General features: G+C 46.3%; 48 protein-coding genes, 1 tRNA gene, 2 pseudogenes and 1 riboswitch (1 of these 52 only partly in view). Of the genes and pseudogenes, 7 read left to right on the plus strand and 44 right to left on the minus strand.

Translation table 11 applies throughout. The features are described from left to right. From asnS to AOQ32_RS00870, 11 genes are all read right to left on the minus strand, one after another. Positions 1-1,294, minus strand: a 1,294-nt coding sequence (gene asnS, locus AOQ32_RS00820; protein WP_059393151.1) for an asparagine--tRNA ligase, incomplete at its 3' end; no start/stop codon positions are given. A 91-nt stretch (positions 1,295-1,385) separates the two neighbouring features. Beyond that, a complete protein-coding gene (locus tag AOQ32_RS00825; protein ID WP_242976698.1) occupies positions 1,386-2,594 on the minus strand; it encodes a pyridoxal phosphate-dependent aminotransferase in 1,209 nt (402 codons plus the stop codon). Next, positions 2,584-3,111 (minus strand): hypothetical protein, encoded by a 528-nt coding sequence (locus tag AOQ32_RS00830; RefSeq protein WP_059393153.1) that lies wholly within the window; start codon positions 3,109-3,111, stop codon positions 2,584-2,586. The genes AOQ32_RS00825 and AOQ32_RS00830 overlap by 11 nt, the downstream gene beginning before the upstream one ends. 96 nt (positions 3,112-3,207) lie before the next feature. Continuing rightward, positions 3,208-4,416: an aminotransferase class I/II-fold pyridoxal phosphate-dependent enzyme gene (locus AOQ32_RS00835; protein ID WP_059393154.1), complete on the minus strand. Its 1,209-nt coding sequence runs from the start codon at positions 4,414-4,416 to the stop codon at positions 3,208-3,210. A gap of 77 nt (positions 4,417-4,493) precedes the next feature. Beyond that, the gene (gene dapB / locus AOQ32_RS00840) at positions 4,494-5,258 is read right to left on the minus strand and encodes a 4-hydroxy-tetrahydrodipicolinate reductase (protein ID WP_059393155.1); all 765 of its coding nucleotides are present in this window, start codon (positions 5,256-5,258) and stop codon (positions 4,494-4,496) included. Further along, positions 5,255-6,136 (minus strand): 4-hydroxy-tetrahydrodipicolinate synthase, encoded by an 882-nt coding sequence (gene dapA, locus AOQ32_RS00845; protein WP_059393156.1) that lies wholly within the window; start codon positions 6,134-6,136, stop codon positions 5,255-5,257. Before dapA ends, dapB begins: the two co-directional genes overlap by 4 nt. Positions 6,137-6,235: 99 nt before the next feature. Beyond that, positions 6,236-7,387, minus strand: a complete 1,152-nt coding sequence (locus AOQ32_RS00850; RefSeq protein WP_083994321.1) for an N-acetyldiaminopimelate deacetylase — start codon at positions 7,385-7,387, stop codon at positions 6,236-6,238. Between the two features lie 90 nt (positions 7,388-7,477). Further along, the gene (dapD, locus tag AOQ32_RS00855) at positions 7,478-8,188 is read right to left on the minus strand and encodes a 2,3,4,5-tetrahydropyridine-2,6-dicarboxylate N-acetyltransferase (protein ID WP_059393158.1); all 711 of its coding nucleotides are present in this window, start codon (positions 8,186-8,188) and stop codon (positions 7,478-7,480) included. A gap of 115 nt (positions 8,189-8,303) precedes the next feature. Next, positions 8,304-9,605, minus strand: coding sequence for a diaminopimelate decarboxylase (gene lysA / locus AOQ32_RS00860; protein ID WP_059393159.1), 1,302 nt, complete (start codon positions 9,603-9,605; stop codon positions 8,304-8,306). Between the two features lie 52 nt (positions 9,606-9,657). Further along, the gene (gene alr / locus AOQ32_RS00865) at positions 9,658-10,770 is read right to left on the minus strand and encodes an alanine racemase (RefSeq protein WP_059393160.1); all 1,113 of its coding nucleotides are present in this window, start codon (positions 10,768-10,770) and stop codon (positions 9,658-9,660) included. Positions 10,771-10,859: 89 nt separating this feature from the next. Beyond that, positions 10,860-11,012, minus strand: a riboswitch (Lysine riboswitch). A 109-nt stretch (positions 11,013-11,121) separates the two neighbouring features. After that, positions 11,122-13,530, minus strand: a complete 2,409-nt coding sequence (locus AOQ32_RS00870; protein WP_059393161.1) for an exonuclease domain-containing protein — start codon at positions 13,528-13,530, stop codon at positions 11,122-11,124. Between the two features lie 146 nt (positions 13,531-13,676). Here AOQ32_RS00870 and mvk point away from each other — a divergent pair, with 146 nt between their 5' ends. From mvk to fni, 4 genes are all read left to right on the plus strand, one after another. Then, a complete protein-coding gene (mvk, locus tag AOQ32_RS00875) occupies positions 13,677-14,618 on the plus strand; it encodes a mevalonate kinase (RefSeq protein ID WP_059393162.1) in 942 nt (313 codons plus the stop codon). Positions 14,619-14,726: 108 nt separating this feature from the next. Next, positions 14,727-15,686 (plus strand): diphosphomevalonate decarboxylase, encoded by a 960-nt coding sequence (gene mvaD, locus AOQ32_RS00880; protein WP_059393163.1) that lies wholly within the window; start codon positions 14,727-14,729, stop codon positions 15,684-15,686. A 12-nt stretch (positions 15,687-15,698) separates the two neighbouring features. Next, entirely contained in the window at positions 15,699-16,769 is a 1,071-nt protein-coding gene (locus tag AOQ32_RS00885; RefSeq protein ID WP_059393164.1) for a phosphomevalonate kinase, read from the plus strand. A gap of 12 nt (positions 16,770-16,781) precedes the next feature. Further along, the gene (gene fni, locus AOQ32_RS00890) at positions 16,782-17,822 is read left to right on the plus strand and encodes a type 2 isopentenyl-diphosphate Delta-isomerase (protein ID WP_059393165.1); all 1,041 of its coding nucleotides are present in this window, start codon (positions 16,782-16,784) and stop codon (positions 17,820-17,822) included. Between the two features lie 94 nt (positions 17,823-17,916). Here the strand turns inward: fni and aroB are convergent. The 19 genes and pseudogenes from aroB to AOQ32_RS00985 form a co-directional block, all read right to left on the minus strand. Further along, positions 17,917-18,988, minus strand: a pseudogene (aroB, locus tag AOQ32_RS00895) (3-dehydroquinate synthase). Between the two features lie 4 nt (positions 18,989-18,992). Next, entirely contained in the window at positions 18,993-19,979 is a 987-nt protein-coding gene (gene aroF, locus AOQ32_RS00900; protein WP_059393166.1) for a 3-deoxy-7-phosphoheptulonate synthase, read from the minus strand. Positions 19,980-20,475: 496 nt separating this feature from the next. Continuing rightward, positions 20,476-20,733, minus strand: a complete 258-nt coding sequence (locus tag AOQ32_RS00905) for a hypothetical protein (RefSeq protein ID WP_059393167.1) — start codon at positions 20,731-20,733, stop codon at positions 20,476-20,478. A 23-nt stretch (positions 20,734-20,756) separates the two neighbouring features. Next, on the minus strand, positions 20,757-21,680 hold the full coding sequence (locus tag AOQ32_RS00910; RefSeq protein ID WP_059393168.1) for an aldo/keto reductase: 924 nt from the start codon (positions 21,678-21,680) through the stop codon (positions 20,757-20,759). Positions 21,681-22,043: 363 nt separating this feature from the next. Then, a complete protein-coding gene (locus tag AOQ32_RS09210; RefSeq protein ID WP_083994323.1) occupies positions 22,044-22,151 on the minus strand; it encodes a putative holin-like toxin in 108 nt (35 codons plus the stop codon). A gap of 164 nt (positions 22,152-22,315) precedes the next feature. Further along, complete coding sequence (locus AOQ32_RS00920; RefSeq protein WP_059393169.1) at positions 22,316-23,056, minus strand: 3-oxoacyl-ACP reductase; 741 nt, start codon at positions 23,054-23,056, stop codon at positions 22,316-22,318. Continuing rightward, on the minus strand, positions 23,056-23,613 hold the full coding sequence (locus tag AOQ32_RS00925) for a QueT transporter family protein (RefSeq protein ID WP_059393170.1): 558 nt from the start codon (positions 23,611-23,613) through the stop codon (positions 23,056-23,058). Before AOQ32_RS00925 ends, AOQ32_RS00920 begins: the two co-directional genes overlap by 1 nt. Before the next feature lie 163 nt (positions 23,614-23,776). Continuing rightward, positions 23,777-25,066 (minus strand): RNA polymerase sigma factor RpoD, encoded by a 1,290-nt coding sequence (rpoD, locus tag AOQ32_RS00930; protein ID WP_181014002.1) that lies wholly within the window; start codon positions 25,064-25,066, stop codon positions 23,777-23,779. A gap of 8 nt (positions 25,067-25,074) precedes the next feature. Next, a complete protein-coding gene (dnaG, locus tag AOQ32_RS00935) occupies positions 25,075-27,009 on the minus strand; it encodes a DNA primase (RefSeq protein ID WP_059393171.1) in 1,935 nt (644 codons plus the stop codon). Positions 27,010-27,197: 188 nt separating this feature from the next. Further along, positions 27,198-30,653, minus strand: coding sequence for a BspA family leucine-rich repeat surface protein (locus AOQ32_RS00940; protein WP_059393172.1), 3,456 nt, complete (start codon positions 30,651-30,653; stop codon positions 27,198-27,200). Between the two features lie 400 nt (positions 30,654-31,053). Next, positions 31,054-32,376 (minus strand): 2-hydroxycarboxylate transporter family protein, encoded by a 1,323-nt coding sequence (locus AOQ32_RS00945; RefSeq protein WP_059393173.1) that lies wholly within the window; start codon positions 32,374-32,376, stop codon positions 31,054-31,056. A 125-nt stretch (positions 32,377-32,501) separates the two neighbouring features. Next, positions 32,502-33,821, minus strand: a pseudogene (locus AOQ32_RS00950) (2-hydroxycarboxylate transporter family protein). Positions 33,822-33,889: 68 nt separating this feature from the next. After that, entirely contained in the window at positions 33,890-34,678 is a 789-nt protein-coding gene (locus tag AOQ32_RS00955; protein ID WP_158531849.1) for an alpha/beta fold hydrolase, read from the minus strand. 30 nt (positions 34,679-34,708) lie between these two features. After that, the gene (gene citG / locus AOQ32_RS00960) at positions 34,709-36,124 is read right to left on the minus strand and encodes a triphosphoribosyl-dephospho-CoA synthase CitG (protein ID WP_059393175.1); all 1,416 of its coding nucleotides are present in this window, start codon (positions 36,122-36,124) and stop codon (positions 34,709-34,711) included. Between the two features lie 104 nt (positions 36,125-36,228). Next, positions 36,229-37,767 carry a citrate lyase subunit alpha gene (gene citF, locus AOQ32_RS00965; protein WP_059393176.1) on the minus strand — a complete coding sequence of 513 codons (1,539 nt, stop codon included), beginning with the start codon at positions 37,765-37,767 and terminating at the stop codon, positions 36,229-36,231. Continuing rightward, positions 37,757-38,668: a citrate (pro-3S)-lyase subunit beta gene (gene citE, locus AOQ32_RS00970; RefSeq protein ID WP_059393177.1), complete on the minus strand. Its 912-nt coding sequence runs from the start codon at positions 38,666-38,668 to the stop codon at positions 37,757-37,759. Before citE ends, citF begins: the two co-directional genes overlap by 11 nt. Next, positions 38,668-38,961, minus strand: coding sequence for a citrate lyase acyl carrier protein (gene citD / locus AOQ32_RS00975; protein WP_059393178.1), 294 nt, complete (start codon positions 38,959-38,961; stop codon positions 38,668-38,670). Before citD ends, citE begins: the two co-directional genes overlap by 1 nt. Beyond that, positions 38,951-40,015, minus strand: a complete 1,065-nt coding sequence (citC, locus tag AOQ32_RS00980; protein ID WP_059393179.1) for a [citrate (pro-3S)-lyase] ligase — start codon at positions 40,013-40,015, stop codon at positions 38,951-38,953. The genes citD and citC overlap by 11 nt, the downstream gene beginning before the upstream one ends. A 33-nt stretch (positions 40,016-40,048) precedes the next feature. After that, a complete protein-coding gene (locus tag AOQ32_RS00985) occupies positions 40,049-41,200 on the minus strand; it encodes an NAD(P)-dependent malic enzyme (protein ID WP_059393180.1) in 1,152 nt (383 codons plus the stop codon). Positions 41,201-41,498: 298 nt separating this feature from the next. Here AOQ32_RS00985 and AOQ32_RS00990 point away from each other — a divergent pair, with 298 nt between their 5' ends. Next, positions 41,499-42,446 (plus strand): sugar-binding transcriptional regulator, encoded by a 948-nt coding sequence (locus AOQ32_RS00990; RefSeq protein ID WP_059393181.1) that lies wholly within the window; start codon positions 41,499-41,501, stop codon positions 42,444-42,446. A 149-nt stretch (positions 42,447-42,595) separates the two neighbouring features. On the opposite strand, the gene brnQ is transcribed toward AOQ32_RS00990, so the two are convergent. The 10 genes from brnQ to map form a co-directional block, all read right to left on the minus strand. Beyond that, on the minus strand, positions 42,596-43,966 hold the full coding sequence (gene brnQ, locus AOQ32_RS00995) for a branched-chain amino acid transport system II carrier protein (RefSeq protein ID WP_059393182.1): 1,371 nt from the start codon (positions 43,964-43,966) through the stop codon (positions 42,596-42,598). 254 nt (positions 43,967-44,220) lie between these two features. Beyond that, positions 44,221-44,451: a glutaredoxin domain-containing protein gene (locus AOQ32_RS01000; protein WP_059393183.1), complete on the minus strand. Its 231-nt coding sequence runs from the start codon at positions 44,449-44,451 to the stop codon at positions 44,221-44,223. Between the two features lie 174 nt (positions 44,452-44,625). Further along, entirely contained in the window at positions 44,626-45,618 is a 993-nt protein-coding gene (locus AOQ32_RS01005; RefSeq protein ID WP_059393184.1) for an aldo/keto reductase, read from the minus strand. A 2-nt stretch (positions 45,619-45,620) separates the two neighbouring features. Beyond that, positions 45,621-46,541, minus strand: a complete 921-nt coding sequence (locus tag AOQ32_RS01010) for an SGNH/GDSL hydrolase family protein (protein ID WP_148666511.1) — start codon at positions 46,539-46,541, stop codon at positions 45,621-45,623. A 2-nt stretch (positions 46,542-46,543) separates the two neighbouring features. Continuing rightward, the gene (locus tag AOQ32_RS01015) at positions 46,544-47,512 is read right to left on the minus strand and encodes a ribose-phosphate diphosphokinase (RefSeq protein WP_059393186.1); all 969 of its coding nucleotides are present in this window, start codon (positions 47,510-47,512) and stop codon (positions 46,544-46,546) included. Between the two features lie 98 nt (positions 47,513-47,610). Then, positions 47,611-50,289 carry an SF1B family DNA helicase RecD2 gene (recD2, locus tag AOQ32_RS01020; RefSeq protein ID WP_059393187.1) on the minus strand — a complete coding sequence of 893 codons (2,679 nt, stop codon included), beginning with the start codon at positions 50,287-50,289 and terminating at the stop codon, positions 47,611-47,613. 82 nt (positions 50,290-50,371) lie between these two features. Further along, positions 50,372-51,025 (minus strand): histidine phosphatase family protein, encoded by a 654-nt coding sequence (locus tag AOQ32_RS01025; RefSeq protein WP_059393188.1) that lies wholly within the window; start codon positions 51,023-51,025, stop codon positions 50,372-50,374. Next, positions 51,022-51,363 carry a cysteine desulfurase gene (locus AOQ32_RS01030; RefSeq protein ID WP_059393189.1) on the minus strand — a complete coding sequence of 114 codons (342 nt, stop codon included), beginning with the start codon at positions 51,361-51,363 and terminating at the stop codon, positions 51,022-51,024. The genes AOQ32_RS01025 and AOQ32_RS01030 overlap by 4 nt, the downstream gene beginning before the upstream one ends. 121 nt (positions 51,364-51,484) lie before the next feature. Next, on the minus strand, positions 51,485-52,858 hold the full coding sequence (locus tag AOQ32_RS01035) for an RsmF rRNA methyltransferase first C-terminal domain-containing protein (RefSeq protein WP_059393190.1): 1,374 nt from the start codon (positions 52,856-52,858) through the stop codon (positions 51,485-51,487). A gap of 49 nt (positions 52,859-52,907) precedes the next feature. Continuing rightward, the gene (gene map / locus AOQ32_RS01040; RefSeq protein WP_047974386.1) at positions 52,908-53,696 is read right to left on the minus strand and encodes a type I methionyl aminopeptidase; all 789 of its coding nucleotides are present in this window, start codon (positions 53,694-53,696) and stop codon (positions 52,908-52,910) included. A gap of 136 nt (positions 53,697-53,832) precedes the next feature. Here map and AOQ32_RS01045 point away from each other — a divergent pair, with 136 nt between their 5' ends. Next, on the plus strand, positions 53,833-54,177 hold the full coding sequence (locus tag AOQ32_RS01045; protein WP_148666512.1) for a hypothetical protein: 345 nt from the start codon (positions 53,833-53,835) through the stop codon (positions 54,175-54,177). Positions 54,178-54,218: 41 nt separating this feature from the next. On the opposite strand, the gene AOQ32_RS01050 is transcribed toward AOQ32_RS01045, so the two are convergent. Next, positions 54,219-55,631 (minus strand): D-alanyl-D-alanine carboxypeptidase family protein, encoded by a 1,413-nt coding sequence (locus AOQ32_RS01050; protein ID WP_059393192.1) that lies wholly within the window; start codon positions 55,629-55,631, stop codon positions 54,219-54,221. A gap of 12 nt (positions 55,632-55,643) precedes the next feature. Further along, a complete protein-coding gene (gene upp / locus AOQ32_RS01055; protein WP_059393193.1) occupies positions 55,644-56,273 on the minus strand; it encodes a uracil phosphoribosyltransferase in 630 nt (209 codons plus the stop codon). A gap of 160 nt (positions 56,274-56,433) precedes the next feature. On the opposite strand from upp, the gene AOQ32_RS01060 reads away from it, so the two are divergent. Then, positions 56,434-56,506: transfer RNA gene (locus AOQ32_RS01060), tRNA-Arg, on the plus strand. A gap of 121 nt (positions 56,507-56,627) precedes the next feature. Here the strand turns inward: AOQ32_RS01060 and AOQ32_RS01065 are convergent. Both AOQ32_RS01065 and AOQ32_RS01070 read right to left on the minus strand, forming a co-directional pair. Further along, a complete protein-coding gene (locus AOQ32_RS01065; protein ID WP_059393194.1) occupies positions 56,628-57,233 on the minus strand; it encodes an ECF transporter S component in 606 nt (201 codons plus the stop codon). A 90-nt stretch (positions 57,234-57,323) separates the two neighbouring features. Then, a protein-coding gene (locus AOQ32_RS01070; RefSeq protein WP_199504887.1) for a fructosamine kinase family protein crosses the window boundary here: on the minus strand, positions 57,324-57,671 show its 3' end. It continues 510 nt past the right edge of the window; only the last 348 of its 858 coding nucleotides appear in the window; the start codon falls outside the window, past its right edge; it ends in the stop codon at positions 57,324-57,326.

Below are 57,671 nucleotides of genomic sequence, written 5' to 3' on the forward strand. Positions count from 1 at the left end.
GCGTCATCCGTGGGAATGGAATAGCTTCGCGAATATGTTCTTCGCCAGTAACGAAAGTCACCATTCGTTCCAAACCAAGGCCAAAGCCTGAGTGTGGCACGGAACCATACTTACGCAAGTCCAAGTACCAACCGTACTCGTCCATGTCCAAACCTTCTTTTTCAATCTGAGCCTTCAAATAGTCGTAATCCGTATCACGTTCGGATCCACCAATAATTTCACCGTAGCCTTCTGGTGCCAACAAATCAGCGGAAATAACGACGTCATCACGGTCTGGATGGCGCTTCATGTAGAAGGCCTTGATTGCCTTCGGGAAGTTAACAATAAAGACAGGCTTATGGAAATGGTTGGCCAAGAAAGTTTCTTCAGGTGAACCAAAGTCAACACCCCATTCCACGTCAAAATCGTTTTCTTGCAACAACTTGATGGCATCATCATAAGAAATGCGTGGGAATGGTAACTGCGTATAAGAGCGCAACAAATCCTTGTCACGGTTTAACAAGTCCAATTCCTGGTCATTTCTTTCCAAAACCTTTTCAATCAAGAAAGCAACATAGCGTTCCTGCAATTCCAAGGATTCTTCCTGGTGCATAAAGGCCATTTCAGGTTCAATCATCCAGAATTCTGTTAAGTGACGACGTGTCTTTGACTTTTCAGCACGAAAGGCCGGTCCAAAAGTAAAGACCCTTGAGAAGGCCATGGCACCTGCTTCGGCGTACAACTGTCCCGTTTGTGACAAATAAGCTGATTGACCAAAGTAATCGGTCTCAAACAAGTCGGTTGTTCCTTCGGGGGCAGAACCAGTCAACAAGGGGGCATCCAACTTGATGAAACCTTCCTGGTTGAAGAATTCGTAAGTTGCTGCAATCAAGGTGTTGCGAATCTTCAATGTGGCAAATGGCTTGATGTGACGCAAGTAGAGGTGGCGCTCATCAAACAAAAATTCCGTACCGTGTTCCTTGGGCGTGATTGGGTAATCGTGGCTTTCACCAATGACTTCTAATCCGGTAATGCTGATTTCGTAGCCAAATGATGACCGATCATCTGCATGAATTTCGCCGGTCACATACAATGATGTTTCCTGCTTCAAATCCTTGGCTAAATTAAACAATTCCTCTGAAACGTCAGCCTTGGCGACCACGCCCTGGAAAAAAGCAGTTCCGTCACGCAATTGCAAGAAGGCCATCTTTCCGGACCCACGCTTTTGCCGTAACCAGGCACCAATTTTTACCGTTTGGCCGACGTACTTTGGTGCATCGACAATTTGGATTGTTGGAATCGTTGTTTCACTCATAAATTATTCGGGCTAACGCCCTACTCCTCACATTTTACTTATTAACTTTATTATGATAAAAATTTTGGCAGCCGTCAACTAGGACAAAAACTTACTGAACAAAAGCCAAAATACGGTCAAGGGCCTCATTAATGGTTGCTTGGTCCTTGGCGTAGGATAGACGCAAATAACCCGGCATTCCAAAACCTTCACCGGCTGGAATGGCAACGTGGGCCTGCTCCAAGAGCGCAGTGGCAAAGTCAATCGTTGACTTTAGGCCCGGCTTGTCCAAAAGATCTTGGTCAACTTTAAAGAAGAGGTAAAAGGCCCCTTCTGGCTTTGGCGTAACAGACAGTCCCGGAATGGCCGTCAACTTATCGTAGGTTGCATTCAACCGACTTTCAAAGGTAGTCCGCATATCTTCAACCATTTGTTGATCAACCGTTAAGGCGGCCAAAGCCGCATACTGGCTAACGGCAGCCGGATTCGAAGTCATGTGGCCCAAAAGCTTATTCATTTCGGCAATGATTTTTTCATCGGCAATTGTCCAACCAAGACGCCAACCGGTCATCGAATAGGACTTTGAAACCCCATCGACAATAATCAAGCGTGAGTCCTTGATTTCCTTCAAAGACAAAGCTGACGTAAACGTTTGCCCGTTATAAACCAATTGACCATAAATTTCATCAGACAAAAGGAAACTATCGTGGGCGTCGGCCCAGTCCAAAAGCGCCTGCACTTCAGCCCGGCTGTAAACCTGGCCAGTTGGGTTGGAAGGATTATTAAGAATAATCAACTTCACGGGTCCGGCAACTTCATCAAGGTCTGCGGGCGTCAACTTCATCGCTGCTGTCTTAGGCTTAACGGTTGTGGCAACCCCACCCGCTAAACGAACCTGTTCAACGTATGAAACCCAATAGGGTTCGGGCATTACAGCTTGGTCACCAGGGTTTAAGAGTACTTGCATAATCGTATACAAAGATAACTTGGCACCAGAAGTGACTGTTACCTGGTTAGGGGACAAGACCTGACCAGTTTTCTTGGTCGTTTGTTCAGCAATGGCCTCTCTTAATGGTAAAATCCCACCGACGGGCGTGTAGAAAGAAGTTTGACCGCCTTCGATGGCTTCAATAGCCGCTTCACTAATGGCCGTTGGCGTCGTGAAATCAGGTTCCCCAACGCCAAGGTTAATCACGTCAATCCCTTCGGCCGCCATCTGCTTGGCTTTTTTAGAAACTGCGAGTGTGGCTGAAGGTTGAACGGCTTGGGCCCGCTTTGAAAAATCACTTGCTTGCAACATCATCTTCTCCCTAAATTCCATTAATTGCCCGGTAAACGGCACCGGTCTTATAATCCATTGTCAAATAGTTCATGTCGCCATTTTGGCTCTCATAGCTGATTTCCCAGACCAAAGTTTTTTGGTAGAGCGACAAATTGGCTGAGTAAACCTTCTTTGGATTGTACTTGGCTTTGATTTGCTTTAATAAATCAGCCCGTGACAAGCCATTGCCAAAATCAAAGGTCGTCACAGCCCCGTGCTGTCCCTTGACCAAGGCTACCTTTTGCTGGCCATCGCTATCCTTACCAAGCACGGCGTAAATCGTGCCATTGCGGTCATCTGCCGTGACATTATGCAGATTTGTCAATGACGTTTTTTGACTGACCGTTTTTTGCACGTTTGATTCAGCTCTGGCCATCGGCTGTAATGCCATATAGGCATAGGCATAAATAGCGCCGGCTACAATCAGGAAAATCGCCACCAAGATGATAAAAAATTTAACCCAAGAAAAGCGCTTGGGCCGGGCCATTCTGACTCGTAAGTTGTCGTGAACTTCCATAAAAATTCTTTCTCCGATTTGTCATAACTATTGTTCATTATAGCAAAAAAATAACCAAGAAATTGGATAATCTCCAAGCTCATGGCTATTTAATCGTTATTCTGCTGGTGAAAGTTCAGTCGCTTCCTTAGCAGCCTTGGCGTAGGCGATCACTCGCTTCATGGCCTCTTCTAATTTTTCAGTCGAAGTGGCGTAAGAAATGCGAATGTGGCCTTCTCCTCCAATCCCAAAGACAGAACCAGGAATTGTTCCCACCTTGGCCTTTTCACCTAATTCATAGACAAAGGCTTCATCATCTTGTGGCAAGAAATCAGGAATCTTAGCGAAGATGTAAAAGGCACCCTTCGGTGTTGGAGCCGTAAAGCCCGCTTCCTGCAAGCCAGCCAAAACAATATCCCGGCGCTTTTGATAGATGTCACGCATTTCCTTGGGCGCATCTCTAGCAACCGTTAAGGCTGCCAAAGCTCCGGCCATCATTGGACCGGGCGCCGTTGTCACGACACCTGAGTGGGCCAAACCAACCATCTTCATCAAGGCCTTGGGACAGGCAATATAGCCAACCCGGTAACCAGTCATTGCATGCGACTTTGACAGTCCACCAATCAAAATGGTTTGTTCTGGAATGTAGTTCGTAATCGACTTATGCGTTTGACCGTAAGTCAATTCCGCATAAATTTCATCTGATATAACCAAGACATCCGTCTTCTTAATGGCTGCAGCCAAATCTTTGAGCTCTTGTTCATCATAAGTAACACCAGTTGGATTACCAGGGAAGTTCAAAACCAAGCCCTTTGCTTCTGGGTGCTCTTGAATTACCTTTTCAAACATTTCCGCTGTAAACAGGTAAGATGGCGCCGTGTTAATTTCGACCACCTTCAAACCGAGACGCAAAGCTTCCGCCTGGTAAAAACAAAATGTTGGTGTTGGTACCAAAATTGTTTCACCACGGTTAAACAGTGCAGACAATGAATCGTAAATGGCTTCTGAAGCCCCGATTGTCACCGAAATTTCACTTTCCGGATCATAGACTGGACCAGACAAACGTTCATGAACATAGTCGGAAATAGCATGACGCAAAGCCAAAGTTCCCTGTGAAGGCGCATAATGCGAGTCATTATCATCAACCGCTTTTTTAACGGCCTCTTTGACTACATCTGGAACCGCAAAATCAGGTTCACCAAGGGTGAGCTTGATGATATCCGGAACTGCGGACAACTTGATGTCAACTGCTCGGATGGCCGCTGGCGGCACGATCTCGAACAATTGGTTATACTGCTTCGACAAACTTTCTTTGACTTGAACCATGAAAACCACTCCTATTCTATTCTAAACAAATCCTTTTACATTGCTTTGCACCATTCTAGCATATTATTAAAAATAAATTAGAGAATTTTATCTAATCCAATCTCTAATCCATCAATTTCATCGACTTTTCGAATTGAACGAGCGACACCAGTCATGAAAGACGAACGATTATTTGTTGATTGCTTGATTGTTAATGTTTCTCCATCCGAACCAAAGACAACCGTTTCCTCGGCCAAGATACCTGGCAAACGCATGGCATGCACCGGTACTCCCTGACTTTGGTCACCACGGGCCAAAGCGTTCGAATGTGGAATAGCAGGTTCTTCTTGACGAGCAGCAACAATCAAATCAGCGGTGGCCTTTGCCGTCCCAGATGGTGCATCGACCTTGTCCTCATGGTGGGCCTCGATGATTTCGGCTGCAGGCAAGTACTTAGCTGCTTGACCGGCAAACTGCATTAACAAAACCGCCGTAATTGAAAAGTTAGGAACAACCAAGGCCGATTGGTCGTTTTCCAAGGCCAAGGCCCGCAATTTTTCAAAATCATCTGCTTGTAAGCCAGAGGTCCCCATTACCAAGTCGAAACCATGAGTCAAGGCGTATTGGCCATTTTCAAAGGCAACAGCCGGATCGGTGACATCAACCCAAACATCAGCACTGACGTTAATGTCTGCTAAATTAGTAAAGATTGGGGCAGCGTCTTCTTGCCCATCTGGCTGTTGGTCCAGTGCTCTTTTAGTCGTTAAGCGGCCAGCTAATGAAAAATCAGCTTGGTCCTCAATCAACTTTTCAATCGACCGGCCCATTTTTCCTTGGGCGCCTGCGAGAAAGACGGTTTTCATGCAACAACTCCTTGCCGGCCTAATACGGCCTCTACTTCTGCTGTTTGCTGCTCAGTCAAAGGCAGCAATGGTAAACGTAACTGATTTTCAATCAAGCCCTGCTTAGCTAAGATGGCCTTTACGGGACTTGGTGATGGATGAGAGAACAAAACGTTCATCCGTGGTGTCAAGAAGCGTTGGTACTGACCCGCCAAGGCCACATCACCAGCTTCAAGAGCGGCAAAGAGCGCTTGCATCTCACGACCATAGAGGTGTGACGCAACTGAAATCGCGCCCGCACAACCAATGGCCTTTGCTGCCAATGTTTGACTATCTTCACCGGTATAAACGGCAAACCCTTCTGGCGCTTGATCAACCAAAACGGCCAAGTCATCGATTGAAGTCACCTGCTTAATTGCATTAATATTTGGATGGTGCGCCAAGAACAAGACAGAATCATTCGTCAACGAAACGCTTGATCGACCAGGAATGTTATACAACATCAATGGTACTTGGCTGGCATTGGCGATGGCCGTGAAGTGGGCAATCATGCCGTCCTGATCGGGCTTATTGTAGTAAGGCGTGACAGCCAAAATGCCAGTCACACCCTCGATTTGGCTGGCAGCCTCAGCCAAGGCCACGGATTCTGCCGTGCTATTTGTCCCAACGTTAGCAATAACAGGTCCCCGGCCGTTCACATACTGGGCAAAGTGGCGGTACAAGGACAGGCGTTCCTCCTCCGTCAACGTAGGTGATTCACCGGTTGTACCACCGATGACAAAGCCCTGCGTTCCTTCACCCAATAACTTATCCGTTAAACGGTCCAAGGCATCATAGTCAATTTCGTCCTGACTGGTAAATGGGGTAATTAATGCGGTAATCAAATTTGCTGTCATCATCAAAAGCCATCCTCTCTCATCTTTAGCTATAGCGATTTCTTAGTTTTTTCAATACATCTTAACTGGCAAGCGGCAAAATCAGTTCCCCTGGATACCAGCTTATTGGGCCATTCGTTGTTTAAAATAGGCAACCATTGCCTGAACACCGGCGTTTAGGGCTCGCTCATCGGGGTTCAATCGGGCATCGTGGAGGCTGTGTTTGGGGTCACCAACCCCAAGCCAAAACATCGTGCCTGGGAACTTATTTAGTAGAAAGCCGAAGTCTTCGCCAGTCATTGCCGGCTGCGCCTCTGCAAAGTCAACTTCCGGATTTTCTTCCATAAAAGCCATAAAGGCTGCCGTTGTTTTTGGATCATTTTCAACCGGGTAGTAACCACCCTGAATGAGCTCCAAGTTCATTTGAACATCAAAGGCAACAGCAATCCCATCCGCAATTGCGCGGACCCGTTTTTGCATCATCTCCAAGTCCGTTTGGGTAAAGGCCCGAATCGTCCCGGCTAACTTGGCCTCACCGGCAATCACGTTACCGATTGTGCCGGCGTGAAAGGAGCCAATCGTCACGACCCCACCATGAATGGGGTCAACATTGCGGGAAACCACGGTTTGTACCTGACTGACAAAGGCAGCAGCGGCAACCAAAGCGTCCTTAGCCTGGTGGGGATAAGCCGCGTGACCACCCTGGCCAACAACCTGAAGATGAATCTCCGTTGTCCCGGCAAAGAGTGTCCCCATTTTGGTTGCAATCTGACCGGCCGGCAAGGCTGGCTGGTCATGCAAGGCGTAGAGTTCATCCGGTTTAAAATCACCCGTAAGCGCACCGGCTTCATACAAACGTTTACCCCCGGCCTCGGATTCTTCTGCCGGTTGAAAGATAAAAATCAGATTATCTTTAGGCTGATTTTTCGCAAAGTAAGCCAAGATTCCCAATGCAACCGTCATATGAATATCATGACCACAGGCATGCATCACACCAGGGTGTTTCGAAGCAAAGGGCAGGCCTGTTTCTTCCTCAATTGGTAAGGCGTCAATATCAACTCGGTAGCCAATTGTTTTCTTTGGGTTTGACCCTGCCAAGCGGACCAGCAAGGCCGTTCCAACTTCTGGCACCTCTTTGATTGTTAAGAAATCGCTCGCAAAGGCGGCAATTGTTTTTTTCAAATATTGTTGCGTTTGCACTTCATGCAAAGCCAACTCTGGAATGGCGTGTAAGTCGCGCCGAACCTGCGCTAAATTAATGGTTGAATCGGACATCAAAGCCTCCCTTTCATGGACCATGAAAACTTCTCTCTAATCAGCTAGGTCGCGCGGCCATCTTCCAGACGTTTGCTAGCAAACTTGTGTTTACAAATCGCGTAAGGCGGCAACCAAGGCCGTCTTTTGCTCTGTTTGAACATCGATTTGCTTAATGATCTTAGCCGGTACCCCAGCCACAACCGTTCTTTCAGGAACGTCTTCTATCACAATGGCACCTGCGGCAACAACCGCTCCAGCACCAACTTGAACACCTTCGATGACAACAGCGTTGGCACCAACCAAAGCACCATCCCCAACACGGACAGGTTCTGCTGAGGCAGGTTCAATCACACCTGCCAAAACAGCACCGGCACCAATGTGGCAGTGCTTTCCAACTTCAGCTCGGCCACCCAGAACAGCGCCCATGTCAATCATCGATCCAGCACCAATTTTGGCACCAATGTTAATCACAGCCCCCATCATAACCACAACCTGGTCGTCGATTTGAACTCGGTCACGAATCAAAGCCCCTGGTTCAATGCGGGCATTCAAGTGCTGGGTGTTCAACAATGGCACCCCGGAGTTACGAGCAATTAATTCAACGTGGTAGTCGGTAATGGCTGCCTGGTTATCATCCAAAATTGGTTGGATAACCTGCATATCACCAAATACGGTCCCAGTTTTTTCTTCAATAAAGGCTTGCACATCATTTGGCCAAGTAATTTGAGCCAAATCACCAGCTAAGGTCACCTTTGCTGGTGTCTTCTTCTTCGAAGTTGCCAAGTAATTAATGATCGCTGCTGTATCCATTTCAGTCATGTTTTTGTTTTCCTTTTCGAGTTGTTTTCTTCTTATTTAAATTTTAAATCCAATTGTTTCTTTCAGCTGGGCAAGGCACGTTAATGAAATCAAGCAAGTTTCGCCAAAGCTGATTTTACCACTTACCAGGTAATTGGTAAGCCCGGTCATGGCTGGTCAAATCAGCTAGGCTTTCGCCCTCAACCACCAGTTGTGAGAGGCCGTTTTCAACGAAGACCACGGCTGGCACGGGGTTACGGTTGTAGCGGGAGGCCATTGAGTACCCGTAAGCGCCAGTATTCAAAACGGCGACCAAGTCGCCCGGCTCTGTTGCTGGCAATTCCTGGTCTTGAATCAAGACATCTCCTGATTCACAATACTTACCCACTAAGCGGACATGTTCTGCCGGCGCTCCATGAACATTGTTGGCCAAGACTGCCTGGTAATCGGCCTGGTAAAGGGCTGGACGAATGTTATCACCCATTCCACCGTCAACGGCCAAGTAAGTCCGCACACCCGGGATATCCTTACGAGAACCAACGGTGTACAAGCTGTAACCGGCTGGGCCAGCGATTGAGCGCCCTGGCTCAATCCAGATATCCGGTTGGGTCATCCCCTTCTTAGCCGTTTGTTCCTGGACGCTCTTCAGCAGGGCCAAAACGAGGTCTTCTGGTAAGCGTGGCTTATCGGCGTCCGTGTAGGCAATTCCAAAGCCACCGCCAAGGTCCAATACTTCTGGTTGGTAATCCCATGAAGCACACAGGTCAACTAATTTCTGGCCGGCTAATTCAAAGCCATCTTCCTCAAAAATTTGAGAACCGATGTGGGCTGACAAACCAAGCAGGTGCAAGCTTTCATCGCCTTCAGCGATTTCATAAGCTCGCTTAGCTTGACCGGATTCCAAATCAAAACCGAACTTGGAGTCGACTTGACCAGTCTGAATGTAATCATGAGTGTGGGCTGACACGCCGGGAACCACTCGCAAAATCACATTTTGCTGTCCCTCTCGACCGGCCATAACCCGGTGCAAAAGGTCAAGTTCCAAGAAATTATCAACGATAATCGTGCCAACCCCGGATTCAACAGCAAAGGTCAAATCTGCCAGTGACTTGTTGTTTCCGTTATAAGAAACATTGGCCATCGGGAAGTCGGCGGCCACCGCTGTATAGATTTCACCAGCGGAAACAAGGTCCAAGTGCAAACCTTCTTCAGCAACCACCTGGTACATTGCCTGGCAGGCAAATGCCTTTGAAGCATAAGCAACGGCCCCTTTTTGACCGGCTTGTTCAAAGGCCTTCTCGAAGGCACGCATCTGCTTACGCATGGTCAAAACGTCATAAACGTATAATGGCGTTTGGTATTCCTTGGCCAAATCAGTGGCTAACACGCCACCAATCATGAGCTGGTCTCGGTCGTTTACTTGCAAGTGGTTTGACATAAGAATCTTTCCTTCTTCTCTCTTTTTCAATCAAAATATTATTAGGTGGAGCTTAATCAACCAGGTATCGTGCTAAGCGGTCTTGGAAGCGAATGGTGATTTCCCATGGATCGATTTCGCAATAGTGGGAAAAATCAATCAGTGTGTTTTCCTGGTCCTGATTTTTACCGATGAAAGTCACCTTGGTTCCAACCGGAACGGGCTCTTCCAAAGCAATCATCAATTGATCCATGGCCAACTTACCAACAATTGGTGCTTTCTGGCCGTTGACCAAAACCGCATAGCCAACTGCTTCTCGTGGTAGGCCATCCCCGTAGCCGATTGGTAAAGTCGCAATCCATTGAGGCTTGGTGGTTTGGTAAGTGGCACCATAGGAAACGGAGGCACCTGTTGGCAATTGCTTGATCATGACCACCTCGGATTCGAGTGTCAAAACCGGTTCCAGGTAGTTGTCAGGCTTTAATACCCCTTCGGATGGCTCAATACCATAGACCGAAGTTCCTGCTCGAATGACATCCATTGGCATCTGATCAACCCGGTATAAAGCTGCGGCTGAGTTCGCCAAGTGAACCATCGGTGGCATTGGCAAGCCATCGGTGAGTTCATGCCAAGCTGCCAGCTGGCCTTCAAAGTATGTCGTGTCGACATCATCGGCCGTGGCGAAGTGGGTCATAATGCCTTGATAAAGTAAGAAATCAGCATCTTGAACGTCGTTGATAGCAGCGCTTAACTCTTCTCGGTTACGAAAACCGATTCGGCCCATACCCGTGTCGACCGCCAAGTTAACCTGGAGCTTTGGACCGCCGAGACGCAAATTGGCTTCAGCCTGCTTCAAAGTTTCACGATCAGCAACCGTGGCAATGATTTGGTAATCGGCCATTAGCTGGGCAAACTCAGGAGACGTGAGGCCCAAAACCAAGATTGGCTGGCAAAAGCCGGCTTTCCGTAAGGCAATTGCCTCATCCATCACAGCAACGGCCAAGCCATCAGCACCACCTTCAACAGCAGCCTGACTCATTTCCAACAAACCAAAGCCGTAGGCATTGGCCTTCACCGTCATGAAAATAAAGTTGGCGTGGCTACTCTCACGCATGACTTTTAAATTTTTGGCCACCGCTGCCTTTGAAATCAATAAACGACTTGGACGGTGATTAGCGACAACCATGTGAGCCTCCTTAGGCAATAAAAAAAATCCGAACAACGGGGGTTTATCCCTGTCGTTTGGATTATTGTCTAAAAATAGTCACAAAAAAACAGTTGAATAGCTCCCCGCTGCATTTGCAGCGACAGTCCAATAGCTCTTAACTATTGGCCCAGCAAAATGGCTCTGACCCCATCAGCTTCGGCAACCGCCCCTTTCGCGAACAATGTTCGGTACTCTTGTTGGTTGCGACCTCTATTACTTATTAAGTTGCCATTAATATACATGAGATTTTTTCTCATGTCAACACTCCTGACAAAATAAATTATCTTTTTAACAAAAAAGGCAGCCGATATTGGCTGTCTTTTCTTAATTTTATGAAAACTTTTTTTGATAAAAGTTCGCTTTTACCCGTTTGTACCGACTATTAACGGTTGCCAATCGATCCGAAAGCGCTTTAACCTGTCCCTGGTTAAAGGAAGCAAGTAAAACGGACTTTTCTTGTTTTTGAAGGGCAATCAATAGCGGTGTGAGCGTCGTCACATCAACCCAGCGATGGGCCTGTGAGATGACGGCCACCTCCGGCACTTGTAGACTTTGCTGCCAAATCGCCGACAAATATTCTGGTAAGGCAATCAAAATTGACTGTTCTTCCTGGCTGCTTTGGCGGGCGGCCTTAATGAGGGGCGCTGAAATGTCCTGCGCATAGACAACGTAGTCATCACCATAGCGGTCCGATAACTTGTAGTACCAATGCTTCAAGGCAGCGTGGTCCTCCACAATCAGAACAAAGTGCTGAACCTTGGCCAAAACCAGCTGTTCGATCTGCTGGTTCTCATTACGGCTCGTGGTCAGTACCGTTGTCAACTGATTATCCGTTGTCCCCTCGAATTCACTTTTCTCCGGCAACAGGGCGCCCGGCGTCTGGGCTAGAAATGTTGCTAAATCATCCGGTAAATAAGACGAAACGACTAGGACTTTATCCACCTGCTTCAAGAAGTACTTTTGGTACAGCAAATCAGCCTTGACCTCAAAAATTAGGTTTTGGACGGCCGGCTCCTTTTGGATGTGCCAGGAGATGTTGGCTAAGTATTCCTGGTGCGCTGATAGCCACGAAAGCTTAGCTAATTTAGCCGTCAAATCCGCTTGCGTCAATTTGTGGTTAAAATCGGCCTTAGCAGCCAAATCAACTAAGTCCAACAAACGATTCAAAACCGCCTTGCCGGTCTTCACCAGGCCGATATCTTCAGCTTGACCATCAATCTTATTGCTGGCCTCTTCCCAGTTGTGGAGTGCCACCTTCCACTGACCCTGTGTCTTCTTCGGCAAGCTAGCTGCCAAATCAGCTAAGCGGGCTACCTGGTCTTGGTAAAAGCTCAAAGGTAACGTCAGGCCGAAGCCCTCTTGAATGGCAGTCAAAAGCGCAATTGGCTTTTCCAAAATGGCCACGGGCCGATCATGATACTTGCTTGCCTTTTCCAAATCCTCCGAAATGGCAAAGAAGGCCGCGAAGGTCAAAAGAACCACATCCGCCTGAGCCGCCTTGTCAAAGGCTTTGATAAAGGCCGAACCCGTTTCATCAGAACGGACGGCTGCCAAGCCAGGCTGATTTTGCACACCTTTTGGCAAATCAATGAGGGCTAAATCAGGACTTTCGGCTAACCAAACCAGGACACGCGCTTGCCAAAAGGCGCCACCTTGGCTTCTAGCTACCGCCAGAACCTTTTGAAACTTCTTCTCATCCAGGTAATCGCGTGGCACATAGAGTTTTGCCACCGATAAGTTAGCCCCGGGCAGTCGCTCCTGCAACTCTGCTAGAATCGCCCCCTGATGGTTCAAGAGCGTAATATCATGGGCCAGCAGGTATGTCGCCTGTTGGCGGTTTTGATAAAAGAGTGGCAATAAATACGACAACGTCTTCTTAACTTCCGGCGGTGTCGTTAACTGCCAGACCGCTCTTTTCCGTTGTTGCAAAAAGCGCTGCACCTGGTCCATCACCTGACCCTGGTCCTCTTCGACCAAGAAACCAGGACCTAAAACGGCATCCTTATCAGCAAGCGTCTTCGGATAAGGCACGTCGCCGCCTTTTTTTTTCCGGTTTGAATCTTTGCTTCGGTTGGACTGACGTCTTAACGTCTCTTCACGTTCGGCCAAAAATGCCGGAGCCGGGGACCGGTCTTTCATCGCCATCGCCAAGAAATCTTGGCTTTGACGCAACAGACCCCAATCCACACTCAAGAGTTCCTTCTTCGTCTTTTCAGGTAAGCTCTGGGCCTCGTGCCAAAGCGACAACATCAAATAGGCTGTTGCCTCCGCATCAGCGTTGGCCCGGTGAGCTTGAACCAGGGGCAAGTCGAGATACTTTGTCAAATCAGACAAGCGGTAGCCTGGTGCCGTTGGGTAAAGAATCTGGGCCAGTTGAACGGTATCGATTGCCAATAGGTCCAGCTCAGGTAAACCAACCCGGGCAAATTCGGCATTTAAATACGGGTAATCAAAGTTCACGTTATGGGCAACAAAAACCTGGTCCTTTAACAATCCGCGCAACGAGGGGGCCAGTTCTTCAAAGAACGGCGCATCCCGCACATCTTTTTGGCTAATATGGGTTAATTGTTGAATTTTTTTATCTATTGTTTGCCCCGGATTCACGAATGAATCGAAGTGTTCCACAATCTTTTTATTTTTTACAAAGGTCATCCCGATTTGAATAATTCGCCCTCCCTTTTCAACGGAGGGGTTGGTGGTTTCCAAATCGACAATCACAAAGGCGGCTGATTTTTTCATCAGGACTCCTTTCTCATCATCGAGACCAAGACATATTTGGGCCAAAAACTGTCATTTTTAGACCTAAATTTCATTTTGCTCTCGTAGTTATTTTACACTACTTAGCCTAGTGCGGTACAATATTAGCAGTAATTGGAGTCTTTTATATGGAAAAAAATCATGCCGGCTTTGGCCATTCGCACGCCAAAGCCATTCTTATCGGCGACCATGCCGTTGTTTACCAACAACCGGCCGTCGCCATCCCCCTTTTGAACCTCAAAGTCACGGCAAGCGTTCAAGCGATTGCTAGTGGCCAAACGATTATTTTAGGTGAACAGGCCTTTGACCTGGCCAACCTCGGCGCTGATTTAGAAGGCTTACGCCAGTTAATCATCGCCCTGCTAGAAAACTTAGTTGAACCTGACCAACCATTCTTATTAGAGGTACAATCGCTCATCCCCCAAGAACGAGGCTTTGGCGCTTCAGCGGCCCTCGCAACAGCTATCACACGGGCCTTCTTTGACTGGACCAGACAAGACTTAAGTCAGGACCAACTGAATTTTTATACGAATTTAGCTGAAAGTATTTCCCACGGTTCACCTTCTGGCATCGATGCTGCCACGGTCTCGGCTGTTGAGCCCGTGTGGTTCCACCAGCAACAAATCGATACTTTCCAAACTAATTTGGAAGCGACCCTCGTCCTGGCGGATACCGGCGTTCGTGGTCAAACCGTTCGAGCCGTTAACATTGTCAAAGACCAGCTCAAGAAAAATTATGAACCAACTTGGGGGGCCATTAACCACCTCGGCCAGCTAGCCTTCTTAGTGAAGGAAGCCCTAGCCAATAACGATCCCAAAACGCTGGGCCAGCTCTTTACTGATGCCCACAAGGATCTGCAAATCCTTCAAGTTTCGCACCCAAAGCTAGACACCCTTGTTAATGCCGCTTTAGCAGCAGACGCACTGGGCGCCAAGTTAACCGGGTCTGGCATTGGCGGTGCGATGTTTTCCCTGGCAGAAAATAACGACCAGGCGCAAAAGATTGCTGTCGCCCTCAAACAGGCCGGTGCCAAGGAAGCTTGGATTCAGCCGCTTTCAGCAGCACATTAAAAATCAGCTTGGGGTTTCTGCCTGCTTCGAGACAACAAAATACCGTTGGTGGTCCTCAAACTGATTAACCATCCAAAAATTTAAAATACTCTCACCAAGGAAAGCACTGTGACTGATAAAACAACAACTGCCAAAGCGCACACAAATATTGCCCTTATCAAATACTGGGGCAAAAAAGATAAAACACTCAACCTCCCAACCACTTCGTCATTATCTCTGACGCTGAATGAATTTTATACCGAGACAATGGTAACGGCCGGTAAGGAAGATACCCTGTTGATTAACAACATGATGCAGGATCCAACGCGAATCCATAATTTCCTCGATTTTTTACGTGAAGAAATTGAAGACTTTGGTCCCCTAACAGTTGTTTCCAAAAATACGGTTCCGACCGCTGCGGGTCTCGCTTCTTCGGCTTCATCCTTTGCTGCTCTGACAGCTGCCGTTGCTCGCCACCAAAACTGGGATTTGTCCTTAACCGACCTTTCTCGCCTGGCGCGCCGTGGTTCTGGATCAGCAACCCGGTCATTTTTCCCTGGTTTTGCCGTCTGGCACGAAGGAACCGATAATCAATCTTCTTTTGCCGAGGCACTGCCGGCAACTGATTTGCCAATCGCCCTCGTGGTTTGCGAAATCGCTGGAACCGTTAAAAAAGTTTCGTCTTCTGATGGTATGATGCGGGCGATGACCTCACCCAAGTACTCAGAATGGGTTGAAAAATCACATGACCAATTTACGGCTATGAAGGAAGCCATCGCCAACCAAGACTTGCAAAAGATTGGCGAACTAGCCGAAGAAAACGCCTTGGCCATGCATGAATTAAACATCACGGCCACTGACCGGCGCTTCACCTACTTTAACCAAATGACTCTCGATGTTTTAGCCTTTGTTAAGGAACTTCGTGCTGAAGGCTTCCTAGCCTACGCCACGATTGACGCCGGTCCAAACGTTAAGATTATTACCAGCCAAGATCAGGCTGAAACTATCAAAGATAAACTTCAAGAAAAGTTCCGCAAGTTGCGCCTCCAAATCGCAACACCCGGCCCCGGTATTAGCTTTAAAGACTAAAGGACATCTGCAATGAAAACAACCACCGTCAAAGTCCCCGGCAAACTCTTTTTAGCCGGCGAATATGCTGTCACAAAACCCGGGCAACCGGCTCTTTTGGCTGCCGTTGACCGTGGTTTAACCATTCGTGTTGCAGCAACCGACCGCCTCATGCCGGGCTCTCTAGTTATTAAATCAGACGCCATGCCAGAACCACTTGTTTTAACCTGGTCGACCTTGGCCGAGTTAAACCAAGAAACAAGCGACTCCTTCTTAGGGCCCTGGTCCTTTGTCAAGGCGGCTTTAGTACTCTTCTACCAAGAACACTTAGACCTTCAGCTTACACAGCAACTCGCCCTATCGTTAACGATTTCTTCGCAAATGGCCGTTGACCACAACAAGCTCGGCTTAGGATCATCGGCTGCAGTTTCGGTTGCCATCATCAAGGGTTTGGTCACTTACTTTGATCAAAAAGACCGCCTGCAAGCTATTTTCCGCCAAGCATCCTTCGCCCACTACTTTATTCAGGGTTCTGGTTCCCTTGGTGATTTAGCTTCAGCCACTTTTACCGGTGTAATTTTCTATCAAGCACCTGACTGGCTGAACCAAGTGGATTCCAAGAAGCTCACCCTATCTGATTTTTCAAAGCTCGACTGGTCGAACCTCGCTATTAAACCGCTTCCTTGGCCAAAAAATTGGCAAATTGGTATCGTCGCCACCTTCCAACCTGCCTCAACAAAAAAGGCGCTCGCCAAGGGTTTCTGGCAGACTGACTTTGCCCGCCAATCAAAAGAAGCCGTCACCAAGGCGGCCTTAGCGATTGAAAATCATGACTACCATGGCTTGATGCAAGGACTTAAGAACAATCAGGACCTCTTGAAAAGGGTCTTACCAACTGGCTACCTGACCCCTGCCCTCAGTCAATTTTTGACACTCTTAGGACAAAAAGGCCTAGCTGGTAAGGTTTCTGGCGCCGGCTATGGTGACAACGGCTTTGTCGTCTTTGAAAACCAAACCCAAGGGCACGGTTTTCATCAAGCTAGTCAAGGAACCGCCCTCCACCTCCTCTTACCAGCGCTCTGGCAAGATACCGTGTTACTGTGAAAGAATTTTAAGATGGCCACTACTCATTCAAACCGTAAAAACGAACACCTTTCGCTGGCGACCAAGTTTTGGCGTGACCAGGAAAATCCAGTAATTGGACCGGGCTTTGATGCTGTCCGTTGGGTCCCAGGACCACTGAAAGACATGGCTGTTGCTGACGTTCAAACGACCACCCACATCCTTGGTGAAGACTTTGCCTGGCCCTTTTACATTGAGGCCATGACTGGCGGATCCGTTGCTAGTACCAAGGTTAATGCTGATTTGGCCACCGTTGCTCAAAAGACGGGCTTAGCGATGGCGGTTGGTTCACAGTCCGTTGCCTTAAAGGATAGCAGTCAGGTCGAATCCTACCGTGTTGTTCGGCAAAATCACCCTGATGGCTTTTTAATTGCCAACCTCGGCGCTGACCATCCCATCAAAAATGTTCAAGCAGCGATCGATATGATTGACGCCAATGCCATCGAACTCCATGTCAATTTAGGCCAGGAACTAGCCATGGCGGAAGGCGATCGACGCTTTTACTGGCTTGATAACCTAGCTACCGTCATTGCTAAATCACCCGTACCGGTCATAATCAAGGAAGTTGGTTTTGGCATGGGCCCCGATTTGCTGAAGCAGCTCTCTGCCCTCAAACCAGCGGCCATCAACGTTGGTGGTGGTAATGGAACCAGTTTTGCTCAAATTGAGCAACGCCGTGACCGTCAAAATGAGAACCCCCTGGACTTGAGCCCCTTCGGGCTCAGCACGGTTGAATCGCTTTTAGCAGGACAAAAGGCAGCTATTGATTCACCGTTAATTGCCACAGGCGGGATTCAATCCATCAACGATGTTGTGACTGCCCTGATTTTGAGAGCGAAAACGACCTCGTCCGCTGGTCACTTCCTGCAAGTCTTAATGACAAAGAGCCCCTCAGCCCTACAACAAGAAATCGAGAACTGGCAACAGGCCCTGCCTGAATTAATGACCCTTTTGGGCGCCAAGACCGTTTTCGACCTTAGCCAAGTTCCAAGACTGTACCGGGCAGACCTCCAAAATTTTTCTGACCAGCTTTAACAAAGCCAGTCTTTCTTATTTCCAATCAACAAACAAAAGAAGTTAGCCGAAAACATTTTTTCGACTAACTTCTTTTTAATTTCGTCAACTGTTATTAAATTGCTGCGCGGTTAATCTTATCCGCCAAATCAGCTAAGCTGATTTTTTCGATTTGGGGTTGACCAATAGCGGTTAGGCAAACGACGTTCAGATAGCCATGACGGTTTTTCTTGTCGTTTTTAATTTTATCCATTAAACCGTCATCAGCTAATAATGGTGATGTTACTGGTAAGCCGACAACTTCTAAACGGTCTCGCAGTTTCTCTAAGACCTCGTTGCTTTCATCCTGATCAGCAAAAATTGTGCTAATCGCAATCAGCCCTAAGCTAACCGCCTCCCTATGGCGAAGGTCACCGTTTGCCAGTGACTCAACCCCATGACCGATTGTGTGACCAAAATTCAATAGTTGCCGTTGGCCGCCCTCACGTTCATCCTGGCTAGTCACTTGAACCTTAAAGTCGAGCGCAAAATGAATCAACTTGGCCGCTTCTTGCAAAATGGTTGCCGGCGAATTAATTTGTAAAATCAGGGACCAAAAGTCGCCCCCAACTAAGGCTCCAGCCTTGACTACCTCACCATAACCCTCGACCAAGTCTCGCTGTGATAACGTTTTTAGCGTTTGAGGATCAATCAGGACCAAGTCTGGCTGGTAAAAAGTTCCCAGTATATTTTTCACCTGAGCCACGTCGACTGCCGTCTTGCCCCCCCACCGAACTATCTACCTGGGCAAGCAAGGAAGTTGGCACCTGGACAAAATCAATGCCCCGCATATAAACCGAGGCCAACAGACCGGTCAAATCGCCAACTACGCCACCTCCGAGGGCTAACAGACTATTGGTCCGATTAAAGGACGCTGCTGCCAACTGTTGGGCCAATTCTTCTAACTGGGCCAATGACTTCGAGTCTTCCCCATGAGGAACCACGGCAGTAACCACCGTAAAGCCGGCTTCGGTCAACTCATTGGCAATTTGGTCGAGGTACAGGGGACCAACATTGTCGTCCGTGATAATGGCGACTTTGCGCGGTGACCAGACTTATCGGACACGGTCGCCAAGTGTCTTTAACAAGCCATCTTCAATCACGACATCGTAACGCTGATTTGGCATTTTAACCGGAATCGTACTCATGACTTTACCCCCGAATAATACTGTGAATGGCACGGGCCTGATTTGCCAGCTCTTCTAATTGCTTTGGCAACAATGCCTGAGGGCCATCGGAAAAGGCCTGGTCTGGATGATCGTGAATTTCAATAATCAAGCCAGCTGCACCCGCTGCCACCCCGGCCAAGGCTTCAGGACCGACTAAGCTCTCGTAGCCAGCCGCATGACTTGGGTCAACCATGACTCGGTATGGCGACAACGCCCGCAAGACGGGAACTGCGCCAACATCGAGCGTGTTGCGGGTGTATTTATTATCAAAAGTCCGGATGCCACACTCAACCAAAATAATTTGCTGGTTGCCACCTGCTGCAATATATTCTGCAGCGTTTAAAATATCATCAATCGTGGCGGACATGCCGCGTTTCAACATCACGGGAATCCGTGTCTGCCCCACCGCCTTTAGCAGTGAAAAGTTCTGCATATTACGTGCGCCAATTTGGAAAATATCGGTATACTGGACCACTAAGTCAACATGGCTTTCATCCATTACTTCGGTGACCACGTCCAAATCGAAAGCATCTGCTGCTTCGCGAAGGTATTTCAGCTCCTCTTCGCCAAGCCCTTGGAACGAGTATGGTGACGTTCGTGGCTTAAAAGCGCCACCACGCAAAACGGTTGCCCCAGCCTTCTTAGCCGCCTCTGCCATTAAAAAGACGTGCTCTTTTGATTCAACTGAACAAGGTCCAGCCATTAACGTTAGGCTTTGATGGTCAATTTGACTATGAGCAGTCTTGACGACAATGTCTTCGGTATGGAGCGCTCGACTACTTTGGACGGCCTTTGGATGGTCGAGAATAATGTCTGTGGCTGCTGCCCGTTCAGCCTCTGTTAAATCAGCGGTCGTTAAGCCCGTCAAAGCAATTCGTCTCCCATGGATAAAGACATCCGTTTTTTCAGCAAAACGCTCCTTTAAAGCTTGAAGCTTTGGGTCGGTACTTGATGCAAATTCGATAATCATCCTATTCTCCTTTAACCATACAAAAAGCCAACAAAAAACTCTCGTGCTGGTCCCTTACCACCACGAGAGTTTGTACCGAATCCTGGTCTCGGTCCGCCATGGTAAGTAACCGTGTGCGTGACCGAGGAACATGTTGAAGCTATTGGCCACACAAAATGGAGTAACTGCTCCATTCTGTGCGAATCAAGCAGAAGCTTTACCAATAGCTATAAAATCGAACCGTCGTCCCTGCTTTCAACATGTTTTTGTCCTCTGTAAATTAATTTATGCCTTTATTAAAGCACGGTATCAAATAAAAATCAAATTAATCCCTCATCTTTTTATCATTTTATACACATAAACCAGTAAATGTTCTTGTTCTAAGCATTAGCGCCTGGTTGCTCACCGTGAAGACGATATGATTGACGGCCACTTGATTCATGAGTTGAACTCATATATCGAATCACTTATTCAATTCGAGCAAAAAAGCTCCACCATTCACAGCGGAGCTCCTCGATTATTGTTTTTGTGTCACTAAATCCAGCAAGCGCAAGACATCCGCTTGGTTCACCAGGCGGTGTTCGGCCACGTTATAAAACATTGGTTGATAACGCTCGATTTGCTCTAAATCGTGTTGGTTCGTCGTGCTGTGCTGAACGTCACAGGCATCCTCAATTCCGGCTAACGCTGGAAAATCAGTCGCACTCATAATCGATCCCATCACGGTATCGGCTGATTCGTATTGCAAGGCCTCCAGATACTTTAAAACTTCCATTGAACCTCCTTCAGCCGTTATGCTTATTGAACGGGCTTATTCAAATATTCTTCGACATCGTCCCAATGAGAAACTTCATCCTTGACTCCAGTGGTCTCGCTACCCTTGTGCCAGGCAAAGCTTGGGTACCAGATACTGTGCTTTTCTTGGTTAAGTGCCTTAATTTCAGCCACTTCATCAGGTGACAAAACAAAGTCATCAATTTGACTATTAGCAATAATGCGCTCTTCGTGGGCTGACTTTGGAATCGTGATGGCTCCCATTTGGTAATCAAAACGCAAAATCACTTGAGCAACTGATTTATCATGGGCTTGCGCAATTTTTTCAACGGCTGGGTTCGAGAGCGCTTCGCCACCGCCCAATGGTCCCCAGGCCTCCATTGCCATCCCAATCCCGTTCATATAGGTGAAGAGTGATTCTTCTTGAACCAATGGGTTAAATTCCATTTGGTTCACTTGTGGCATCACGGTACCGGCTTCCAGCAATTCTTGGATTTTTTCTTCGTTAAAGTTTGAAATTCCAATGGCACGGACTTTGCCTTCACGATAAAGTTTTTCAACAGCGTGCCAAGTGTCGACATACTTGCCATCAACTGGCCAGTGAATCAACAATAAGTCCAAGTAAGTCAAACGCAATTGCTTCAATTGCTCCTCAAAGGCTTTCAAAGTTGTTTCATAACCTTGGTCACCGTTAAAAACCTTAGTCGTAATAAACAAGTCCTTCCGGTTCAAGCGGTTATCCTTTAAGGCCTGTTGTATTCCATAGCCAACACCGGGCTGGTTACCATACTGCTTAGCTGTATCAATCAATCGATAACCATTTTTAATGGCTACCTGGACGGAATCGGCGGCCTCCTTATTGGAACACTTCCAAACGCCGAGACCGAAAACCGGCATTTCAACGCCGTTAGCGAGCTTCGTTGTTTCTTGCAAAATTGACTTTTCCATTGAACAAATCCCCTCTTTTTTACTTTTGTGACTACCTCTAGTGTAAATCAAAAGCCCCTCCAGTTTCAAACCAAAGTTAGTAATCATTACTTCACTATGCTCATATAGAATATTTTCAACCCAGTTTGGCTGTTATAATCAATGAAAAAGAAGCGGTTGCTTCAACAACCACCTCCCTGACAAACCTGTAAAACGGTCGCTATCAATATTTGATTCATTTTATTTTTAATTCTCCCATGCTATAATAAGCATATAAAAAGAAGCGGTTGCTCGAACAACCGCCTCCCTATCAAACCCGTAAAACGGTAGCTACCTAATTTATTATTTGAAAAATAACTGTCAGGCTAGGCTAAGCGAAGACAGTTATTTTTTATTGCTAATTTTTTCGATTAGCTCAATCACAATACTAATCAACTTTAGAATGAACATTCCAGAGGCCAATAGTATCATGATGATGTCCGTAACGGGCATCTGGCCACTCCTTTCCAAGAATGTGCGTCTACAGTTATTCCACCATAAGCACCACCCCCTTTATCAGAGTAGCCACCATCTTCACTAGTTTGCTATACAAAAATTATATCATAAACGCTAATTTAAAGGCATTTATAGATTTTTTATTAAAAAAGTTCATTATTTTAATGGCCGAGTGTCCAACCACCATCAAGAGTCACAACCGTTCCATTCACGTAACTCGCTTGTGGGCTAGTTAAGTATAAGGTCAAATCAGCGACTTCTTGCGGATCCGCCCAGCGCTGTGCTGGCGTCTGCTTGGCCACTTCTTGTGCCATCTTTCCCTCACCTGCAAAATCAGCTGCATTCATCGACGTTTTAATTGCACCCGGGGCAATCGCGTTCGCCCTGATGCCATCTTTGGCATAATCAAAGGCCACCTGCTTCGTTAGACCAATCAGAGCGTGCTTGGCCATAGTATAAGCCGCACCGCCACCACCAGCCTGCAGACCGGCAATGGATGCCATGTAAACCAGAGTACCCTGTCCTTGACTAATCATCTTTGGTAAGACGGCCCGTGTCAGGGCAATAGCCGGCTGTAGGTTGATTGACAGGACGCGATCAATGGTTGCTTGGTCCTGATTTAGTAGCGGTTGAAAACCATCCAAGACCCCAGCAGTGTTCAAGAAGATATCAAAGGGTTCCGGCTCTAATTTGAGTTGCTCCACCAATGCGTCGAGTTCCTCTTTTCGGCCCAAATCAGCCTGAATTTTGGTTAACCGAGCGTCCTCATAGTCAATTTCTTGCACATCGACCGCCACAACCTCGGCACCGGCAGCTAAATAAGTCTTCATTTGGCAAAAACCGATGCCAGAAGCGGCACCGGTTAAGAATACTTTTTGATTGTGATAATTTTGTTCAATCATTATTTCTTTAAATTAACGACCTTTGACAAGGCATAGATAACGATTCCACCAACGACCAAGGAAACCAACTCACCTGGCACTAATGAAACATAGTAAGAAAGCCAGTTAGCCAGCAATGAGGAAGATGAGTGGTCGGGAGCAAAGGCCCCGTGCGCGTGAATAGCAAAGGCAAAAGTAAATTCTGCTGCCAAAATTGCCATTCCAATTGTCAAAACAATCACCGTTGAGATGATAATCTTGATCAGTGGCTTTTCCACCTTACGAGTTAGCAGGTAAGTCAAACCAGTCATAATCACTGTGCCCAGTGTTCCAAAAACCCAGTCAATCCAACCCAGGGGTGAAACCACATTGGCAATCAAGACCCCTAAGCCAAGGGCGACAACATAGCGCTTATTCCAAGCAGCTAGATGGTTCAGCCCTTCGGATAGACGCAATTGGACAGGACCAAAGCCAATGGGGGCCACTAACATCGTAATTGCCGCATAAAGGGCAGCCACGACAGCCGTTAACGTAAGACCCAATGCCTTGGAAGTTGTTTTTTGGTTAAAATCGTTCATACTTGTACTCCTAGTTTTGTTTAAGCGGGATGGTTGATGAACCGCTAATTGTTTAATTAGTGCCAACTTGCCAGACGGTTAGCTGGTGCTTGACGTGAAAAAGATTCGGTAAAATACCGAATCTAATAAAAAGTATTCTAACTGATTTATGGTAACTAAAAGCTTAGTTTTCGTCCATGAAATCCTTTAAGTGCTTTGACCGTGATGGGTGGCGCAACTTACGCAACGCCTTGGCCTCAATTTGACGAATCCGTTCACGGGTAACCCCGAAGACACGGCCAACTTCTTCCAAAGTCCGTGTCCGACCGTCCTCCAAACCGAAACGCAAACGCAAAACGTTTTCCTCACGGTCAGTTAACGTATCCAAGACTGATTCCAATTGATCACGAAGCATTTCATAAGCAGCAGAATCCGCTGGTGAAACGGCTTCGTTATCTTCGATGAAGTCACCCAAGTGCGAGTCGTCCTCTTCACCAATTGGTGTTTCCAATGAAACCGGTTCTTGAGCAATCTTCAAGATTTCGCGAATCTTGTCAGCAGTCAAGTCCATTTCGGCCCCAATTTCTTCAGGAAGTGGTTCACGACCCAAATCTTGCAGCAATTGGCGCTGAATTCGGATTAACTTGTTAATGGTTTCAACCATGTGAACAGGCACACGGATTGTCCGGGCCTGATCGGCAATGGCACGTGTAATGGCCTGACGAATCCACCAGGTTGCATAAGTTGAAAACTTAAATCCCTTAGTGTAATCAAACTTGTCAACGGCCTTCATCAAGCCCATGTTACCTTCTTGGATCAAGTCCAAGAATTGCATACCACGACCGACATAACGCTTAGCGATTGAGACAACCAAACGCAAGTTCGCTTCTGCTAATTCTTGCTTTGCTTCTTCATCCCCAGCTTCGATTCGCTTAGACAATTCAATTTCTTCATCACCTTGCAAAAGGTTAACACGACCGATTTCCTTCAAATACATCCGGACAGGGTCGTTAATCTTAATGCCGGAAGTATCCTCAGCGTTATCCAATTCATCCTTCGATGGCTTGTTTTGCTTTGCCTGGAGAACTTCTGGTGCGGGCTCACCCTTTTCGTCAACAATGGCGATACCGGCATCTTCAACCTTTTCCATCAAACGTTCGATGTTTTCAGTATCCAAGTGGAAAGGTTCCGCAATCTTTTCAGACAATTCACGATATTGAATTTGCTTAGCAGGCTTGTATTCCTTCAACAATTCACGAACAGCCTTATCATAGGCAGCCGACTTAATTGGGCCAGACTTCTTAGCCGGCTTTTTAACAGGTTGCTTGGCAATTTCAGCCGCCTCTTCAGGCGTCTTACCTTCAGCTAAGGCCAACAGTTCCGCTTTACGAGCCCGACCGTGATAAGCAATGTGTTGCTCATCAAGGTAAGCTTTAATTTCGGAAATTTTACTTGAACTTGAAATTTTTGCCATTATATCTCCTATTGCTGGGAATACCTTCTTCTTAGGTTAATTAACTCGGTCCCGAGTTGAATCAGGGCCATTTTATCATGCTGATTTTTAGCCAAGGCAATCTTCTTATTTAGAGCCTCAACTTGGCTTTCATAAGGAGCCTCTTTCATAATCACACGAATGTAGTCATTAACCGCATCCCGTTGAACTTCTAGTGTACCAAATTCTCGGTCGATTGCCATCATTTTTTGGTTTAAATCAGGCTTTTGAACAAAGTCCAAAAAACCGGCTAAATCAAAACTTTGCTGTCCCTGTTTGGTATATGCTTCATAAAGCATCATTAACAGTTGGTATTCTGGATGAACAAAGGCAAAGTCGGGCAATCCCTTAACCGTATTCATGGCTGCAGGTGACTTAATCATTGCCATTAAGAGCCCCTGCTCAGCTCGCTCAGTCCGTGTTAAACCGGCATTTAAATGTCCGGCTAAATCATCGGCAGAAGCCGTTGGACTAGTAGGCTCACCAAGAGCAGCTAATGATTCAAAACCATCCGAATAATCCGGTTGCCATGAGTCATCCGACCAGCCATTCTGGTCGGTCTGGACCTTTCGCCACTGCTTCTTTGCTGGCGCCTTTTGAACCGTCTGTGCCGGTCGATGAGCAAGAAACTCCTGAAACTCTCGCTGGAGAGCCGTAAAATCAGACCCATATTCTTCACTAAACTGCCGCAAAAAATAATCCTGCTCAACCGGACTTGCCACGGCCAAAATCGGCCATGCTTCCTTTAAAAAGTCAAGGTACTGGGCCTGATTTTCCAGATTTTTACCGTTTTTAGCCGCTTGAATCAAAAATTCAGTCGGTGTCAAAACGCCGTGGTCAAGGTCTTGCTTTAAGACCTCTAACCCCTGTTCACGCCGGACCTCATCAGGATCACGACCATCTGGTAAGGAAACAACCCCAATTTCAACTTGGGGGGCAACCTGACGAATTAATGGTATCGAGCGCTTAGCTGCTTTTTGCCCTGCCGCATCGCCATCATAGACCAAGAGGATTTTATCTGTGATTTTACTTAAATCAGTCACATGATGTTCAGTCAAGGCCGTCCCCATTGTGGCAACGGCACCGGTCGCTCCTGCCAGAGCGGCCGAAATCACATCCATAAAACCTTCAAAAATCATGGCCGGTTGACCAGCCCGAATAGCCGGTTTTGCCTGATCAAAGTTATACAGCAAGTTTCCCTTATTAAAGAAGGGCGACTCTGGTGAGTTCATATACTTAGCTGGATTGTTTGGATCAAGCGAGCGACCAGAAAAGCCCCGAACCTGACCCCTGACATCTTTAATTGGCCAGACAATTCGGTTGTTAAAGCGGTCACGGCTGATTTCACCATCCTGGTCAATAAATAATTGACTTTCTAGAAGGAGCTTGTCAGCCAAATTGTGCTCCTTGGCATAAGCCAATAACACATTGTTCGATGGCACAAAACCCAAACCATAACGTTTAATGGTTTCGTCATCGAGCTTACGGTCATCATGCAGGTAGGCCAAAGCCTGTTCACCCGCTGTTGTATTCAACAAAATATGCGTATACAACCGCTCGGCGTTTTGATATAAATCAAAAATCGCGGCGAATTGTTCCTGTCGCGCCGAAGGCTGCCCCTGGTACCTATCTAAACCAGATAATTTGAGATTCTTAGCTAGGGATAGGACGGCTTCCGGATAGGTATAACCTTCTTTTTCCATTAAAAACGAAAAAACGGTTCCTGAGCGCCCACAGGAGAAACAATGAAAAACCTGCTTTTTATCATCAACAAAGAGTGAAGGACGCCGATCCTCATGAAATGGGCAAGACCCGTTCCATTCGCGACCGCGCTTCACTAACTGGGTATAATTTTGAATCACATCGACGATGTTGGTTTGCGACCGAACTTCATCGATTACACTTTGTGGAATCCGTTCTGCCATAAGCCTCCTTCAAACTGGTAACTACGCCAGTCCGCACTTCTACCCAATACAATGTTGTCTACTATTATAGGAAGATTTTGAGTATTTGTCAAAGTTTTTTGTTCACAAAAAGACCGGTTTAGCCACCGGTCTTCCTAACTATGACACATCATTAACTTTATTAAATCAGCATCTTTTTCTTCATACAATTAGTGTTTACGTCCAAAAATTTTCATAGCTGCAAAACTGCTGCCAATCAAGGCTAATAAGTCTAAGAAAGCTAATCGGAAAGTTCGATGCTTGCCGGTTGCTGGCAAAACTGACTGAGACCTTGCTGTTGTACTTTCAGCGGTAGTTGTAACCCTTTTTGCTGGTGCTGATTCGTTTGATTTTGCTGTCAATTCAGAAGTTGACAGTGCACTGGGCGTTGGTGTTGCATTCACATTTACTACCCCTGGAACAAGCATTGGCGACGTTACTGAACTAGAAGTTGGCGCAGTATTTGACTGTGTTGCTGAACTAGAAGTTGATGCCCTTAACAATCCAGAAGTCGAGGCCGTACTTGATTTCGTCGCTGAACTAGAAGTTGAGGCTGCATTCGACTTCGTTGCTGAACTAGAAGTTGATGACGCGTTTGACGTCGTTGTTGAACTCGATATTGGTGACGTAGTTGACTTCTTTGATGAATGACTTGGCTTCGTCGTTGAGTTAGAACTGGACGTCGCATTCGATTTCGTTGCCGAATTAGAGGTTAAGGCTGAATTCGACTTTATTGCTGAACCAGATGTCGAGGCTGCACTTGACTTAGTTGCTGAACTAGAGGTCGACGCAGCATTTGACTTTGGTGCGGAACTAGAAGTTGAGGCTGTATTTGACTTCGTTGCCGAACTAGAAGTTGATGTTGTACCTGACTCTGTCGCTGAACTAGAAGTTGATGTTGTTCTTGACTTCGTTGCCGAACTAGAAGTTGATGTTGTACCTGACTCTGTCGCTGAACTAGAAGTTGATGTTGTTCTTGACTTCGTTGCCGAACTAGAAGTCGAGGCTGAATTCGACCTTGTTGCCGAACTAGAGGCTGATGTCGTATTCGACTTTGGCGCTGAGCTAGAAGTTGATGCTGCACTTGATTTTTGTGCCGAACTGGAGGTCGAGGTTGAATTCGACTTCGTTGCTGAACTAGAAGTCGAGGCTGAATTTGACTTCGTTGACGAGCTAGAGGTCGATGCAGTGTTTGACTGTGTTGATGAACTGGAAGTCGACGCTGTGTTTGACTTTGTTGCTGAACTAGAAGTTGGTGTTGTACTTGTCGGTGCAATTTCTGCACCCGTGAGGACAGGAATATTCACAACCAAGTCTTGGTCTCCAACTTGGAAAGCCAAATCAGTTTTATCGGCAGCTTGATAACCCTTGGGCAACTGTGAGGAAACATCCATATCCGTTTCCTCATCCACAGTCTTCTGATAAGTAGCAATTGTTTGGTTATGATCAACGAAGTTGACAGTAACCGGCACTTCCTTAATCAAATATAGAATAACTGGCTTGTTGATATCTAAGTTCTTCGCCAAAGTAAATTGAGCAATCTTTGTGTGTTGGACCGGCTGATCTGTATAGTACAAATTTGTATTCACTAACCGATAATTATCTGGAATAGTGACAGTAACTTGAGAACCTGGTAGCCCCTGAACAATATGGTTAGGACCAATTTGTTGATCAGTTATTTGGTCGACCAAACGATATGCCTGACCGGCCTGCCAGTTACCAGGGTTAGCCATTCCCGTATTAATAGCGTTACGAACAAAAATTGTTAAATTGCCGTTGCTATCATAACGATTCCAAACCGTATCAGGAACAGTTGTATTCAAATCATTTTCGCGGTTCATGATTAACTGAGGGGCAGTGGTTAAATCTGTTAAATGTGCAGTAAACTGTTTAGCACTTAATGGCGAAGTAACACTATCAGCCAAACTGGCATTCATCGTGAACATATTTTCTTGGGCACTATCGGCAGTATTATCTAAATTAAGAATATTAAGGCTCTTCAAGCTAACTGTATTGGCAAACATGCCACCGGTGCCATCATTCACACCTTTTGTAGAGCCAGGAACCAACTGCATCTTAGCGTTCCACAAGCTGAAATCGAGGCTTTTCAGCGACATATCATTATAAAACATGTTGTGCATGTTCGTCACTTTGCTCACGTTGAGATTGTTAATCCCTGTAATCGACTGTAACCGATACAAATTGGCAAACGTCGCCCACATATTCGTGACATTGCTGGTATCAAAATGGGAAACGTCGAGTGTAGTCAACGACTTATCAGCGTTGAACATATCGTACATATTCGTAGCACTATGAGTATCCAAATTGCTCAAATCAAGACTTGTCAATGCAGGATTTCCTGCAAAGAAATCGCTAAAATAAGTTACCTGCGAGGTATCAACCAAGTTCAACCCTTGAATTGCCGTCAAGCCTGGGAATCCCGCAAAAGCCGCCGTCCCTAGGGTGGCAACTTTTACCGGTTTTGTAAAAACAATCTTAGCAATTTGTTCCTGATTTAACTGACCAATACTGGTCAAACTTGAAGAAGAAATCACACCTTCAGAGCCGTCATCGGCAGATTCGACCGTCAAAGTTAAAGTTTGGCAATCATAATGGGCCTTTGCCGTCCCCCAATGTACATCAGCATTCCGCGCCAAACCTAGCACTGGATGATTTCCTGTTAACCATTGCCAACTATTCCAGCTCAGCGTCCCCTGGTTAGCCAGTGGAGTCGACAAAAAGACATCGCCCGCATTCGTTACGGCACTCAAATCACGCGTTTCTAGTCCAATGACGTTCGTCAAAACTTTATCATTCGAGAACATTCCCTCTATATTCTGAGTATGGCTCATGTCCCAGGTACTCAAATCAATTGAAGGTAATGCAAAATCCAAGGCAAACATATTCGACATGTTGGTTGTCTGGCTGGTATCCAAGTGTCCACCAGGCATAATAGTAAAACTGGTCAGAGCTGTCAACATATTAAACAGTCCTGTTGCATCACCGACAATTCGGACATCCCCTGTCACTTGAATTTGCTTAACAGATTGCAGGGCATTCGGTACTACCTTTTCCAAAATTTGGTTTTGGGCACTCACAGTTCCAGAACCCAAGGTGACAACACCGCTCGTTTGATTAAAGGTCCAAGGAACTGTTCCCCAGGTACCACTGGTAGTAGGTGCCGTATCTCCAAGAGCGCTGCCTTGCTGACTATTCTGTGCCGATGTCGTTGACGTACTTGATTGTTGACTTTGCTGTGCAGCTTGTGACGTCGCAGTGGACGAGCCATTAACCTGATTTTTTTGAGCTGTCAAAGCAGAAACCACTACACTACCGCCAGTAGCAACTGATTCAGACGAAACCATCGCAGTTGTTGTTCCAGAATAGGATTGATTATTATCCAATTGAGTTGCAGTCGTTGACGCCACTGTGCCCGTTACTGCATTATTTAACGACGTTGCATTGCCAGCTTTCGTTTGGCTGACCGATCCAGTAGTTTTCCCTTGCTGAGCATCATCAGCGCTTGCACGGTTGACTAACATAACTGGTGCCATAAACGTTATCGTGCCAAAGACTGCTGTTTCGATTAGTAACGACCGCCAACTATTTTTACTAATTCCCTTCATTCATTTCCCTCTCAAAATCAGCTAAAAGCTGGTTCAATCTTTCACTTCTTATTCCATGACTTTCATGTGACAACTTCAATCATTTTGTAACATAAATGACAAAAAGGGATCCCTATCGTTGTTTTACTAAAACATCTTTTTACTAAAAAAGCCTTCTAGTATCTAAACCCGAAGACATTTTCAACGATATAAATTGATCAAACAACAACATAATAGAAAGAAATATGGTCGTTTCAATCAGGCTAATTTCTGAACTCATTACCTTTTCGCTATTTTATGGCAATCGAGACTGATTTATCTTAGCTAAGTATTTCTCTTTTTGCTATACAGTCCCAATTTGATCATAACAAAAAACCGTCCTCACACAACGTGAAGACGGTTAACAAAGCGTTTTTGCAAATTAATGCAAAACCGTAATCAAGAGGCCACCTAAGATCAAGATGATAGCACCACCGATTCGGTTACCCATTTGAGCGAAGGCAATCAAACCCATCCGGTCAGAAGCTGACAATACAGCAACGTTTCCAGTTCCACCCATTGAGTTATTAATCATACCGGCTGAAATTGCTGATTCAACTGGGTACAAACCAAAGAGCTTACCCAAAAGACCACCTGCAATTCCAATCGTTACGACTGAAACTAAAGCACAAACAACCAGCTGCCATGACAAAGTGGCAAGCAACTTGTTCATATCGACCAAAGCTAATCCGATACCAGCCAACAAAGCTTGTGTTGTTGTAGAAACGATCAGATTTCCAAACATCACGGCTGAATCTTCGTAGAACTTAGGAACTAAGTTCAAAGCCTTGGCTACAATAACTGCTAAGATCAAAAATGCGAAAGCGTTGATACTTGGTACCAAAGTTTGCAACAAAGTACCAACCATGTAGAATGACAAAGCCACCATCATTCCAACTAACATTTGTGAGTAGTTGAGGGCTGGGGCATCATCTTTCTTGTCGGCGGCCATGTCATCTGCTGATTTCAACAATTGACCTTGACCATTCATCTTTGACTTGGCAGTAAACTTAACCAACAATGATGAACCAATAATGGCCATCAAGTTTGCCAAAACAACAGCTGGGAACAATTGGTTCAAGATCGTACCGGCTGAAACATGAAGGGCTGACCCGTAAATGTTTGACAATGGCACAATACCGGCTCCGATTCCACCGGCCATCATTGGGAAGGCAACGTACAATGCAGTGTGATTGAAGCCAAGGCCGAGCAACTGCCCAACAAAGCTAACCACAAAGAATGAAATAATCATTGCCCCAAAGGCTACTGGTAAGAAACGCACAGCTGATTTCAACAATAACTTGCGGTCCATCTTCAAAATGGCTGAGGTAATCAAAGCCACGATATAGAACTCCAAGAAGTTGACATCAGAAACAAAGGTATGAATACTTGTTACGGCTTCCTTAGGCACAATCCCTGTACCGGCTAAGATCGAACCGGCAACAACGGCGAAGGCTGACCCTCCACCAAGGTATGAGCGCATGATTGGCAGGTTATTTCCAACATAGAAGAAAACGCCACCAAGCATAACTAGGGCAAACATCGCACCAGCGATGTTATTTGGCAACAAACGTAGGCTCAAGACAGCCACCAACAAAATGGCCATCAGGATAAAGGCAACACCGCCAATACCCGCTACTTGAAACTCGCTTTCGATTTTCGAAAAGATTCCGGTGCCTTGCGACGCCTGTGATTCTTCAGACATTATAATCTCCTTTAGCAAAGCAACTTTTTAATAATACCACTCTTTAATTCAGATTTAAATAAAAAATGCAAGTTTTTTTCACAAAAAAAGCAAACACAGGATTTGCTTAGATTTATTTTAAATTGTTAGGCGAAAACTGTAACAAAGAAGCCAGCAATCACCAAAACGATGGCACCACCAATTCGGTTTCCCATCTGCGCAAAGGCAATTAAGTTCATCCGGTTAGCGGCCGAGAGGACTGCGACGTTTCCGGTTCCACCCATCGAATTATTAACCAAGCCAGCAGTGACAGCTGACTCGACTGGGTAGAGACCAAAAACTTTGCCCAGATAGCCTGCCACCAAGGCAATCGTGACGACCGAGACAATCACGCAAATAGCCAATTGCCAAGTCAACGTCTCCAATAATGCAGACAAATCAAGTAAGGCCAATCCACCCCCGGCTAGTAAAGCCTTGGTCATCGTTTGCACAATCAATTGACCAAAAAGGACTGCGGACTGTTCATAGTAAGTTGGTACCAAGTTACTGGCCTTAGCAACAATTGCCACCAAAATCAGAAAGGCAAAAGCATTACTGCTTGGCAACAAGTGATGAAGCATCAGGCCAATCAAGTAGAAGGCCATGGCGACCATCATCCCTACCAATAACCGCTCAAATTCAATTTTAACGGGCTGTGCCTTAGTTGCCTTCATCTCACCAGTTGTCTTCAATAAATCCCCATGGCCGTTCCAGGCGGATTGCTCAGTATTTTTAACCAAGAGTCCCGCACCGATAATCGCGAGTAGATTGGATAACACAAGGGCTGGAAACAGCTGCGATAAGATTGGCCCTGCCGGCACCCCAAGAGCCGAACCATAGATGGTTGATAGTGGCACAATGCCGGCTCCCACGCCACCGGCCATCACTGGAAAGGAGATGTAGAGCGACGTATGCACGAAGCCCAATCCTTACAACTGCCCCACCAAGCCAACGATGAAGAAATTAGCAACCATGGCCAAGAAAGCAACTGGTAAAAACCGTACCGCTGATTTTAATAATAATTGTCGGTCCATCTTTAAGATGGCCGAAATAATCAGCGACACAATATAAAATTCCAAAAAATTAGAGGTTGAAATAAAGTTGCGCACCGTGCCAATCGCACCACTTGGTACCAGTCCTAGTCCAGCAATAATGGCTGCGCCCACAGTGACAAAAACCGATCTACCGCCCAAGTAGGACTTAAAAATTGGCAAATGACTACCAAGATAATACAGTGCTCCACCGAAAATAACGAGTGTGAACAACGCCCCACCCATGTTATCGGGTAAGACATCCATCCAGAGGACCACAAATAATAAAAGGGTCATCAAAAGGAAGGCCGTTCCCCCTAAACCAACAATTTTCAGCTTGACTTCGAAATTCGAAAAGAAGCTGATAGCACCTGACGGTTGTCTATCTTTCTTCATCTACATTCTCCTGCATCAATTACATCTGTTATCGTATCTAGGGTTATCTTATCAAAAATTTTATAAAATTAATAAATAAATTCAAAAAATACTTGATTAAATTCTTCTGGAATTTCTAAGTGAGGCAAATGACCAGCTTTTTGTATAACTTTTAAAGAAGAATTTTGGTTCAATAAGTTCTCAAACTCATGGTAATAGCCGATTTTGCATAAAGGCGAAGCCCCGCCGGCAACAAACAGCGTTTTCAACGTACAATCTGCCAAGTCCTGACGCCAATCTTCTAGTAAGTGATTTTTCATCAACGGATAGGCCAAATCAAAATCGAATGGATTTTTGACCTTATCTTCTTTCAACAAGGCCTTAAACTCTGGCGCGACTGGTACAGCGGTCAAGTGTTGCTTAATAAAGGTTTTAGACACAGTTCCAAAAGTCGACCAAGTGAGATTGCGGATGCCGGCCGTCCAGTTTCCTTCGTTTAAGAGCTTGGGGCTTTCGTCAACAATGACCAACTGTTTCAACTTTTCTTGGCCAAATAACGACAGATAGGCCCAAATAACCGATCCGCCCATGGAGTGCCCAACTAACGTAATTTCGTCAATTTTCAATAATTCAAAGAGTTCATGTAAATCAGCCGCCAGGCGGGAAACCCGCAAGTTTTTAGTTGTCCGTTCCGACTGCCCGTGTGACCGCCAGTCCATCGTCACGACCCGATAACCACGCGCTTCTAATCCTGGAATTTGATAAGACCATTCGGCTTGGATGCCAGAAAATCCCGACAGTAAAACCGCCACGGGACCATCCCCCGCTCGATCTGTATAGTTAATTCGTACACCATCACTCGTTGTAAAAAAAGCCATCCCCATGTCCCTCTTCTTTTTTGATTATGATTATGATAACAAACCTGACAAACGACTAATAAAAATAGTCAAAATCAGGTAATCCGCCGCCCCGCCAATACTCAAGTTTTGCTCAATCATGGTTTGGTTCAACGCCGTTAAATATTTTTGACCAGCTGTCGTCTCAGCGCCGCCAAAATCGAAAAATTCATCCACCCAGCCTTGCATCTGCTGAACAATTGCCGGCGTATTCGCGCGCTTAATCAGCGTCGAATCCTGAATCGCCCCCGCTAGTGCCATCAGGGTATCCAAAAGGCGGTTTGTCACGGTTCCCGGCCGGTCACGGAATGTTGGCAGGCCAACCTGCGCTAACGCTGGCAAACCGGCGGCAACCACACCTCGAACACCTGTCAACTGATAGGTCCGGTACTGGTAATGGCCAGCAGTTTCTTCTTGCTGGTCATGATTCGAGTTCACTAAGTCATCATCTAAGACATTTTTACTGATTTTTCGAACGAAATTTAAGACCTCTTGGAGAGTTGTCGACCGTTTATCTTGGGTTGCCAAGCCATAGGCGGCAATTAAAATGCCCAACGTAAAAATCGCACCCTTGTGCGTATTCACCCCATCTGTCGCCAGATACATGGCTTGCTCTGCCTTGACCCCTTCTGGTCGCAAGGCCGCTAGCAAGTCCGTTTCCTCCGCCTGACTAAAGCCTTGTCCCAGTTCAAAGGCTTTCTCAAAGTATGGTCTTAGTGCTACGGCTGAATCAACAAAGGTCATCACCGTCATATCGTGGTGGGCACCTGCCGAAATTGGGTCAACCAAGCCCGGCTTTGGCGCTAAAGCCACTTCCTGCAAGCAAGCGGCAACGGCCGCATCCACCACAAAATCTCGCGACCAAGCTGGCAGGGTTAAATCAGTCACGAAATAATCCCGGTACAACTGATTACTTGATGCCTGGACCGCAGTAAGTGGATGACGACCTTTTTTAGCACAGACCTTCGCATCCCCATCACAGACCAGACAACGACGAGGAGGCAAACCCAGGTCTCGACGTGACAGCTGGTAGCCCTCCGCCGAATCGGCCATCACATCACAGTCAAACAAACGGCCGAGAGCAAAGTCTTCCTCGAAGCGCAACAGTTCCTGCTTCCATTTTTTTAGCTGGCCATCCAAAACCAGGAAGGCCTCGGGGCCGGTGATCCGTTGTTCATCCACATGAACCTTTTTGATAACAGCATTGTCACTAACAACAGCCTGCTTAATCACTTGCCAGCCAGCCATAAAAATCTGCCGGATTCTTGGGCTATTTTTAATTGGGCCCGCAATATTCAACTTCACCGCCACCACGACCTGGTCTGGAAAATCAGCTTCCAATTGTTGCTGGACAGCTGACCGCCACTCGCGATTAGTTAAAACTTGGTCTAAGGTCACCGCCTGACCACCGGCAAACAATTCAAGCATCTTCTTTCCTTCCAAACTGATTTCTATTGTCTATTCTAACAAAATCCACAATTAACTACCGCGATAGAAAAGAGGGCCGGTTTCCCTGCCCTCCAATCTTACTGTTAATCTTGTACTTCCTTGATGACGTCAATTAAAGTGCCGTCACGATATTCAGCCAAGGCTACTACCCGGTCTTTAAAGGCTAACAGCTTAGGTCGACCGACCAAGTTCTCCGCGCGTTTTTGCAAGTCTTCAATCGAATAGATTGGCAGACCCGGCACCTTTGCCAGGGCGTCCTTTAGATCCTGCCGCTTTGGATTAATGGCAATACCGATTTCGGTTACCAAAACATCAATCGAATCACCCGGTGTAATCACCGTGGTGACTGCTGGAACAACCGTGGCAATTCGACCGCGAACCAAAGGAGCGGAAATAATCGTCAACTTAGCCGTTGCCGCATCCTGGTGACCACCGATTGCACCACGAATCACGCCATCGGAACCAGACATCACATTCACGTTAAAATCAGTATCGATTTCCAAGGCCGAAAGGATAGCAACATCCAACTTATCAACCATGGCGCCCTTGTTAGCCGGATCAGCATACCATGAGGCGTCGATTTCTTGCTGATTTGGGCTCTCTCGCATCGAGAAGGCAGCTCCCTTGTCGAAGTCCTGGACGTCCATAATTTTGGCAACCAGGCCCTCTTTCAAGAGGTCAACCGTTGGCTTTGTAATACCACCCAGGGCAAAGGATGCCTTAATCTGCTTTTCAATCATTGACTGGCGCAAGAAACGGGTCACGGCCAGTGCCGCCCCACCAGAACCAGTCTGGAAAGAAAAGCCATCTTGAAAGTATGGTGAGTGTGTAATCACTTCGTTGACCATCTTAGCAATTTGCAGTTCCTTTGGATCCTTGGTAAAGCGGGTCGCCCCAGAACCAATCTTATCCGGGTCACCGACCTTGTCCACCTTAACCACATAGTCAACCTCAGTTTGCTGAATGGAAGCGGGGGTATTTGGATAAGGCTTTAAATCGTCCGTAATCAGGACTAATTTGTCAGCATAGCGGGCATCCATCAGGGCATAGCCCAAAGACCCAAAGGCCGTTTCACCATCCATCCCATTGGCGTTACCCATCTCATCGGCATTTGGTACACCTAAAAAGGCAACGTCGATTTGAATTTCACCGGACTCAATTGCCCGCGCCCGATTTCCGTGTGATCGGAAGATTACCGGATTCTTGAGAGCGCCGTGAGAAATCGCATCACCGAGCGTCCCTCGCATCCCAGAAGAGGTAATATTGGTGACGACCCCCTTCTCAATCGCATCAACCACGATATCATTCATCACGTTTGTCAATGATGAAGGAGCTAACGAAAGGTTTTGATAGCCGGCATCAATGATTTCTCGCATCACCATGTTGAAGACAAAATCACCTTCCCGAAAATGGTGATGGAAAGAAATCGTCATGCCATCACAGACAGTATCACGGACAACCTGTTGAATGGAGTCAACAACCTTACTAGGACCGGTTTGTGCCAGCACCTTTGGTGCCACCCTTTGAATTGTTGGATGACCAAAGTTGACTGATTGAAAACCGCCATCATGATATTGGTTTAAAATTTCATCCGGAATTTCTCGCTGCACTTTATTCTTCAATGTTCTTTCCCTCCTGATCAACAAGGTGGTTCGCCTTCGCCAAAGCCATCACTCGTTCTGATCGTAGCACAACCGGTCGGTCAACCATCTGACCGTTAATGGCAATCACACCTGATCCCTTTTGTTGGGCAGCCTTAATGGCCATAATCATGTTTTGCGCGTTGATAATTTCCTTTTGGCTTGGTTGATAAACTTGGTTAACCAAAGGAATTTGCCGCGGATTAATCACTGATTTTCCATCGAAACCAAGCTGATGAATCAGTTTCGTTTCCCGGATAAAGCCTTCCTCGTCATCCAAGTTCGTAAAGACGGTATCAAATGCTGCAATTCCTGCTGCTCGAGCGGCATGCAAAATGACATTGCGCGCATACAACAATTCTTGACCATCCGGATAACGGTGGGTCTTCATATCGGTTGTGTAATCTTCGGCAGACAAGGCAATACCAATCATTCGATCAGAAGCAGCCGCAATTTCATTGGCATTAGCAACACCCTTGGCCGATTCAATGGCGGCCATCAGATGGGTGGAACCCACTTCCAGACCAAATTCCTGTTCTGCTGAGGCAACAAAGTTTTCGAGTTCTTGAACCATCTCAGCCGATTCCGTTTTTGGCAATCGGATTACATCAATGCCAGCCTTCACCATCGCTTTAATATCATTTTGGTAAAAGGGGGTATCCAAGCCATTAATTCGAACGACTAATTCCGCATCCCCATAATCAAAGCGGGACAATGCCTCATAAACGAGGTATCGGGCGGCATCTTTTTCGGCCAGTGAAACTGCATCCTCTAAATCAAACATAATCGAGTCGGCCCCGAAAATGCCGGCATCCTTGATTAACCCCGGATTATTACCAGGAACAAACATCATGGTTCGTCGTAACCGTTCGCTTTCAACCATTAGAGCACCTCCCATTGTGGCTGGTCAACTTGATCCAAAGCTCGTTGGCAAACCGTGATGGCCCGCGCCTTAATCACGGGGTCCAAGGCTCCCTGGTCAACTACCTTAATGACGGCGTTCTGAATATCGTAGTCAGCGAAGACGCCCTCAATCGTTGCTTGAATCTGGTCTCCAAACTGCTTGGCTACATCCGAAACCAAGTCAAATTCGAGGCCATTCGTGCCTTGACTGACCATAATTTGAACATCCGAAGATTCGAGGGTCCCCGCCAAAGCGGTTTTCTTAATTTCCATCGATTTTTTGTCCTTTCTTGATTCTTGCTTGTAAGTCGGTGAGGTGTTTTTCGATAAAGGAAAGACTCGACACTGGTAGCATGTCAGTTACATCCTGAATTTTCCCTGTCTGAATGGCCTTGCGAACCGTACGGGCACTAATAACCTGCTGACTGTCCGTCGGTTCCTTCATTCTTGGTACCAGCTCAACTTGAACTTCTGGTGGGAGCACTTCTTGCAGCGCCTGATTATACTGATCAGTTGTCTGTGACAGCGGTTCCGTCCCAACATAACGGCTTGTGATGCCCAATGGTTTGGCAATTTGTTCCTTAAACAAAGTGGCATCGAGCTGCGTTTGGTAAGAAACCAGCTGACTGTCATCCTTCAGAAAATAGGCCGGGAAAGACAGACTGGAGACCATGTAAGGTCCACCAGTTGCCACCACGACATTTGCCAAGTCGCTCGTTCCTTCTTGAGCCAAGCGCAAGCGCTCTTCAGTCGTGAACAACGATTGGTCCTCCTCAACCACAAATACATAAACAAAGTCATTCTTTTGCGCTGCCGTCTCCACCAAGTACCGGTGCCCTTTGGTAAACGGATTGGCATTTAAAACAACTGCTGCTACCCGTTTTGCTGAGGCTGGCTTTTTAGGCAATGCTGCCCGAAAGCTAGCCACATTTGGCAAGCCTTTTTCTAAAATCAGACCCTCACTAGTCTTCGCCAAAGTTGCAAAACCAACATGGCTAAAGCTCTGTTCATATTGCAACTTGGTAAAAACAAATAAATGAAAGATGCCATCTTGCGCCAGCGTCGTTTCGAGCGTTGACACCAGGCGATTAAACCTGGCCCCCTTAGAAGCACCAGCCGCCGAAACGGCCAAATATTTCAACGTTTGACCAGCAATCGAGCCGGTTCCAACCATTTGGCCTTGGTCGTCATAGATTGCAAAGGTTTTATCAATGGCAGCCAGCTCTTGGCTTGAAAAGTTATCTAAGCCCTGACTGGTTAAAAACCGTCGCCAATCCTTTTTCGTAGCTGAGTTAGTCAAATAAATTTCTTGAATGGTTTCCACTATCGACGCCCCACCTTCTTACCTTAACTTGCTACTTTAGTGTTCTTGTTTGGCAAAAGCCAACACCGCATTTTCCACTGCCGCCACCACGCCAGTATCAAAGACAGCTGGCACAACTTTTTCTGCACTTGGCTGTTCAACTAAGTTCGCCAGGGCTGTTGCGACATGGAGCTGCAGTTCAATCGAAACTGATTTTAAATCAGTAGCCAAAAGTCCCTTAAACAGACCCGGGAAGGCCAAAATATTGTTCACCTGGTTAGCCCACTGAGATGAGCCAGTCGCAACGACAGCAGCACCACCAGCTTTAGCTTCGTCTGGCAAAATTTCAGGTACCGGGTTAGCTAGCGCCAAAACAATCGCCTTGTCAGCCATCCGTCGCACTTGGTCCGCCGACAAAAGATGTCCATCCGAAAGGCCAATAAAGACGTCTTGCTGGTCGATAACTTCATCCAGACTTTCCCCCTGACTTTGTTCAACCTGCTTTGCTAAATCACGTTGAAAACGATTATAGTCCTGATCATCTGCTCGAATAACGCCATGAATATCGACGAGCGTTTGCTTTTTAATGCCCGCCGCTAATAAAAGCTTTGCAGTGGCTACTCCGGCAGCACCGACACCATTGATAACGATGTTCAAATCCGTCAAAGGCTTACCAACAACCTTCGCGGCATTAATCAAAGCCGCTAACACAACGATGGCCGTGCCAGTTTGATCATCATGGTAAACCGGAATATCAAGGGCTTCCTGCAGTTGTTGCTCAATTTCAAAAACGCGTGGCGCAGCAATATCTTCCAAATGAATACCTGCAAAGGATGGCGCCATTGTCTTAATTGTTGCCACAAATTCTTCGACTGGCACCTGGTTCAAAGCCATCGGTAACGCATCGACACCGGCAAACTCCTTATAAATCAGCGCTTTACCTTCCACAATTGGTAAGCCAGCCCCAGGGCCGATATTCCCCAGGCCTAAGACGGCCGAACTGTCGGTAATGACCGGCACTAATTTACCCGAAATGGTGTACTTCTTTTGATCTTCTGGGTGGCGCTCGATTTGTTTGGCTAAGGCTGCCACGCCCGGCGTGTACGCCTTGGCTAAATCAGCTGCGTCCTTGATTGCAAAGATCCCCTGAATCGTCAGGGCTCCTTGGTGGTGCTCATGAAGTGCAAAGACCTCATTCATATCTACCATATTGGCCTCCTAATGTTTTTGAAGACTTGAATTAAATCCTAAATTAATTTTAAATTGTACATTAGCGAATGTAAAGAAAAATATTTAATATTTTTACAAATAAAATGTATAATTAACCATTTTTCAATATTTAAAGTTTTTTACCATCTTTAAATTTGTCTTACTTTTAAAATATTTTACACTTTGATTGTAAATATCTTGAATTTTGTAGTAGAATCAATTTAATGATTTCTTGTTTAGGCCAAAAATCGTGGCTTAAATTAAAGAAAATCAATAATAGAAGGAAAAGGATGACAATATGTCCACAACGGATCCAAATTTACTGGCGCAGATTTCTGAAGACTACTACCTAAACAAGTTGTCCTTTGGTGAAATTTCGACCAAGTACGACGTTTCCCGGTACCTCATTAATAAGTACCTGACAGAAGCCTTGAAAACCGGCGTTGTGAAAATTGAAATTGCCGCCTCTGCTAACCGTAATTCACAGTTAGAGCAAGTTTTTAAGGAAAAATTTCCAAACACAAATTGCTACATCATCCAAGATGACACCACGACAAGTGCCACTGAAGATTTGATTTCAAACTACGCGGCCAATCTGGTGGTTAAGCACTTAGAAAATGGTCCTCATATCGTTGGGATGACCTGGGGTGACACGATGTACTCACTGATTGATGCCATCACGTCCAATCCCTTAAACCAGATTAAGTTCACCCAATTCGTTGGGGAAAACATGAAGTACAACTCTACGGCCGGTTCCGTTCGCATCGTTGAACGTGCTGCCAAGAAGGTTGCCGGTGAGTTCTTAACGCTCCCCGCTCCCCTCTACTTAGCCGATGATGCCGTCCGTAACGGTCTGTATGAGGCGGTTTCAATCAAGCAAACCATCGACTTAGCCAAGCAAATGGATACTGTTTTGACTGGTATGGGCACGATTGCTTCGCTTGAATCAATCGCCATTTGGAACCAAAACATCAACCGCCTCTTCCCCAACGTTAAATTGGGCGAAGTTGCAGGTATGATTTACGGTCGACCATATGACATTAACGGAAACATCTTAAACGTTGGCTCCGACAAAGTCGTTGGTTTGGATATGAATTCAATCCTCGCCACACCAAAACGAATTGGTGTCGTCCGCTCTAAGGCGAAGTCAAAAGCGGCCCTCGGCGCTCTTCGTGGTGGCTTTGTCACCGACTTGGTAATGTCAGAATCATTGGCATACCGAATTATCAACGAAGAAGCTGAATAAATTTTTAAAAAGTCTACCCCTTGATTTGGGTCCCGAAATTTAGACAAACAAATTTCAGGATTCATATCACTTCTGGTAGGCTTTTTTGCTGCACAATTATTCCGATGCACAAAAAAGAGTGAAAACGAAATCGTTTTCACTCCTGATTTTTATGACTTTGTTTTTGTTCCAAACAGCTTTTGGCAAATCAGGCCAATCACAATGCCAAAGAAGGCAAAGCCAATCCAGCCAAAGCCGGCACTGGCACCAAAAATATGGGTCTGGTACCAACCGACATGAGTGGTTGTTCCAACAGTATAAGAGACCAATCCACCAAGGTCCTTGGCAAAAGGTGCGTTTGACAAGCCATCAAAGACAGCTGCAATCAACGTCAAGCCCAACGCCCAGCCATAGAGAAAACGACCCTGACTTAGCCATGGTGACAACAAACTCAGTAGAATCAAAACAATCGCAATGGGGTACAAGAACATCAAGATGGGTGCAGCCCAAACAATAATCTTGTCGAGTCCTAATGTTGCCACAATAAAGGCCAAAAGTGAGGCAAAGGCCAACCAACCTTTATAGGAAACCCTGGGCCAAACGCGGTTTAAATCGCGGGCAAAGGATGCCGTCAGCCCCATAGCCGTGGTAAAGACGGCCAAAGTGCCCATGACGGCGATAAAGATTTGACCAAAACGGCCGAAATAATACAACATCACATTGGTCAAAGCAACGGCACCGTTACTTGAGATTGGCATATGAGCCAAAGAAGTCGTTCCAAGCAAAATCAAGCCAACATAGACCACGGCCAAAACGACCATCGACAAGGTTCCAGTCTTCACGATGACCGTCGCGATTTCGCCAGGCTTTTTGTAACCTAATTTTTGAATAGAATGCACAATCGTCACCCCAAAAATTAGTCCTGCCATCGCATCAACCGTATTATAACCTTCAATAAAGGCCGGGGCAATCGCATTTCCCTGGTAGGCCGTCGTCACCGCTTGGTGAGTGGTGGACCCCATTGGTGAAATGATGGCTAAAATAAAGATGAAAGCCAACATGGCCAAGAAAATTGGGTTTAGGTAGCGGCCAATAATATCCAATAACTTCGTTGATTGGGTCGATGACCAATAGACGAGGATAAAGTAAATCAAGGCAAATACAATCAAACCAATTTGTTGCTGTCCCTTTGGTAGCCAATTGGCAAAGGAAAACGAATAAGCAACCGTTGCCGTTCGAGGAGCCACGATAATCGGTCCCAAGCACAACTGTAAGGCCACTAAGAAAATCGTGGCTGGTTTGTGTCCTAATGGCCGAATCAAATCAAAAACAGATTCAGACCGAGTAACTGCTAAAGCAACCAAAGACAAGAGTGGCAAAATAACCGCACTCAGCAGAAAGCCAACCGTAGCGGGACCCCATTGCGCACCGGCAATTTGACCCAAGTGAACCGGAAAAATCAGGTTTCCGGATCCAAAAAACATTCCAAAAATCAATGAAAACAGGAGCAAGGCCTGCTTCCAACTAAGTTTCTTTTCCATTAACGTAAAACTCCATTCATGGTTATCCAATAAACAAGCATTTTTTAGATAGCAAAATACCTATCAATTTTACAGGAAAAAGTCCCCTCTGGCTAGTTAAAATGCCGTTTCAAGCAACTTAATGGAACTAAAAAAGCCCGCCGGAGTCGGTTAAACCTAATGAATTTCATCACGATTATTAGGTTCACTCAGAAAGCTAACAGCCCATTTTTTGCTGATACCCTTTTGATTCCTTTGGCGCTTTTTCAATATTTTTATGCTTCACTTCGTATATAATCATTCAGTTTTTTGGGCGAGAATCCTAGCCAATCACCCACCGAAGACTCCACAATTGGTGTACGCTTCTTTCCCTCATTTTTAAAATGAGTATAGAGTTCTGGATTTTGATCGAGCGACACCTCTTCAAAGGCAACCCCCTTCGTCTTTAAATAGAGCTTGGTTGCGGCGCATTCAGCACAGGTTTTTCGAGTATAAATTTTTAGCATGGCTCCTCCAGTTCATCGTAATTTAAAATTGGTATTATTTATATTTTAACAGTCATAAATTAATTAAATCATAAAAATCAAGGAAGATTTCAGATAAATCAACAATCGAGTCCGCTACCATACAACGGCATTAAAAAAAGACCGGAAATTGGTCTTTTAATTTTATATACATAGTTATTGATTAATAATTTGGTCAATTTGTGCCAATTCATCGGCAGAAAAGTCCAAGTTTTTCGTAAATTCAAGGTTATCCATCAAATGGTCAACCGATGATGTCCCAATCACAACGGAAGCAACCCGCTTGTCTTGAAGCAACCAAGCCAATGACATTTGGCTCAGTGTCTGTTGACGACCTTGGGCCAACTCGTTAAGGGCACGCAACTTAGCGGCCAAAGCATCGCGACCGTTTTCAAACAAGAAACCATTAGTCTTGTGGATTGGGAAGTCTTCCGGTACCCCGTTTAAGTAGCGGTCCGTCAACAAGCCTTCAGCCAATGGTCCATAAGCAAAGAGTCCGGCATGGTGTTGGTCCAAGATATCCAACAAACCAGAATTCTTCTGCTCCTGATTTAACATGTTATAAGAAACCTGGTTACCAATAAATGGCGTTTTCAGTTCCTTGAAGATTTCAGCAATGGCTTGCGTCTGTTCAGCCGTATAGTTTGAAACCCCAACATAAAGTGCCTTTCCCTGGCGAACCAAAGTGTCTAAGGCAAGAGCAGTTTCTTCCAAGTTCGTATTTGGATCAAAACGGTGAGCATAGAAGATGTCCACGTAGTCCAAGTTCATCTTTTGCAGTGAAGTATTCAAGGCGTTAATCAATGTCTTTCGACCAGAAAATTCACCCATTGGCCCAGGCCACATGTGGTAACCGGCCTTCGTTGTAATCACCAATTCGTTTCGGTAAGGCTTCAAATCAGACTTGTATACCTGACCAAAAGTCTCTTCAGCGGTTCCATTGTTTGGACCGTAATTAAAGGCATTATCAAAAGAGAAAATTCCTTCATCAAAGGCCTTCAAAATGACTTTACGAGAGTTTTCCAGTGGCTTGGTATCGCCAAGGTTGCGCCAAAGGCCAAAGGAAACCGCGGGTACAATCAAGCCCGAATCAGCGACTCGACGATAAGGCAACTTTTCATAACGATCTTCTGCTGCTTGGTAAACCATGTCTATTCCTCCAATACTGCTACTAACTGTTCTGCAATTTTCTGATGGGCCAACACGTCCGGGTGATTGGGACGTGTCTGAATTCCCCATTGATCCGCCCGAACAACGGTAAAGTTGCTAAAGCGAGCAACTTCAGCCAAAACGATATCCACAAAGGCACCATTCCAAGGGGTTAACAAATAAAAATGAGCACCATGGAACCGTTTTACCAATTCTAACAAATAGACGCGCAAACCAAAAGCGAATTCTTGGTCACTGGCCCCATAGTTGGCATCGTTTAGTCCGTAGGCCACAATTACTCGATCCGTTACCACTCGTCGGCGGCTAATGCCCTCGCCAACTTGCCAGAGGGCATCAATAGCCTTTGGCTCCTGGAATGGCGCCCGAGCGGTCAAGCCCGTTCCGCCATAGGCAATCCGATTCAACGGGCGGTCAAAGTGCTCGGCCACTAAGGCTGGAAAGGATAAAGCTGGCTGGTGGCGGTCATGATTTGGACCAGCCATTACCTCACCGGCAACAATCGAATCGCCAACAAAGGTCAAATAAGGCTTTGTTGCCTCACCATCCTTTGGCAAGACAGGCAAAAGTTCTTCGTCCCCCGACCAGGTGAGGTCTGTCAACAGGATCCCTGTCCGCCAGAAGTCAACCTGTCCCGTCTCCCACTGATCCAAAGTGAGCTGGTAGTAGTGGCCAGCCTGCAAGTGAACGCTGACATGGTCAGCCACAACCAACAATTCTTCTGATTTCTCACCGTCAATCTTCACGGTCCAAACCAAATTTGGATAATGCTTGGCAAAAGTCAGTGTCAGCGTTCCTTCGTCCTGCGTTTTTAGGGACAAATAGGCACCATACTGTGAGGTCAATACCCCACCCTCTTCAAGCGCCGACCATTCTGGTGAAGCAAATCGTAATAAATCAGCCACCATCATTCGAGTTCCTCACGTTGGTCTGGACTCAACATGACCTTAGCCATCGACTTGTGGGCAATCACTTGACCAATCGCTTCGGCGAAGAGGTTGGCTGCTGTAATCACTGTCAATTTGTCAAAGTGCTTTTCAGCTGGAATTGGCACCGTATCGGTAACAATCACACGGTCAAGGACCGAGTCTTGGAGCTTCTTTGACGCATCCCCCGACAAGACCGCGTGAGTTGCCAAGGCATCAATTGTCTTGGCACCTGCTTTTTGAACGGCAACAGCTGCCTTGACCGTTGCTTCACCGGTATCAATCATATCCGACAAAATAATGGCGTGCTTACCGGCAACGTTTCCAGTCACCGCCGTCTTCACTCGAGGATCCCGGTCTTGGTCAACAATGGCCCATTGAGCGTGCAAAACTTCAGCCAATCGTTGTACTAATTTCAAAGTTGATGAACCAGAGGCAACCACGACAACATCCGGTCCGACCAAGCCCTGATCCTCGTAGAATTTCGCTTGAACAGGCATGGCAATCAGGTGGTCAACAGGAATATCAAAGAATCCCTGCACCTGACTCGTATGCAAGTCCATCGTCATGACGCGCTTAACGCCCTGGCTTTCCAACATATTGGCAATCAAGCGGGCAACAATCGGTTCCCGCGACCGCGTCTTGCGGTCCGACCGAGCATAGCCAAGGTAGGGGATAATCACATTGATGGATTTAGCTGACGTCCGTTTTGCGGCATCGATAAAAATCATCAACTTAATAAAGTTGTCATTAACCGGTTCGCTAATAGGTTGGACAACGTAAACGTCAATCCCCCGGACAGAATCAACGATTCGTTCATAAATTTCGTTGTCGGCAAAAGTTTGAATCTCTACCGGGGCAACGGGTGTGTGTAATTGTTTCGCAATCGCCTCAGTTAAATCTGGGTTTGTACCCAAATCAAAAAGACGGTATTTCGGATTGGCGGTCATAAATACTCCAAAAAATTCAAATTTGTTATTTTATTGACTGGGACCACTGCAAAAAGCAATCTGGTCTAAGACTTAATCTGCTACTATTATACAAAAATTTACCGCGATTCGGGCATAAAATCAGCCGGCTTTAAATCAGCCATGCCAATCATTGGATTGGCCATGGCCTGTGCCAAAGTTGCGGTTGTTAATCCACTTTCACCAGCTATTTGGTCGGCAGCCAGTGGCGTCTGCACTGCTGGTTTTTGCTGCGACGAAGACGTTAGTGACCGCTGGTCGAATTCAGCAGAACGTGAATCAGCCGATTGGGGCTGCCGGGGGGCTTCCTGCTTGACTGCAGTTGGTTGGGATTGCTGAATGGTTTCCTGCTTGACTGCATTTTTTTGAGATTGCTGGCTAGCTGGCTGGTCAGCACGGCTAGCCGATTGGCTATCAAGATTAGTTGTTTGTCCATCACGGTCAACCTTCTGTCCTTGATGCTCGGCTAACTGTCCGACACGGCTGTCTGCTTGCTTAGCGCGAGTAGCTCGTCGTCCATTCTGTTGGTCGACTAATAGTTCTTGTAAAAAGGTCTGTCGAACCGGTACCGGATGTGTCGCTGCATACTCATACGCACTATAATCACCCACCATGACTAAGGATTCCTTGGCACGAGTGATGGCCGTGTAAACCAAATTTTGGTTCAGCATAATTTTAAATTGGCCTGTTAGGACCAAAATGACCAACTTGAACTCATTTCCTTGCGCCTTATGAATCGTTGTGGCATAAGCGAGGGTCAGCTGATTTAAAGTCTTACTGGTATACCAAACCTCTTGGCCATCAAAGTCAACGACCAACGAATCCGCAGCCACACCTGGCTCCTTCTTATAGTGGATGGCAATGACCTGCCCCATGTCCCCGTTGTAAATATCTCGTTCGGAGTCATTTTCCAGTTGAAGAACCTTATCACCCAAGCGAAAAATGGTCTCCCCCTGTTGTAAGGTCTTTTGCCCAGGTTTGACCGGGTTAAAAAGGTCCTGGGCAATTTGATTCAAAGCCAAGACACCAGCCGGCGTCTTATACATCGGTGCCAAAACCTGGACTTGATCGGCCGTAAAGCCCTTCTTGACCGCCGCCTGCAGCACCTGGCTAACGGCTCTTGGGACTTGGTCAGCTGTGGTTAAGAAGGTTGAGCGATCCGACTGATTTTCCTCGAAGTCCTTTGGCAAGATGCCCGCATTAATCGACTGAGCCAAAGCTGAAATGCTTGACCCTTTCCCCTGGCGGTAAATCCGTTCCAAGGCGACGTGGGGCACGACCTGACTTTGAATCAAATCATACAAGACGTTGCCGGGGCCAACGGATGGCAATTGGTCGGCATCCCCGACTAAGACGATATGCATGTCCTTCGGCAAGGCCGCAAAGAGGCTTTCCGCCAAGGAAATATCGAGCATTGAGGCCTCATCAATAATTAACAAGCCACCGGAAATTGGGTTATCGGCATCAAATTCGGCGTCATCACCATCCGTAATACCGAGCAAACGGTGAATGGTGGTCGCTTCGTAACCAGTAATTTCAGTCATCCGCTTGGCTGCCCGACCAGTCGGTGAGGCCAGCCGAACACGATTTTGCTTGACCCACTCTTTGTCGCGCCCCTGACTTTGGGCCTGGTGGCGAACCAACGCTTCCCAGGTGGCAACCAGCGTTTTCGTGACCGTTGTTTTCCCAGTTCCTGGGCCTCCAGTTAAAACAAAGACCTGGTTCGTCAAGGCTGCTTCAACCGCCGCCCGCTGGACCTCATCTAAGTCCAAATTTTCTGGGACCACAAAGGTTGTATCCACCAAATCTGGAGTCGTTTGGACGGCTGATTTTGCCTTTAATAAGCTTTTGACCTTTGAACTGACAAGGACTTCCGCCCCTTTTAAATCAGTTGGGCTATAGTTGCCATCCTCATAGATCAACCGTTCTTGGCTCACCAAAGCACCCAGGGCCTGGTCAATGGCCGTTTGCATGCTTGAACTATTGCTCTGCAAGGTCGACTGGGCGGCTGCTAGTGCCTGGTCAACCGTAAGATAGGTATGGCCGGCCGAATAACAGGCATTTAAAATTCCAGCGTAGACGCCAGCCTGAATTCGGTCAGGATGGTCGTCAGGAAAACCGGCCTGCTTGGCGATGGCGTCCACCTTTTTAAAGGGCAAACCATCAAATTCATATACCAAGCGATAGGGAGTCTTCTGCAGAACCTCCTGTGCCTCCTCCCCATAGTGGTCAAAGAGTCGTCCCGCAACATCTGCGGAAAGGCCAATTTGGTGGCCAAGCAAAAAAAGCTTTTCCAAGCCCAAATTTTCCTGGAGTTTTTCGGCCAAATCAGCAGCAACCTTTGGCTTGACTAGACCAGTCAAAACGCTCGAATCGGCCAAGATTAAGTCGATGGCATCCTGACCCAAGTGGTCCACAATCTTTTCCGCCGTCTTCTTCCCCACGCCCGGGAAATCACCGGACGCAAAAAAGGCCACAAGCCCCTTTTCATCCGCTGGCATCTGATTTTCGTAGCGAGCGGCTTGGAACTGTTGGCCATATTTGGGATGCGTGACCAGTTGCCCAAAAAAGGCGTAGGTCGAACCTGGCTTGACCGAGGCAAAGGTCCCGGTAACAATGATTTCCTCCTCATCCCAATCTTCCAGGTCGGTCTCATTCACCGTAACAGACAGAATCTTAAAGTACGAATCATTTGCCGAAAAAATCACGTTTTGCAGCGTGCCCGTTATTTGATTGTCCTCTCGAATTGTCCTTGCCATCGTACCTTCACCATCTTATGTATCCGCTCCTATCAGAGCGGTGCCAGTTTTAATTGGTCAAAATTCAGAGCGGTTCACCAACTTAAATCGTTGTGCCGGCATCCTGATCTTTGTTCAAGTAACTGGTTTCATTCCATTTTACCAAGTCAAAATCTTGGCCATTCTTTGTTTCAATAATTGTCGTTGATGTATTTGACAAGCCGCCCAATGACCTGATTTGGTCACGAGGAATACCCAGCAAACTTGTCATCCCAAAGGTTAAAATCAACCCATGGGCAACCACCAAAACGGCGTCATCCGGATGATTAGCGACAATTTCTTGAATCATTTTTTGAAAACGGGCGACCGCCTTCGTATAGCCTTCACCATTAAAGCCCTGGCCCTCAAAACGCTCCAAATGATTCTTATAAACGTCATAAGCTTCCGGATATTTTTTCTGCACGTCGGCCATCGCCTGGCCTTCCCATTCACCCAAACCAACCTCAACGATGTTGGAATGCAACGAAAGCCGAGGCTCATTTGGCAAATCAGCCTGGATGCGTTCGGCAGTCACCTTTGCTCTGGGCAGCGGTGAGGCGTAAACCCGGTCAATATGCTTGTCTTTTAAGAAACCGGCAACCTTCTTCATATCCTCATAAGAACCAGGCAAAAGTGGAGAATCCCCCTGTGCCCCTTGAAAGCGCCGTTCCAAATTCCATTCAGTTTGTCCGTGACGGACGAAATAAAAAGTTGTCATGATTGCTTTTTTAATACCTGCCGGTCTTCTAATTCTTGTAAGTAATAGCGATAAATCTTCACCAATTCATCCTTATCAGCGCGGGCAAAGATGTCGACTGGGGCAACCTCACCTGCTGAAACCACAACCATCTTAAAGCCGGTCAAATCCTTGCTGACCGTGACCTTCAACTTAATTGATTGGTCGACTGGTAGGGCCGGTTGCAATGGCCGTTTTAGAACAAATGCACCGGCATTGTTCGTCAAAAAACCAAGGTCAAGTAGGGCAAATTTTTTAATTTGCGGATCGATTTCATACGTGCCATCGTTTGGGATGGTCACAGACTTTGCAAAAGCCATCGTTTTCTCCTTTACAAGCTTCAATTTAGCTAATTTCTAAGACGAGTTCGGGTCTGGGTAGGCGCATCAAACTGCCAACAAATATTGACATTCTTGCAACCTCTACCCTGCCACCTCAAAATCAGTAGCGCAATCCCTTTGGGAAAAAGTTCTTCAACTGACCATTGACGAACTTAGCCCAGCCAAGTCCGTTACCATTAGCGGTCATCAACACAAAGCCCTTTTGCAGGTCATCTTTTGTATTGATCACATCACCGTGGATATAGGTGGCCAAGTCATCATGGGCATCCAGGTCATACACCTGCTTGCCTGCCTGACTTGGATTGACAGCCAAAGCCAGAGCATGGTCTGGCTCAAACCGGTTCTTCTTGAGGGTACCGAGGCACAAACCAGCTCGCAAAACCTTTGTCTTGCTCAAATCAGGGCAGTCCACCGGCAACAAGAATACCCGATCACCGAACGTTCTTAACCGACTTTCATCAAGGTCAAAGCCAGGCAACGATTCCTGAAAGAAGTGTTCCATCAGCGTCACATCGGCTTGAGACATCTTACTTGGCTTTTGTGCCTTTGGTGCCTTAACAGGCCTTTCATCCTCCGCCAACTCCGCCTTCTTCAACCGAGCGACAAAGTGCCCCTCTCCAGGTAAATCCTGCGGCCATAAACGAGCAGTCCTTGCTAAATCAGGGTTACCATCAGCCCATTCGGGTCGTCCGGCCTGAATGCCAGACCCTGCTGGCCGGTCAATGGCTTCGATGGTAAATTCTGGATAATGCTTGACCAACCAAGCGATGGTCTGCTCGTCCTCTTCTGGTGCAAAGGTACAAGTTGAATAAATCAGCTCACCACCAGGTCGAACCAACTTCACCGCTGATTCCAAAATCTCATGCGAACGCATGGCACATTCCGTTGGATAATAGGCTGACCAGTACTGGATAGCATCGTGATCCTTCCGAAACATCCCCTCACCCGAGCAAGGAGCATCAAGCAAAACCTTATCGAAGTATGCCGGTAATGCCTTAGCGAGGTCGCTAGCATCCATCGAGGAAACGATGGCATTTTTGACGCCAAAACGTTCAATGTTTTCAGACAAAATTTTGGCTCGAGCGAAGAAAATTTCATTCGTCCATAACAGTCCTTGACCGTTCAGCTGACTAGCAATATGAGTTGATTTACCACCTGGGGCGGCTGCCAAATCTAAAATCTTTTCACCTGGCTTGGCGTTTACCACCTCACCAACAAATTGAGCCGATGGCTCCTGTGAATAAACTAAACCAGTTAAATGATCAATTCCCTTGCCGGCCACTTGGCCAAAGTATCCCCACTGACCATAGGGAACTTTTTTGGTCAGCGACAAGTCTCTTGGTGTCTGCTGGGCCTTCAATGGGTTAATCCGAAAACCCTTTTGCCCGGGTTCTTGGAGTGCCTGCAAAAAAGGCCCACTGGCACTCCCGAGCAGGTCTTGGTATTTATCAATAAAGGCTTGCGGTAAGTCCATTGGGCTCTCTTTCTTTTTACATGTGATTTGCACGGATTAACCAAAGTAATTACAAATACTTGGCATCCTCTACTTCATCTTGGCTAGTCAAAATCTTTGGGCCATCCTTGGTAATTGCCAAAGTATGCTCATATTGAGCTGACCATGAGCCGTCCAAAGTGCGAACTGTCCAACCATCTTCAGGCGTATCATCGGTTTCGACTTCCCAGCCACCCAAGTTAATCATTGGCTCAATGGTAATGACCATTCCTTCCTTGAGACGCAAACCATGGCCTGGCTTACCGTAATGAGGAACCTGTGGATCTTCATGCATCGTTGGACCAACACCGTGGCCAATGTATTGGCGAACATCGCCATAGCCATTCTGATTTTCAGTGTAGTCCTGAATTGCCCAACCGATATCACCAATCCGGTTACCAATCACTGCCTGATCAATGCCCAAATACAGTGACTTCTTTGCAACTTCCATCAATTTTTTCACTTCGGGTGAAACGTTGCCAACGGCGTATGTCCATGCTGAGTCCGAAACGGCCCCATCTAAGCCAACAACCGTATCAACCTTCACCAAATCACCGTCTTTTAATTTCAAGCCCTTGCGAGGGAGGCCATGGGCGACTTCGCTATTGACCGAAATCGTCGTTGCATACTTAAAGCCTTCAAAACCAATTTGCAATGGCACCCCACCATGGTCTTCAATGTAAGCCTTACACTTTAACTCAATATCCCAAGTATCTACACCCGGCTTAATAAAGTCGCGCAACATCAAGTGCATTCCGGCAATAATTGCACCGGATTTTTTCATGGCCGCAATTTCTCGCGGTGACTTCAAACTAATCATCAGTTACCCCTTTTTCCAATGTTAAACTATTATCATTATATCATTTTCCGGGCCCTTTTGAGTCCTTGTCGCTTTTGACATTTTTTTGTAATATTGGTTGACAATCCTTAGTCACTTGTCGATAATGGAGCTAAGAATGACAAATAAAGGAGATACCGTTATGAAGAACTTTTTATTGGGCGCTTCCCTCTTTGGTAATGCCGCCCTCGCTTACCTTTTGTTGAAGGATGACGATCGAATGGCTGATTTGAAAAAGAAGGCCAACGAGTTCACCGAAGCCGGCAAACAAAAGGGTGAAGAACTCGTTGCCCTTGGTAAGCAAAAGGCCAATGAACTTTCGGAAACTGGCAAGCAAAAGGCCAATGAGCTTTCAGAAGCCGGCAAAGAAAAGGCAGAACAGGCAAAGTCAGCCGCCGATGATTCTTTGGATGAACAATTGGCCAAGTTAAAGGAACGTGCCGGTATTGACCAAGCAAATTAAGCAGTAAAAAAGGAGCCCGAAACGGCTCCCTTTTTTTATGCTTACCAGAACTTCAACCAGTGATAAATCTTTTGCCACCAGTGCCCAAGACGATAAGTTTGTTGATTAACCAGCTGAAGCGTTTGCTCCTTTGCACTCACCTCCGGCAAGAATTTGGCCTTCAAGGTTGGCTGAACCGTCAGGACTGTCGCACCCTTTTTGGTAACAGTCGACTGCAGACGACTTGGCCTTTGGTAACCAACTGCAGTTTGCCCCTTCGTTAACCAAAAAGTCCTGCTTTGCCCAATGACTAGGTTCTGGTGACCACCAGCCAAATTTTTATTCTTGAACTGATTTTTTGTCACCGCCTGCCCCTTTTGATAAGTAACAGGTGTGTAGTGGTCAAGCACTTGGTTGACCACATCAATCGTATTTTGGTAGCGTTGCACCTGGTCTGTGTAGCGACCAGCGCCAGAAACCACCGTAATAAATTCATGACCGCTTTGATCTCTAATTAAGCCAGTTAGGGCACCACCTGATGCCGGCGTTGATCCAGTCTTCAACCCTTCAAAGATCAAGTTTTTGGAATTCGAAAGCTTTGCCTTGATTTCCTGGTCAAACTTGGCCCCTTCCGTTAGCTTAATCTTAGTTTCGTTTGCCGACGGATGATAAACCAACCCCCGCTTCTCATAGTAAGAGCGGATATTCGGATCTTCTCGAATTATTTGATAGGCTAAAATGGCCAACTGTTTCACAGAAGCAGTGTTTTCTGCATCTGGATCAGCATTTTTAACCTGATAGTCAAAGGCATCCTTGTTAACCTGACCCGCGGCGTTATACCATTTTGATCCAGTTAACTTCAAATCCTTCGCCCAGCCTTCAAGAGCCTGTTGTTGCGTCTGATTTTGTTCTTTGGCAAAATCAGCCAACGCCAGAGCCGCATCATTAGCACTTGAGGTAAACATCGCCACAAAAAGTTCCTTTACGGCTATCTTCTGGCCTGCAGAAATTTCTAGGTGGGAGAAAGTTGCGGTGTCCTTTTGAGACCAGTCAGACTGCTGAGTAATCGTCACCAGACTGTCCCAGGTAAAACGTTTCTTTTTTATTCCTTGCAAAATGCCATAAGCGGTTAACATCTTACTTTGGGAGGCAATACCTATTTGCTTGTCAGCTCCCTTTTCACCAAGAACTTGTCCCGTTTTTGCATCAATCACAATCGCATTTCTGGCAGCAACCTGTAGCGTCATCGGTAAGGCTGTCTGTGTTGGGCCAACCGATTGCGTTTGCACATCATTTTTGAGCGCAGCAATCGTCAGAAAAAGCGATAGTATCAGTAACAACATGGCACCCATTATCGCCAACTTTTTTTGCGCTGTAAAATCAGCTCCAGCTTTCTTTTGAAAAAGAGCTAATCGGGAAGACGGTCGGACACGAGCGTCGCCTTCATCATGTTTATGCTTTCGTTTCCACATCATTTAATTAACTTTTTAGTGCGTACCGAAGAGACGGTCCCCTGCGTCCCCAAGGCCGGGAACAATATAGCCATCGTCATTCAAGCCTTCATCAATCGAAGCCGTGTAGATATCGACATCAGGATGAGCAGCAGTAACTGCTTGAATGCCTTCTGGTGATGAAACAAGGGTAATCAACTTAATCTGTTCAGCGCCCCGTTTCTTCAAGGCAGAAATTGCATCCTTAGCTGATCCACCAGTTGCTAACATTGGATCAACCAGCAAAACTTCACGTTGATCAATATCCTCTGGTAGCTTAATGAAGTATTCCACTGGTTCCAGTGTCTTTTCATCGCGGTACATCCCAATATGACCAACCTTAGCAGCTGGAATTAATTGCAAGATACCATCAACCATTCCCAAACCAGCACGCAAAATTGGCACAACAGCTAATTTTTTACCAGCTAATTGTTTCTTAGTTGTTTCTTGAATTGGCGTTTTCACCTGAACTTCTTCCAGTGGCAAATCGCGACTGGCCTCATAGGTCAACAGCATTGCCAATTCATCAACTAATGCCCGGAAGTCCTTTGTTCCCACCTTCTCATCACGAATGATTGTCAACTTGTGTTGGATCAATGGATGGTTTACTTCAACGACTTGTCCCATGATTGTAACTCGCTTTCCAAATAACTGTGAATTTAACTCATAACCATTATAGCAAAAACCAGGTGCTCACTTAAATCTTTTTAAAAATGAGTCCTTGGCCCACGTCCTGTTCTGATTTAAATTGAAAGCCCTCTTCTTTTTTTGTATAATGATAGAGTTCGCGCTTATAGTTTAACGGGATAAAACGGGGACCTCCTAAGTCTTTGCTCCCAGTTCGAGTCTGGGTAGGCGCATCCATTCAAAAAACAAACAAAAGAACTTAATCCTCCCCTGGTTTAAGTTCTTTTTTGCTTAGCAACAGCCATTTTTGCATTAAAAAAAACAGCCATATAAATGGCTGCACAAAAATCAGAATTATTCGGGGCGCAAGTTTGGTAACTTGGCCAAGAGCACCCGACCAATCAAAAGCACTAACAAACCGTTTGCAATCATTTCAAAGCCGGAATTAAAGCCAAGAATGCCAACTAACCAGGTAAACAGATGGGCATGTGGAATTCCCATTCCGCTAACCGGGAAGAGTTTAAAGGCCACTGTCGTACTCAAAATGACTAAGGCGGTATTCAATAAAGCACCAAAGGCGCCAAGGAGGAAGAACCCCCACCAAGGCAACCGCGCTTTTTTCAGCACTAGGCCCGCTAAGTAACCGGCCAAAAGACCAACCATTAGTCGTGGCACCAAAGCAGTCACTGGGTTCGAAAAAATCAGTGAACCAATGGTTCCAGGGTGCATCAAATTCCGAACCCAAGAAGTCAGCCCCCAAAAGAGGCCGACCACTAACCCTGAGCGTGGGCCAAGTAAAATTCCTGCCAAAACGGCGGTCATCGGTACAATCGTGACGAAGGCACCAATAACGAATGCTCCTAGTGGTAAGGATCCTAAGAATGGCACGAAACTTTGTAATAGTACGATGGCAACAAAGACTGTTGTCGCCACAAAACGCTTCGTTTTCATTGTTGACATAGCTGATTTTCTCCTCGTTTTGGACGTCCAAGAAATTATACAGACTGCCTGAAAAGATGTCAACAAATTGGTCTAGTCATGATGTGCAACTTAGAAACTGATCAATAAGCGATTTAATCGTGGTGCATAGATGTCACCAAAGCGAACAAAGTGAAGCAAAACATAATAAAACTCGTACCACTTGAACCGGTCTTGATAGCCATCCTCTAGCGGATAAGCAGCTTCATAAGAACTATAAAAATCCTCATTGAAACCAGGAAAGACTTTCGACACGGCTAAATCGTATTCACGGTTACCGTAGAAAGAATTTGGATCGATGAATACTGGTTGGTCATTGGTATCAAACATAAAGTTCCCGGCCCACAAGTCACCATGTAACAGCGATGGCTCTACCTGGCGAACATGGTCATCTGCCAAAATCGTTTTCTTGAGATTTTC

The sequence above is a fragment of the Fructobacillus tropaeoli genome (assembly GCF_001047135.2).
Taxonomy (GTDB): domain Bacteria; phylum Bacillota; class Bacilli; order Lactobacillales; family Lactobacillaceae; genus Fructobacillus; species Fructobacillus tropaeoli.

What these genes read in the sequence shown, in the direction of transcription:
- AOQ32_RS00825 (WP_242976698.1), bottom strand. Translation starts at nt 2,594, where the DNA reads ATGGAATTTAGGGAGAAGATGATGTTGCAAGCAAGTGATTTTTCAAAG.
- AOQ32_RS00830 (WP_059393153.1), bottom strand. Translation starts at nt 3,111, where the DNA reads ATGGAAGTTCACGACAACTTACGAGTCAGAATGGCCCGGCCCAAGCGC.
- AOQ32_RS00835 (WP_059393154.1), bottom strand. Translation starts at nt 4,416, where the DNA reads ATGGTTCAAGTCAAAGAAAGTTTGTCGAAGCAGTATAACCAATTGTTC.
- dapB (WP_059393155.1), bottom strand. Translation starts at nt 5,258, where the DNA reads ATGAAAACCGTCTTTCTCGCAGGCGCCCAAGGAAAAATGGGCCGGTCG.
- dapA (WP_059393156.1), bottom strand. Translation starts at nt 6,136, where the DNA reads ATGATGACAGCAAATTTGATTACCGCATTAATTACCCCATTTACCAGT.
- AOQ32_RS00850 (WP_083994321.1), bottom strand. Translation starts at nt 7,387, where the DNA reads ATGTCCGATTCAACCATTAATTTAGCGCAGGTTCGGCGCGACTTACAC.
- dapD (WP_059393158.1), bottom strand. Translation starts at nt 8,188, where the DNA reads ATGACTGAAATGGATACAGCAGCGATCATTAATTACTTGGCAACTTCG.
- lysA (WP_059393159.1), bottom strand. Translation starts at nt 9,605, where the DNA reads ATGTCAAACCACTTGCAAGTAAACGACCGAGACCAGCTCATGATTGGT.
- alr (WP_059393160.1), bottom strand. Translation starts at nt 10,770, where the DNA reads ATGGTTGTCGCTAATCACCGTCCAAGTCGTTTATTGATTTCAAAGGCA.
- AOQ32_RS00870 (WP_059393161.1), bottom strand. Translation starts at nt 13,530, where the DNA reads ATGAAAAAATCAGCCGCCTTTGTGATTGTCGATTTGGAAACCACCAAC.
- mvk (WP_059393162.1), top strand. Translation starts at nt 13,677, where the DNA reads ATGGAAAAAAATCATGCCGGCTTTGGCCATTCGCACGCCAAAGCCATT.
- AOQ32_RS00885 (WP_059393164.1), top strand. Translation starts at nt 15,699, where the DNA reads ATGAAAACAACCACCGTCAAAGTCCCCGGCAAACTCTTTTTAGCCGGC.
- fni (WP_059393165.1), top strand. Translation starts at nt 16,782, where the DNA reads ATGGCCACTACTCATTCAAACCGTAAAAACGAACACCTTTCGCTGGCG.
- aroF (WP_059393166.1), bottom strand. Translation starts at nt 19,979, where the DNA reads ATGATTATCGAATTTGCATCAAGTACCGACCCAAAGCTTCAAGCTTTA.
- AOQ32_RS00905 (WP_059393167.1), bottom strand. Translation starts at nt 20,733, where the DNA reads ATGGAAGTTTTAAAGTATCTGGAGGCCTTGCAATACGAATCAGCCGAT.
- AOQ32_RS00910 (WP_059393168.1), bottom strand. Translation starts at nt 21,680, where the DNA reads ATGGAAAAGTCAATTTTGCAAGAAACAACGAAGCTCGCTAACGGCGTT.
- AOQ32_RS09210 (WP_083994323.1), bottom strand. Translation starts at nt 22,151, where the DNA reads ATGCCCGTTACGGACATCATCATGATACTATTGGCCTCTGGAATGTTC.
- AOQ32_RS00920 (WP_059393169.1), bottom strand. Translation starts at nt 23,056, where the DNA reads ATGATTGAACAAAATTATCACAATCAAAAAGTATTCTTAACCGGTGCC.
- AOQ32_RS00925 (WP_059393170.1), bottom strand. Translation starts at nt 23,613, where the DNA reads ATGAACGATTTTAACCAAAAAACAACTTCCAAGGCATTGGGTCTTACG.
- rpoD (WP_181014002.1), bottom strand. Translation starts at nt 25,066, where the DNA reads ATGGCAAAAATTTCAAGTTCAAGTAAAATTTCCGAAATTAAAGCTTAC.
- dnaG (WP_059393171.1), bottom strand. Translation starts at nt 27,009, where the DNA reads ATGGCAGAACGGATTCCACAAAGTGTAATCGATGAAGTTCGGTCGCAA.
- AOQ32_RS00940 (WP_059393172.1), bottom strand. Translation starts at nt 30,653, where the DNA reads ATGAAGGGAATTAGTAAAAATAGTTGGCGGTCGTTACTAATCGAAACA.
- AOQ32_RS00945 (WP_059393173.1), bottom strand. Translation starts at nt 32,376, where the DNA reads ATGTCTGAAGAATCACAGGCGTCGCAAGGCACCGGAATCTTTTCGAAA.
- AOQ32_RS00955 (WP_158531849.1), bottom strand. Translation starts at nt 34,678, where the DNA reads ATGGCTTTTTTTACAACGAGTGATGGTGTACGAATTAACTATACAGAT.
- citG (WP_059393175.1), bottom strand. Translation starts at nt 36,124, where the DNA reads ATGCTTGAATTGTTTGCCGGTGGTCAGGCGGTGACCTTAGACCAAGTT.
- citE (WP_059393177.1), bottom strand. Translation starts at nt 38,668, where the DNA reads ATGGTTGAAAGCGAACGGTTACGACGAACCATGATGTTTGTTCCTGGT.
- citD (WP_059393178.1), bottom strand. Translation starts at nt 38,961, where the DNA reads ATGGAAATTAAGAAAACCGCTTTGGCGGGGACCCTCGAATCTTCGGAT.
- AOQ32_RS00985 (WP_059393180.1), bottom strand. Translation starts at nt 41,200, where the DNA reads ATGGTAGATATGAATGAGGTCTTTGCACTTCATGAGCACCACCAAGGA.
- AOQ32_RS00990 (WP_059393181.1), top strand. Translation starts at nt 41,499, where the DNA reads ATGTCCACAACGGATCCAAATTTACTGGCGCAGATTTCTGAAGACTAC.
- brnQ (WP_059393182.1), bottom strand. Translation starts at nt 43,966, where the DNA reads ATGGAAAAGAAACTTAGTTGGAAGCAGGCCTTGCTCCTGTTTTCATTG.
- AOQ32_RS01000 (WP_059393183.1), bottom strand. Translation starts at nt 44,451, where the DNA reads ATGCTAAAAATTTATACTCGAAAAACCTGTGCTGAATGCGCCGCAACC.
- AOQ32_RS01005 (WP_059393184.1), bottom strand. Translation starts at nt 45,618, where the DNA reads ATGGTTTACCAAGCAGCAGAAGATCGTTATGAAAAGTTGCCTTATCGT.
- AOQ32_RS01015 (WP_059393186.1), bottom strand. Translation starts at nt 47,512, where the DNA reads ATGACCGCCAATCCGAAATACCGTCTTTTTGATTTGGGTACAAACCCA.
- recD2 (WP_059393187.1), bottom strand. Translation starts at nt 50,289, where the DNA reads ATGGCAAGGACAATTCGAGAGGACAATCAAATAACGGGCACGCTGCAA.
- AOQ32_RS01025 (WP_059393188.1), bottom strand. Translation starts at nt 51,025, where the DNA reads ATGACAACTTTTTATTTCGTCCGTCACGGACAAACTGAATGGAATTTG.
- AOQ32_RS01030 (WP_059393189.1), bottom strand. Translation starts at nt 51,363, where the DNA reads ATGGCTTTTGCAAAGTCTGTGACCATCCCAAACGATGGCACGTATGAA.
- AOQ32_RS01035 (WP_059393190.1), bottom strand. Translation starts at nt 52,858, where the DNA reads ATGGACTTACCGCAAGCCTTTATTGATAAATACCAAGACCTGCTCGGG.
- map (WP_047974386.1), bottom strand. Translation starts at nt 53,696, where the DNA reads ATGATTAGTTTGAAGTCACCGCGAGAAATTGCGGCCATGAAAAAATCC.
- AOQ32_RS01045 (WP_148666512.1), top strand. Translation starts at nt 53,833, where the DNA reads ATGACAAATAAAGGAGATACCGTTATGAAGAACTTTTTATTGGGCGCT.
- AOQ32_RS01050 (WP_059393192.1), bottom strand. Translation starts at nt 55,631, where the DNA reads ATGATGTGGAAACGAAAGCATAAACATGATGAAGGCGACGCTCGTGTC.
- upp (WP_059393193.1), bottom strand. Translation starts at nt 56,273, where the DNA reads ATGGGACAAGTCGTTGAAGTAAACCATCCATTGATCCAACACAAGTTG.
- AOQ32_RS01065 (WP_059393194.1), bottom strand. Translation starts at nt 57,233, where the DNA reads ATGTCAACAATGAAAACGAAGCGTTTTGTGGCGACAACAGTCTTTGTT.